General features: G+C 70.5%; 51 protein-coding genes and 3 pseudogenes (1 of these 54 only partly in view). 29 read left to right on the top strand and 25 right to left on the bottom strand.

Annotation, left to right across the window (positions count from 1 at the left end; all coding sequences use genetic code 11):
• Nucleotides 1-160: 160 nt before the first annotated feature.
• From ACFHVL_RS06185 to ACFHVL_RS06210, 6 genes are all read right to left on the bottom strand, one after another.
• Entirely contained in the window at nt 161-421 is a 261-nt protein-coding gene (locus ACFHVL_RS06185; RefSeq protein ID WP_416626109.1) for a EutN/CcmL family microcompartment protein, read from the bottom strand.
• Nucleotides 421-747, bottom strand: coding sequence for a BMC domain-containing protein (locus tag ACFHVL_RS06190; protein ID WP_416626110.1), 327 nt, complete (start codon nt 745-747; stop codon nt 421-423). Before ACFHVL_RS06190 ends, ACFHVL_RS06185 begins: the two co-directional genes overlap by 1 nt.
• Before the next feature lie 39 nt (nt 748-786).
• Nucleotides 787-1080, bottom strand: a complete 294-nt coding sequence (locus ACFHVL_RS06195) for a BMC domain-containing protein (protein WP_416626111.1) — start codon at nt 1078-1080, stop codon at nt 787-789.
• Nucleotides 1081-1145: 65 nt separating this feature from the next.
• Nucleotides 1146-1985: a 2-amino-5-chlorophenol 1,6-dioxygenase subunit alpha gene (locus ACFHVL_RS06200; protein ID WP_416626112.1), complete on the bottom strand. Its 840-nt coding sequence runs from the start codon at nt 1983-1985 to the stop codon at nt 1146-1148.
• On the bottom strand, nt 1978-2961 hold the full coding sequence (locus ACFHVL_RS06205; protein WP_416626113.1) for a tRNA U-34 5-methylaminomethyl-2-thiouridine biosynthesis protein: 984 nt from the start codon (nt 2959-2961) through the stop codon (nt 1978-1980). The genes ACFHVL_RS06200 and ACFHVL_RS06205 overlap by 8 nt, the downstream gene beginning before the upstream one ends.
• Entirely contained in the window at nt 2958-4985 is a 2028-nt protein-coding gene (locus tag ACFHVL_RS06210; RefSeq protein WP_416626114.1) for a hydantoinase B/oxoprolinase family protein, read from the bottom strand. Before ACFHVL_RS06210 ends, ACFHVL_RS06205 begins: the two co-directional genes overlap by 4 nt.
• Nucleotides 4986-5163: 178 nt before the next feature.
• Here ACFHVL_RS06210 and ACFHVL_RS06215 point away from each other — a divergent pair, with 178 nt between their 5' ends.
• Nucleotides 5164-5970: an IclR family transcriptional regulator gene (locus tag ACFHVL_RS06215; protein ID WP_416626115.1), complete on the top strand. Its 807-nt coding sequence runs from the start codon at nt 5164-5166 to the stop codon at nt 5968-5970.
• 15 nt (nt 5971-5985) lie between these two features.
• Here the strand turns inward: ACFHVL_RS06215 and ACFHVL_RS06220 are convergent, their stop codons facing one another.
• From ACFHVL_RS06220 to ACFHVL_RS06255, 8 genes are read right to left on the bottom strand one after another with little or no spacing between them, the layout of a single operon-like run.
• A complete protein-coding gene (locus ACFHVL_RS06220) occupies nt 5986-7653 on the bottom strand; it encodes a thiamine pyrophosphate-binding protein (protein ID WP_416626116.1) in 1668 nt (555 codons plus the stop codon).
• Nucleotides 7650-8387 carry an enoyl-CoA hydratase/isomerase family protein gene (locus tag ACFHVL_RS06225; RefSeq protein WP_416626117.1) on the bottom strand — a complete coding sequence of 246 codons (738 nt, stop codon included), beginning with the start codon at nt 8385-8387 and terminating at the stop codon, nt 7650-7652. The genes ACFHVL_RS06220 and ACFHVL_RS06225 overlap by 4 nt, the downstream gene beginning before the upstream one ends.
• Entirely contained in the window at nt 8384-9742 is a 1359-nt protein-coding gene (purB, locus tag ACFHVL_RS06230) for an adenylosuccinate lyase (RefSeq protein ID WP_416626118.1), read from the bottom strand. Before purB ends, ACFHVL_RS06225 begins: the two co-directional genes overlap by 4 nt.
• Complete coding sequence (locus ACFHVL_RS06235; RefSeq protein WP_416626119.1) at nt 9739-11325, bottom strand: class I adenylate-forming enzyme family protein; 1587 nt, start codon at nt 11323-11325, stop codon at nt 9739-9741. The genes purB and ACFHVL_RS06235 overlap by 4 nt, the downstream gene beginning before the upstream one ends.
• Nucleotides 11325-13343 carry a hydantoinase/oxoprolinase family protein gene (locus tag ACFHVL_RS06240; RefSeq protein WP_416626120.1) on the bottom strand — a complete coding sequence of 673 codons (2019 nt, stop codon included), beginning with the start codon at nt 13341-13343 and terminating at the stop codon, nt 11325-11327. The genes ACFHVL_RS06235 and ACFHVL_RS06240 overlap by 1 nt, the downstream gene beginning before the upstream one ends.
• Nucleotides 13344-13372: 29 nt before the next feature.
• Nucleotides 13373-14200, bottom strand: a complete 828-nt coding sequence (locus ACFHVL_RS06245) for an ABC transporter permease (RefSeq protein WP_416626121.1) — start codon at nt 14198-14200, stop codon at nt 13373-13375.
• Nucleotides 14200-15063 (bottom strand): ABC transporter ATP-binding protein, encoded by an 864-nt coding sequence (locus tag ACFHVL_RS06250; protein ID WP_416626122.1) that lies wholly within the window; start codon nt 15061-15063, stop codon nt 14200-14202. Before ACFHVL_RS06250 ends, ACFHVL_RS06245 begins: the two co-directional genes overlap by 1 nt.
• Nucleotides 15060-16046 carry an ABC transporter substrate-binding protein gene (locus ACFHVL_RS06255; RefSeq protein ID WP_416626123.1) on the bottom strand — a complete coding sequence of 329 codons (987 nt, stop codon included), beginning with the start codon at nt 16044-16046 and terminating at the stop codon, nt 15060-15062. Before ACFHVL_RS06255 ends, ACFHVL_RS06250 begins: the two co-directional genes overlap by 4 nt.
• Before the next feature lie 317 nt (nt 16047-16363).
• Between ACFHVL_RS06255 and ACFHVL_RS06260 the strand changes: the two genes are divergently transcribed.
• A complete protein-coding gene (locus ACFHVL_RS06260; protein ID WP_416626243.1) occupies nt 16364-17245 on the top strand; it encodes an ABC transporter ATP-binding protein in 882 nt (293 codons plus the stop codon).
• A gap of 61 nt (nt 17246-17306) precedes the next feature.
• Nucleotides 17307-17810: a roadblock/LC7 domain-containing protein gene (locus tag ACFHVL_RS06265; RefSeq protein WP_416626124.1), complete on the top strand. Its 504-nt coding sequence runs from the start codon at nt 17307-17309 to the stop codon at nt 17808-17810.
• Here ACFHVL_RS06265 and ACFHVL_RS06270 read toward each other — a convergent pair.
• The 3 genes from ACFHVL_RS06270 to ACFHVL_RS06280 all read right to left on the bottom strand — a co-directional run bounded on the left by ACFHVL_RS06270 (nt 17807) and on the right by ACFHVL_RS06280 (nt 22476).
• Complete coding sequence (locus ACFHVL_RS06270; protein WP_416626125.1) at nt 17807-18529, bottom strand: hypothetical protein; 723 nt, start codon at nt 18527-18529, stop codon at nt 17807-17809. The two genes, ACFHVL_RS06265 and ACFHVL_RS06270, sit on opposite strands and share 4 nt — an antisense overlap.
• A 204-nt stretch (nt 18530-18733) precedes the next feature.
• Nucleotides 18734-19942: a D-arabinono-1,4-lactone oxidase gene (locus ACFHVL_RS06275; protein WP_416626126.1), complete on the bottom strand. Its 1209-nt coding sequence runs from the start codon at nt 19940-19942 to the stop codon at nt 18734-18736.
• Nucleotides 19943-19995: 53 nt separating this feature from the next.
• Complete coding sequence (locus ACFHVL_RS06280) at nt 19996-22476, bottom strand: glycogen debranching N-terminal domain-containing protein (protein WP_416626127.1); 2481 nt, start codon at nt 22474-22476, stop codon at nt 19996-19998.
• Between the two features lie 258 nt (nt 22477-22734).
• Between ACFHVL_RS06280 and ACFHVL_RS06285 the strand changes: the two are divergent.
• Nucleotides 22735-23385: pseudogene (locus ACFHVL_RS06285) on the top strand (alpha/beta fold hydrolase); the annotation flags it as partial.
• Here the strand turns inward: ACFHVL_RS06285 and ACFHVL_RS06290 are convergent.
• The gene (locus ACFHVL_RS06290) at nt 23365-24201 is read right to left on the bottom strand and encodes a sugar transferase (protein ID WP_416626128.1); all 837 of its coding nucleotides are present in this window, start codon (nt 24199-24201) and stop codon (nt 23365-23367) included. The pseudogene ACFHVL_RS06285 and the gene ACFHVL_RS06290 sit on opposite strands and share 21 nt — an antisense overlap.
• Before the next feature lie 179 nt (nt 24202-24380).
• Between ACFHVL_RS06290 and ACFHVL_RS06295 the strand changes: the two genes are divergently transcribed.
• The 9 genes from ACFHVL_RS06295 (at nt 24381) to ptsP (ending at nt 32407) form a co-directional block, all read left to right on the top strand.
• Complete coding sequence (locus ACFHVL_RS06295; RefSeq protein ID WP_416626244.1) at nt 24381-25157, top strand: class I SAM-dependent methyltransferase; 777 nt, start codon at nt 24381-24383, stop codon at nt 25155-25157.
• Nucleotides 25158-25626: 469 nt separating this feature from the next.
• Nucleotides 25627-26388, top strand: coding sequence for a DeoR/GlpR family DNA-binding transcription regulator (locus ACFHVL_RS06300; RefSeq protein WP_416626129.1), 762 nt, complete (start codon nt 25627-25629; stop codon nt 26386-26388).
• Nucleotides 26385-27341, top strand: coding sequence for a 1-phosphofructokinase (gene pfkB / locus ACFHVL_RS06305; protein ID WP_416626130.1), 957 nt, complete (start codon nt 26385-26387; stop codon nt 27339-27341). The genes ACFHVL_RS06300 and pfkB overlap by 4 nt, the downstream gene beginning before the upstream one ends.
• Nucleotides 27342-27395: 54 nt before the next feature.
• Complete coding sequence (gene mtlA, locus ACFHVL_RS06310) at nt 27396-28559, top strand: mannitol-specific PTS transporter subunit IIC (RefSeq protein ID WP_416626131.1); 1164 nt, start codon at nt 27396-27398, stop codon at nt 28557-28559.
• A gap of 32 nt (nt 28560-28591) precedes the next feature.
• Nucleotides 28592-28900, top strand: coding sequence for a PTS lactose transporter subunit IIB (locus tag ACFHVL_RS06315; protein WP_416626132.1), 309 nt, complete (start codon nt 28592-28594; stop codon nt 28898-28900).
• On the top strand, nt 28893-29360 hold the full coding sequence (locus tag ACFHVL_RS06320) for a PTS sugar transporter subunit IIA (RefSeq protein WP_416626133.1): 468 nt from the start codon (nt 28893-28895) through the stop codon (nt 29358-29360). The genes ACFHVL_RS06315 and ACFHVL_RS06320 overlap by 8 nt, the downstream gene beginning before the upstream one ends.
• Nucleotides 29357-30397 (top strand): zinc-dependent dehydrogenase, encoded by a 1041-nt coding sequence (locus ACFHVL_RS06325; protein ID WP_416626134.1) that lies wholly within the window; start codon nt 29357-29359, stop codon nt 30395-30397. Before ACFHVL_RS06320 ends, ACFHVL_RS06325 begins: the two co-directional genes overlap by 4 nt.
• Before the next feature lie 53 nt (nt 30398-30450).
• Nucleotides 30451-30777 carry an HPr family phosphocarrier protein gene (locus ACFHVL_RS06330; protein WP_416626135.1) on the top strand — a complete coding sequence of 109 codons (327 nt, stop codon included), beginning with the start codon at nt 30451-30453 and terminating at the stop codon, nt 30775-30777.
• Nucleotides 30770-32407, top strand: a complete 1638-nt coding sequence (gene ptsP / locus ACFHVL_RS06335; protein WP_416626136.1) for a phosphoenolpyruvate--protein phosphotransferase — start codon at nt 30770-30772, stop codon at nt 32405-32407. Before ACFHVL_RS06330 ends, ptsP begins: the two co-directional genes overlap by 8 nt.
• On the opposite strand, the gene ACFHVL_RS06340 is transcribed toward ptsP, so the two are convergent.
• The gene (locus ACFHVL_RS06340; RefSeq protein WP_416626137.1) at nt 32404-33117 is read right to left on the bottom strand and encodes an HAD family hydrolase; all 714 of its coding nucleotides are present in this window, start codon (nt 33115-33117) and stop codon (nt 32404-32406) included. The genes ptsP and ACFHVL_RS06340 overlap by 4 nt on opposite strands.
• 213 nt (nt 33118-33330) lie before the next feature.
• Between ACFHVL_RS06340 and ACFHVL_RS06345 the strand changes: the two are divergent.
• From ACFHVL_RS06345 to ACFHVL_RS06360, 4 genes and pseudogenes are all read left to right on the top strand, one after another.
• Nucleotides 33331-33510, top strand: a pseudogene (locus tag ACFHVL_RS06345) (helix-turn-helix domain-containing protein); the annotation flags it as partial.
• 731 nt (nt 33511-34241) lie between these two features.
• Nucleotides 34242-34724 carry a hypothetical protein gene (locus ACFHVL_RS06350; protein ID WP_416626260.1) on the top strand — a complete coding sequence of 161 codons (483 nt, stop codon included), beginning with the start codon at nt 34242-34244 and terminating at the stop codon, nt 34722-34724.
• 145 nt (nt 34725-34869) lie between these two features.
• On the top strand, nt 34870-35631 hold the full coding sequence (locus tag ACFHVL_RS06355; protein ID WP_416626138.1) for an SDR family NAD(P)-dependent oxidoreductase: 762 nt from the start codon (nt 34870-34872) through the stop codon (nt 35629-35631).
• Nucleotides 35632-35736: 105 nt separating this feature from the next.
• Nucleotides 35737-37560 carry a metallophosphoesterase family protein gene (locus ACFHVL_RS06360; protein WP_416626139.1) on the top strand — a complete coding sequence of 608 codons (1824 nt, stop codon included), beginning with the start codon at nt 35737-35739 and terminating at the stop codon, nt 37558-37560.
• Between the two features lie 51 nt (nt 37561-37611).
• On the opposite strand, the gene ACFHVL_RS06365 is transcribed toward ACFHVL_RS06360, so the two are convergent.
• Nucleotides 37612-38172 carry a snapalysin family zinc-dependent metalloprotease gene (locus ACFHVL_RS06365; RefSeq protein ID WP_416626140.1) on the bottom strand — a complete coding sequence of 187 codons (561 nt, stop codon included), beginning with the start codon at nt 38170-38172 and terminating at the stop codon, nt 37612-37614.
• Between the two features lie 193 nt (nt 38173-38365).
• Between ACFHVL_RS06365 and ACFHVL_RS06370 the strand changes: the two genes are divergently transcribed.
• Together ACFHVL_RS06370 and ACFHVL_RS06375 are read left to right on the top strand one after the other, a co-directional pair.
• Entirely contained in the window at nt 38366-38719 is a 354-nt protein-coding gene (locus ACFHVL_RS06370; protein WP_416626141.1) for an ArsR/SmtB family transcription factor, read from the top strand.
• Nucleotides 38716-40398, top strand: coding sequence for a SulP family inorganic anion transporter (locus ACFHVL_RS06375; RefSeq protein ID WP_416626142.1), 1683 nt, complete (start codon nt 38716-38718; stop codon nt 40396-40398). The genes ACFHVL_RS06370 and ACFHVL_RS06375 overlap by 4 nt, the downstream gene beginning before the upstream one ends.
• Here ACFHVL_RS06375 and ACFHVL_RS06380 read toward each other — a convergent pair.
• Entirely contained in the window at nt 40361-40507 is a 147-nt protein-coding gene (locus ACFHVL_RS06380; protein WP_416626143.1) for a hypothetical protein, read from the bottom strand. The genes ACFHVL_RS06375 and ACFHVL_RS06380 overlap by 38 nt on opposite strands.
• Before the next feature lie 272 nt (nt 40508-40779).
• Between ACFHVL_RS06380 and ACFHVL_RS06385 the strand changes: the two genes are divergently transcribed.
• The 7 genes and pseudogenes from ACFHVL_RS06385 to meaB all read left to right on the top strand — a co-directional run bounded on the left by ACFHVL_RS06385 (nt 40780) and on the right by meaB (nt 48501).
• Complete coding sequence (locus ACFHVL_RS06385) at nt 40780-41244, top strand: XRE family transcriptional regulator (RefSeq protein ID WP_416626144.1); 465 nt, start codon at nt 40780-40782, stop codon at nt 41242-41244.
• 47 nt (nt 41245-41291) lie between these two features.
• A complete protein-coding gene (locus ACFHVL_RS06390) occupies nt 41292-41846 on the top strand; it encodes a hypothetical protein (RefSeq protein ID WP_416626145.1) in 555 nt (184 codons plus the stop codon).
• Between the two features lie 7 nt (nt 41847-41853).
• A complete protein-coding gene (locus ACFHVL_RS06395) occupies nt 41854-43065 on the top strand; it encodes an MAB_1171c family putative transporter (protein WP_416626146.1) in 1212 nt (403 codons plus the stop codon).
• 37 nt (nt 43066-43102) lie between these two features.
• Nucleotides 43103-43250 (top strand): annotated as a pseudogene (locus ACFHVL_RS06400) (DUF2236 domain-containing protein); the annotation flags it as partial.
• 69 nt (nt 43251-43319) lie between these two features.
• Nucleotides 43320-45212: a methylmalonyl-CoA mutase family protein gene (locus ACFHVL_RS06405; RefSeq protein ID WP_416626147.1), complete on the top strand. Its 1893-nt coding sequence runs from the start codon at nt 43320-43322 to the stop codon at nt 45210-45212.
• An 86-nt stretch (nt 45213-45298) separates the two neighbouring features.
• A complete protein-coding gene (gene scpA, locus ACFHVL_RS06410; protein WP_416626245.1) occupies nt 45299-47440 on the top strand; it encodes a methylmalonyl-CoA mutase in 2142 nt (713 codons plus the stop codon).
• A complete protein-coding gene (gene meaB, locus ACFHVL_RS06415; protein WP_416626148.1) occupies nt 47437-48501 on the top strand; it encodes a methylmalonyl Co-A mutase-associated GTPase MeaB in 1065 nt (354 codons plus the stop codon). The genes scpA and meaB overlap by 4 nt, the downstream gene beginning before the upstream one ends.
• On the opposite strand, the gene ACFHVL_RS06420 is transcribed toward meaB, so the two are convergent.
• The 4 genes from ACFHVL_RS06420 to ACFHVL_RS06435 all read right to left on the bottom strand — a co-directional run bounded on the left by ACFHVL_RS06420 (nt 48460) and on the right by ACFHVL_RS06435 (nt 54693).
• A complete protein-coding gene (locus tag ACFHVL_RS06420) occupies nt 48460-49341 on the bottom strand; it encodes a metallophosphoesterase family protein (protein ID WP_416626149.1) in 882 nt (293 codons plus the stop codon). The genes meaB and ACFHVL_RS06420 overlap by 42 nt on opposite strands.
• A gap of 334 nt (nt 49342-49675) precedes the next feature.
• Nucleotides 49676-51091, bottom strand: a complete 1416-nt coding sequence (locus ACFHVL_RS06425; protein WP_416626246.1) for a cellulase family glycosylhydrolase — start codon at nt 51089-51091, stop codon at nt 49676-49678.
• A gap of 66 nt (nt 51092-51157) precedes the next feature.
• Nucleotides 51158-52942, bottom strand: coding sequence for an ABC transporter ATP-binding protein (locus ACFHVL_RS06430; protein WP_416626248.1), 1785 nt, complete (start codon nt 52940-52942; stop codon nt 51158-51160).
• A gap of 5 nt (nt 52943-52947) precedes the next feature.
• Nucleotides 52948-54693 (bottom strand): ABC transporter ATP-binding protein, encoded by a 1746-nt coding sequence (locus ACFHVL_RS06435; RefSeq protein ID WP_416626150.1) that lies wholly within the window; start codon nt 54691-54693, stop codon nt 52948-52950.
• Between the two features lie 237 nt (nt 54694-54930).
• Here ACFHVL_RS06435 and ACFHVL_RS06440 point away from each other — a divergent pair, with 237 nt between their 5' ends.
• The 3 genes in view from ACFHVL_RS06440 to ACFHVL_RS06450 are tightly spaced (at most 27 nt apart) and all read left to right on the top strand, a layout consistent with a single transcriptional unit that may run on beyond the window.
• Nucleotides 54931-55737 carry an NUDIX hydrolase gene (locus ACFHVL_RS06440; protein WP_416626151.1) on the top strand — a complete coding sequence of 269 codons (807 nt, stop codon included), beginning with the start codon at nt 54931-54933 and terminating at the stop codon, nt 55735-55737.
• Nucleotides 55734-56765, top strand: a complete 1032-nt coding sequence (locus ACFHVL_RS06445; RefSeq protein WP_416626152.1) for a serine/threonine protein kinase — start codon at nt 55734-55736, stop codon at nt 56763-56765. The genes ACFHVL_RS06440 and ACFHVL_RS06445 overlap by 4 nt, the downstream gene beginning before the upstream one ends.
• Nucleotides 56766-56792: 27 nt before the next feature.
• Nucleotides 56793-57129 carry the 5' portion of a hypothetical protein gene (locus ACFHVL_RS06450; RefSeq protein ID WP_416626153.1) on the top strand. It continues 632 nt past the right edge of the window, so only the first 337 of its 969 coding nucleotides appear in the window; the start codon lies at nt 56793-56795; its stop codon lies beyond the right edge, outside the window.

Genomic DNA, 57129 nt, shown 5'->3' on the forward strand with positions numbered 1-57129 from the left:
CCCGCATCCACGAACCGACCGTCGACGAAACTGCGCAACAGACCGGGGCCGTCGGCGGCCGGCCGACCGGCAAGCAGCTCCGGATGCCAGAGTTCTGGGGACAACGAGCCGGTCAGGGCCATGGAGATACCTCTCTCGACGAATTTGGCGCGGCAGCAGGTCAGTCGCGGGTAACGAACGTTCCGGACTGGTCGGCCACCAATGCGACGACGGCCGCGTCGACTGAGGGAACGCCGGTGGCAGCGGCTGCGGCCTCATCTGTGGCCACTAGAACGGTGCTGCCGGTGCCGGCGTTCATCAGATCGACGGCGACTCGCTGCGGTCCATCCGGCTGTTCCCGGACCAGGACGAGTCGGTGGCCCCGCAACGCAGTAAGGATTCGGTCCGGCCAGACTTTGCCGAGAACCTCTGCGAGAATCATCAGCTGTTGCCTTGCAGCTCGGCAATGACCGTCCGAATACGGGTCGAGTCGCCCGATTCCAGAAGCGCAGCGGTAGCCGGATGCGGTTTGGGGTAGATCTGCGAGCTGCGCAGATCTCCATGTTGCTGGATGGCAGCTTCGCCAGCGGAAACTGCCTGTCGCACGGCGGCCAGGGTCCCTTGAACCGCCGCAGCGAGGTAGCCGCTTGTGACACGTTCGACGGCGATGCATCGCACGTCGGCTGTCTTGATCATCGCTTCGATCCCGGCGGAGAGGGCGACCACGCCCCGGGTTTCCACGATTCCGATCGCCTTGTCTGACGGCATTTCTGATCTCCTTCTCGTTCGGTCAGCGATCAGCTGGAATCAGTTTCCGACCAGGCTCGGATCAAAAGCCAACGCGCTGACCGCGTCGCATGGGCTGGCGAATACGATGGACCGGACCGAGCGCCCTGCCTTGGCTCGGGCGGTCTCCTCGCCGATGTCGACGGCTTCCTCGACGGTGGCGAGGTCACCACGGACGGCGACCGCGACGATCCCGCCGCCCAGCCGCACTACACCGGTCACTTCCACCTCGGTTGCTTTGACCATGGCATCTACCGCGTCGAAGATCGGGATGAATCCTTCTGCCTCGACGAATCCCGCAGCGGTGTTACGCATCGGGTCTCTCCTGTCGCTTCGTTGGGTTGGATGGCCGCCGGGTTCAGCAGCCCGGCGGTGCGCGGTCACTCGGAATCGCCGGGCAAATTCCAGGACAGGACGGCACCGCCGGTACCCCAGATCGGCCCGTACGTGTGCTGTTGTGCCGCACCGGTCGCGGCACCGGTTCCGGCGAGGAAAGCGAGTGCCCGGAACTGGCTGTCTGCCTGCGCCTGTCGGGCGAAGTCCTCGCGTACGGCGAGGGCTTCGTCGATCTGACCGTCGAGGAGTAGCTGAAGGATCCGCAGGTTCCAACGATCGTGGGCCGGCTCGGCGATGTGGTCCTGGTCTGGTTCGATCCACTGCTGGATCAGCCCGGACGACATCCCCGACACGACGACTACGGCCGCGCGCAGGCCGGCGTCATGAGCGGTTTGGGCTCCCGCCCGGCCCACCCTGGCGAGGGTGTCGGCGTCGGCATACAGGTTGCAGGAAACCTGGGCCCAGCGCAGGCTACGCCGGGGGTCGATCAGCGCCGACGCGACGATCGTTCCAGTGTCGATGGGGAATCCGTCGTAGCGGGTGCGCCGGGCCTGCATGCCACAGGAGTCGATCCGCGCCGCCCACCGTTCGGTGAAGTCGACGTCGAACCGCAGATCGTACTCGAGATGTCCGTAGTCGTAGGCGTACCAGTTCTCATCAGTGTGCCCGCCGCGTGGGTTCGGGTCGCACTGGAGTTGGTGTCCGAGCACAGTGAACCACTGGGTGGACAGCAGCAGCACGACGTCGGGTTCGAGTCGGCGCAGCCGCTCGCCGACGGTACGGGCCGAGTCGGCCAGTGCCGCCCAACTGGGTGCGGGTCTATCGGCCAGTAGATGCGGCATGCCGGGCATCAGCACACCGGCCTGAATGCCGGGTTCAGCCATGGGTCGCCTCCGGTGTCCACTCGACCACCGCGTTGCCGGTGCCGATGATCGTCCCGTAGCCCAGTACGTCGCCCGCTACCTCGGGCCAACCCATTGCCGCGAGCAGCCAGGTAAGGCTGCCCGCCTTGGTCTCCGAGGAGGTGGCTTCGATGTGTTCGGGGATGAGGTCCCGTAGCCGGCTGGTCGGTCCCTGCCGGATCGTCTCCAGCAGTTTCATGTCCCAGCGGTACTGATGGTTGTTGTACGGATGCTCCCGCTCCATGTCCTCGGGCAGTCCCGGTTCCTCGTGCCAGTGCAGATGGGACAACGAGTTCGAGCCGAGCAGGACGGCGCGCCGGCCGGTCCGCTCGATCGCCCGCCGGGTGGCTTCGCCGAGGACCTCCATCTCGCCGAGTGAGGCATCGGAGTAGAAGTACGGGTTGTTGTTGGCCGACAGGGACACCACCGGGATGTCCCAGGCGGGGTTGACCATGTGCAGTGCGCCGATCGTGGCGTAGTCGACCCGTACCCCTGGGTCGCGCATCTTGCTGGTGACCAGACCTAGGTCGGCGGCTTCGTCGGCGATCGCCTCAGCGAGCGGCACATCTGTCCGGAAGTCGTAGTGGTAACGGAACAGGTGCGGGAAGATCGGCTCGACGGAGACACCGCGCGGGTTCGGCACGCAGTTGACGTGGTGTCCGACCATGGTGATCCAGTGCGGGGCGTGCACGATCAGCACATCGGGTCGGTGGACGTCCCGGATTCGGCGCCGGAGCCGGTCGTACGCCCAGCGCAGCACTTCCCACCCGCCCTGCGATCGGGGCTCGTTCTGCGGCGGGTTCTCGCCGTAGATGAGGTGCGGCGGGTGAGGGCTGAGGAAGCCGGCGATGATGCCGGGACGTCGGACGGTGTCACCCGCGGCTGTCGGGCCGGCAGCCGGGACGGGTGTCTCACGTCGCTTGGGCGCAGTGGGGGGCAGCCGGAACACCCTGCTCATTGCGGTCCTCCCGTCATGGTGTGCGCGGCGCGCAGGACGCGGACCAGGCACCGGTCACCGTTGTCCGCGCCGAGGATGCGTAGGCCGTCGGCGTCGACCGCGAGTTGGTCGGGGGCCACCGCTGCGTCGTGCCGTACCCAGGCTCGCAGCGGGGCCGGGTGGGTGGCGTGCAGTTCGATCAGGGCGCCGGCGGGTAGCGCGTCAGGGTGGACGTAGACCAGTCGTTGCCGGCCTCGGCGGCCGGTGCTCACGGGTTGATCCGTGCCGGTCAACTGCAGCCAGCACCGGGCGGCGTGCGACTGGCGGCGGTGGGCATTCGTTGCCTCTGGGTCGTGCCGGCCTACATCGTCGCAAATCACGCCGTACCGCTCGCGCGCTTCGTCCACGGTCAGGTAGCCCTCGGCGACGTCCGTGGCGACCTGGTCCGGGTCACGACTGAGGGGGTCGCCCCAGCCGCCACCGCCGGCTGATTCCATGACCAGGACATCGCCGTCGCGCATCGGGTACCCGGCGACCTTGCCGGGGGTGTCGAAGTCGACCCGCTGACCGTCGCGCAACAGGTAGGTCGTGGTGGCGGCACCTGGCCCGCCGAGGGCGAGCCCGTACGGCGGAACCGTGGTGCGGTCGGTCTGCACCGAGTAGGCGCCGGTGCTGGCCAGCAGTCGCGTCGACCGCCGGGTACCGAGTCCGCCGCGGTGTCGGCCGTCGCCGCAGGACCCGGCACGAACTTCGCAGGCGTCGATACGGATCGGGATCTCCGTTTCCAGCCGCTCCACGGACTGGATGGTGGAGATGTCGCCGAGATCGACCGGATTCATCGCGCTGGGGCCGTCGGCCTCCAGGAAGCCGCCGTTGCCACCGGCCGGGTAGTCGTAGTAGAGGTACGGCCGACCGGTGTGTTCGTCGACGCCGCCGATCAGGTTCTGGAAGGTGGTGCCGAACTGGTCGGCGGCGATGAGATCCGGTGCGACCTGGCTGAGCGCCGCCATCACCGCGGAGATCACCCGCTTGCGGACCTCGCTGTGCGCGTTGGCCGGCGCCGGGTAGGTGACGTGAACGACGGTGCCGGGGTCGGTGCGTACGGTCAGCGGCCGGAATGCACCGTGGTTGACCAGCCCACCCGGGTCGAGCGCGGACTTGACGGCGATGAACACGCCGGCGGTGGTCATCGCCAGTGACGAGTTCACCACCGCGGCCACCTGGGGTGAGGAGCCGCGGAAGTCGGCGACGATCTGATCGGCGGCGACGGTGAGCGCACAGCGGACGAGTGCGGGATCGTAGCCGCCGTCGGTGTAGAGGTCGAGGTAGTCCTCGTAGTGGTAGGTGCCGTCGGGCAGGTCACGGATGCGCTGGCGTAGCCGCCGCTCGGTGCGGTCCATGTTCGCGGTGACGCAGTCGAGGATCAACTGCCGGCCGTACCGGGTGACCAGTTCGCGCAGTCGCCGTTCGGCGGTGTGACATGCGGCGATGCTGGATTCCAGGTCGCCTCGACGTTCGTCGGCCATCCGTACGTTGGCGAACAGGATGCTGTACGCAGCGGCGTTGGGCCGGCCTGCCTCGATCAGCCGGATGGGTGGTATACGCAGCCCTTCCTGGAGGATCTCGGTGGCCTGACCGGAGACGCTACCCGGAGTCATCCCGCCGATGTCCGCCCAGTGCATGCGTACGCAAGGAAAGAGGAACAGGTTTCCGTCGACGAAGACCGGGCTGATCAGCGTGACGTCGTTGAGGTGGCTGCCGCCCCGGTAGGGGTCGTTGACCAGGTAGAGGTCGCCGGGGCGGAACTCGCCCCGGAAGTCGTCGAAGATCTCCTTGACGGAGGCTGGCATGGCGATCACGTGGCCGGGCATGTCCCGCCCCTGGGCGACCATTTCACCGTTGGCGTTGAACAGAGCGCAGGAGAAGTCCTGGGCGTCGGCGATCACCGGCGAGTGCGCGGTGCGGAAGATCGTCTGGCGCATCTCCCGGACGATTGAGATCAATCCTTCGGTGACGATCTCTAGATCAATGGGGTTCAGGGGCATGCGTTCGGCCTCGCAATGGGGTTCTGTCGCCGCCGGATGATCAGGCAGTACGTCGGTGCGTCTGTCCGGTGGCACGGGCTGGCCCGCATTGGGTGTGATGGACCATCAGTCTCGTCGACTCAACATGTGGGTCTTGTGTTATATTGTGAGCCTAGCAATCTCCGAGATGGGAAACAAGATGTCTTCTGTCACCGCCCCCGACCGGGAATCCGGCACCCAGGCGCTCGACCGCGCCCTGAGCGTCCTGCTCGCGTTCCACCGCGACACCCCGGAGCGCAAGGTCAGCGACGTGAGCCGCGAGCTGGGGCTGCACAAATCAACCGCCAGCCGACTGTTCCGGGCACTTGCCGACGCGGGCTTCCTGCAGCGCAACGAGGAGACCGGGGCGTACCGTCTCGGGGTCACCGTTTTCGACCTGGGCGCCCGATTCCTCGCCGGGCTCGACATGCACGCCATTGCCCGACCGCTGCTGCGACAACTCGCCGAAGATCGGGGCGAATCAGTCAACCTCGCCATCCGCGACGGACTCGACGCCATCTCCATCGACCTGGTCACCGGATCCCACAGCCTGCAGCTGGTCTCCCGGCTCGGCCGACGGATCCCGGTGTGGTGCAGCGCCGCCGGCAAAGCCCTGCTGATCGATCTGGACGACACCCAGGTTCGCCAGCTGCTGGCCGCAGCGGTCTGGACCCCGCTGACCAGCCACACCATCACCGACATCGACACCTTCCTCGCCGATCTGGCCGGCGTACGCCAGCGCGGCTGGGCACTCAACGACGAGGAGAGCGAGGACGGCCTGCGGGTGGTCGGCGCGCCGGTGCGCGACCGGCTCGGCACGGTGACCGCCTCGATCAGCGTCTCCGGGCCGATCTTCCGACTCGCCGACGACGAGCAGGTCGCGGACCTGGCCGCCGCCGCCGTCCGCACCGCCGACGAACTGTCCCGCCAGCTCGGCCACGGCGTCGGGGAGATCTGGGGCAGCTGACCGGACCGGACCGGGTCAGAACTGCTGCTGCACGACATCCGGATCGATCCTCACCTGCAGCAACGCTGGCCCGGTCAACGGCAGCACCGCGTCGAAAGCGGCATCGAGGCTCGCCTCGTCGTGCGCTCGATGGGCGTGAACACCCAGTGCCGTCGCCACGGCCGCCAGGTCACGCTCGGGAAACCGGGCAAGCCCTGGATCAACGCCACGTGGGCGCAGCTTGCGTACCTCCGCGCCATACGCGGCGTCGTCGAGCACCAGCAGCAAGACCCGCGCTCCCGTCCGGGCAAGCGTGTCCAGCTCACCCAGGCAGGTCAACAGGCTGCCGTCGCCCTCGAACGCCACCACCGGTCGGTCCGGCCGCCCGAGAGCCGCACCGACCGCGTACGGCAGACCCACGCCGATGCTCCCGAACTCCCAGGGCGCGATCAGCGCCCGGTCCGCCGCCGGGGAGTCGAGGTACATGTTGGGCCAGCCGCCGAAGTGGCCCACGCCCACCACCGTGGTCCGTGGCATCGGCAGCCGACGTGCGCACACCGCCATCACCCGTCGTGGATCGATCCGGCCCGCACCGGGTCGCTCCGGCGGCAGCCCGGCGAACGGATCGGCGTCGCGAAGGGCAGCGGCCAGTGCCGGCGTACGCCAACCGCCCGCCGAATCGCCCGCTGCGACCCGGCCACCGGTGGCCGGGTCCGCCGGCCCCGGTAGCGCCTCGACCAACGCCCGAGCGACCGCTGCGGCGTCGCCGACCAGGCCACCGTCGACCGGCCAGTGGGCACCGATCGCGGCCGGATCGGTGTCGACGCTGAACACCTGCGCACCACCGAACAACTCGCCGTGATCGGCGGTCCACCGGTTCAGACCGGCGCCGAAGGCCACCACCAGATCCGAACGGCCGAGCAGCTGCCTGGTCAACGGCCGGGACAGTCCACCGGCCACCCCGAGGTGGTACGGGTGCCCGGCGAACAGGCCAGCGGCCATCAGGCTGGTGACGAGCAGTGCACCACACCGGTCCGCGAGCTCGACCAGCTCGGCACCGGCGTGCTCGGCGCCCAGACCGGCGAGGATCACCGGACGCTGGGCAACGGCGACGCGCGCCGCCAACGCCACGGCGGCCGCTGGATCCGGTCGTAAAGGTGCCGGTGCGGTAGGTACGTCCGCGGCCGTCAGCGGCGGGAGCATCTCCGAGGCCGCCGGTAGGTCCTGCAGGTCGATCGGGATATCGAGCACCACCGGGCCAGGGCGCTCCGCCGCATGGCGCAGCGCGACGGAGACGTCGCGGGCCACCGTCTCGGCCGCGGTGACCGGCACGAACGCACCTGCGGTGGCGAGGGCAAACGGTTGCTGCGCGAAGTTCTGCACGTGCAGTGGATCGCCGGCGGGGGTGTCGCCGGCCAGCAGTACCAGCGGGGTGCCTGCCTGCCGGGCGATGGTCAACGCCGGACCCGCCACCGCCAACCCGGGACCCTGGGTCACCGTGGCGATCGCGCACCGGCCCGTCACCCGGGCCCAGCCGTCGGCCATCATCACCGCGGTGTTCTCGTTGCGGGCCGCCACGAACCGGACGCCGTGGCGCTGAACCAGATCCGCTACCAGGAACATGTTGGCGTCGCCGAGCAGGCCGAAGACGGTGTCCACGCCGTGGCGGACCAGTTCGTCGGCGATTGCCTGGTAGACCTTCACCGGCGGTCCTTCCGGTAGGGGCCGGGTGGACGCAGCGCGACGCTCAGCGCGCCCAGGTAGGAATCGGCGGCTGCCGCCTCGAACCGGGGGCCGGCAAGCCTCGCGGTGCGTTTGGTCATCGATCGGCCGAGCGCCGGCACGGCCAGTAGCCGGTCCGTCAGTACACCAGCGGCGGCAGCCATCCGATCCGCGGGCACCACCTCGGCCACCAACTCCAGCTCGCGCAGCCGATCTGCCTCGATCCGCTCGCTGAGCAGCAGCCAACGCTTGGCCCGGTCGGCACCGACCAGGTCCGCGAGGATGGCCATCCCGCTCCAGGTCAGCGGAATCCCGAAGCCGACCTCAGGGAACGCGAAGAAGCAGGTGTCCGCGGCGATCCGCAGGTCACTGGCGAGGCCGAGAATCGCACCGGAGCCGATGGCGGGTCCGTTGAACGCGGTGACCGTCGTCTGGTCGAGGCGGTACCAGCGTTCCACCAGTTCGGCCGTACGTCGCTGCACACCCATCGTCGTCGACGGGTCCAACGACGCCAACTCGTCGAGGTCGGTGCCGGCGCAGAAGGCGCTGCCCGCACCGGTGAGCAGCACCACCTCGACGGTGTGGTCACGACCGAGGTCAGCCAGTACGTCCTCGAACCGGCTCAGCATGGCGAGGTCGAAACTGTTGCGCCGAGTGGTTCGGTCGAGGGTCACCGTGGCCAGCCGGCCACTTCGATCTAGACGCACCGATGTCATGTAGCCTCCGATTCCAGCAGTGCGCGGTCCACCAGGGCCGCAGCGTGTCCGATGTAGCCGAGCGGGTCGAGTAGCCGGCCCAGCTCGGCAGCTGGCACCGCGGCGGCGACCTGCGGGTCGGCGCGCAGCAGTTCGGCGAAGGGTCGGCCCTGGTCCAGGCTGTCGCGCACGATCCGCATCACCAGGTGATGGGCGGGCTCCCGGCCAAGGGGGCCGGCCAGGCGCAGCATCACCGCCTCGGACAGCAGCAGTCCACCCGTGGCGGACAGGTTGGCCCGCATCCGGGCCGGGTCGACGCGCAGCGCGGCGAAGATCTCGTTGAGACGCTGCAGAGCGCCGCCGATCAGGATGAAACACTCCGGCACCAGCTTCCACAACGCCATCCCGACGCCCATGTCCCGGTCGTCCTGGGACACCATGGTCTGCATCGCCAACGGCACCTGGGCGCGCAGCGTGCCGGCCGCGGCGATGACCGCCTCGCAGCGGATCGGGTTGCGCTTGTGCGGCATCGTGCTGCTGCCGACCTGGTTGTCCCGCTGCGGCTCGTGGACCTCACCGATCTCGGTACGGCCCAGGAAGTAGATCTCGCGGGCCAGCTTCTCGGCACTGGCCGCGACCAGCCCGAGCAGGGTCAGGCACTCCACCAGCCGATCCGGGGTGGCGTGCCACGGCGTCGACGCGACGCCCAGGCCGAGCCGGCTCGCGACGGCGCGTTCCAACTCGAAGGCACGCGGGCCGTAGCCGGCCATCGTCCCTGCTGCACCGCCCATGCTGACCACCAGCAACCGGGGGCGCAGTTGCGCGAGACGTTCCCGGTGCCGTTGCAGTTCGCTCTGCCAGACCGCGCACCGTAGTCCGAACGTGGTCGGCAGGGCCTGCTGACCGTGGGTCCGGGCGGCCATCGCGGTGTCGCGGTGTCGCAACGCGATCCGACGCAGGATCCGGATCAGCTCGTCGAGCTGACCGCTGACGATGTCCAGGCCCGCGCGGGCCCGCAGCACGAAACCCGTGTCCATCACGTCCTGGGTGGTTGCGCCGAGGTGGACGTACCGGCCGGCGTCGCCGGCCGCCCGGGTCAGTGCCCGGACCATCGGCACCAGCGGATGGACGGTGTCCGCCGCGTCCGAGGCGACCGTCGCCAGGTCCAGTGATTCCACCCGGGCGGAGGCCGCGATCGCCTGAGCCGCCGCGGTCGGGACGATGCCCAGGTCCGCCTGAGCCCCGGCCAGCGCGGCCTCCACATCGAGCCATGCCTGCATGAGCTGTCGGTCGTTGAAGACGGCCCGCATCTCGGCGTTGCCGAAGAAGCTGGTGACGGTCAACGAGTCCAGGAAGCAGGAACTGATCGGATTCACTGGGTTTCCCGGTGAACGGCGGCCGGTTCGGACGGCTCGACGAGGCCGGTCGCCGCCAGGCGGTCGACCTTGCCTGAGGGCAGCAGCGGCAGCCGGGGCACCACCCGCCAGCGAGTCGGCACCTTGTGCCGCGCCAGCCGCGCCATCACCGACTCGGCGACCAGGTCCACCCGCAACGCGACGCCGGGTGCCGCGACCAGCAGCGCCGCCACCTCCTCGCCCCATCGCGCGCAGGGAACCCCCACCACGCAGGCCTGGCCGACACCGTCCTGTTCCACCAGCGCCGTCTCGACCTCGGCGGGGCTGACGTTCTCACCGCCCCGGATGATCAGTTCCTTGACCCGACCGGTCAAGGTGAGGGTGCCGTCGTCGGCCAACCGGCCCAGATCGCCGGTCCGCAGCCAGCCGTCCGCAGTGAACGCCTCATGGTTGGCAGCCGGGTCGTCGAGATAGCCGGGGGTGATCGACTCGCCGCGTACCTGCAGTTCACCCTCGACGCTGGCGGGGTGCGCCGCCTCCTCGTCGGACCGTGCCACGGTGACGATCCGGGCGCGCAGCGGTGGAAGGACCCGGCCGACCGTCTCACCGGCCGGTCGGCAGCTGCCATCGTCCGGGTCGACACTGATCGTCGGCCCCGCCTCGGTCTGGCCGTAGACCACGGCCAACCGCGACAGTCCCAGCGCCTGTCGGATCCGCTGACGCAGTCCGGGCGGGCAGAACGCGCCACCGAGGAAACCCAGTCGCAACGACGAGATGTCCCAGAGGCCGGGACGCTCGTCGAGGCGGTCGGCCAGCATGGTCGCCATCGTCGGCACCATCTGCAGCACGGTGCACCGGTGCCGGGCCACACCGTCGAGCACGACGTCCGGGTGGAACCGAGGCGCCGACACCAGGTGGGCACCGGTGACCGCGGCCAGCACCGCGCCGCTGCTCAGCCCGGCCGCGTGGGCGAACGGCAGCGGACAGCTGATCCGGTCGTCGCCCCGGATGCCGGCGGCCTGCGCGGTCCAGGTCGCGTTGCGGACCAGATTGCGGCCAGTCAGCATCACCATCTTCGGTGCCCCGGTGGTTCCCGAGGTGAACTGCACGTTGAGCGGACGGTCAGGGTCGGCCACCGGCGCCGGTGGCCGGTCGGTCCAACCGGGCTGTCCGGCAAGAACGGAACCACCGAGTTCCGTCTCCATCATGGTGACCGGCAGGTCGGTGACGTGACTGGCTGTCTGGGACACGTCCCGGTCCCGGATCCGCCGTGCGGCGAACAACACTGCGGGGCGGCTGCGCTGCAGCGCAGACAACAGCTCCGGCGTGGTCAGGCCTGGGTGCAGGGTCACCAGTACCGCACCGCGCCAGGCCGCCGCGCCCAGCAGGATCAGCCAGGCGAGACTGTTCTCCGACCAGACCGCGACCCGGTCACCCCGGCCGACACCGGCGGCGGTGAGAACGGCGGCGGCCCGCCCGACGTGCTCGGCGTACTGCGCAGCGGTCACGGTGGGCTGCCCGGCGAAGGTGAACAGCGGTTGGTGCGGCGTCTCGTCGGCCCGGCTCAGCAGCACCGCGTCGAACGCCGGTGCGCTGGCGGGCATCAGCTCCGCTCCAGCAGCAGGTTGCCGTGCCGGTCCACCCGCCCACGCCAGCCGGCCCCGATCACCGTGGTGCTGCCGCTCTCGCGTACCACTGCCGGCCCGGTGATCTGGTGCTCGGCCGTGAGGGTCGGGCGATTCCACACCGTCGCGTCCGTCCAACCCTGTGGACCCCAGATCCGGGTGTTGGCGGGAGTGGGTGGTGGACCGACGGCCGGCGCGGCGAAGGTGACCGCCGGCTGCGGTCCGAACGCGGTGAGCCGGCAGTTGACGATCTCGGTCGGATGGTCCGAGCGCAGGTAGGCGTACCTTTCCCGGTAGGCGTCGTGAAACGCTGCCACCAGGTCGGTCGGCCGGTCGGGCAGTTCGTCGAACGGCACCGCGAGGTCGAAGCTCTGGCCGCGGAACCGCATGCCGAGGGAGAACCGGAAGCTGACCTGGTCGGCTTCCACTCCTTCCTCGGTCTTGAGCTGGCTGCGGGCGGTCTCCCGCAGATCGTCGACGATGACGCGGACGGCGCTCAGCCCGGCCGCGTCGGCGGCCACCAGCGCGGTACGGACGTGGTCGTGCCGGGCCCGGGCGGTGACAAAACCCAGGGCGGAGAAGTTGCCCGGTACCGGCGGTACCAGGACCCGCAGGATGCCAAGTTCGTCGGCCAGCGCGGTGGCGTGCATGGGGCCGGCGCCGCCGAAGGGCATCAGCACGAAGTCGCGCGGGTCGTGTCCGCGGGCGACCGATATCTCCTTGATCGCGCTGGTCATCTTGACCGTCGCCAGGCGCAGAACGCCGTCGGCGAGCTCGGTCTCGCTCAGCTCACCGTCGAACTGGGCGGCGAGGCGGCCGAGGGCGGCGCGGGCGGCGTCGACGTCGGGGGCGACCTCGCCGCCGAGTAGACCGTCCGGGTCGAGGTGGCCGACGAGGAGGTGCGCGTCGGTGGTGGTGGGCTCCTGACCGCCCCGGCCGTAGCAGGCAGGTCCAGGGTCGGAACCCGCGCTTTTGGGGCCGACCCGCAGTTCGCCACCGAGGTCGCGCCACGCGACCGAGCCACCGCCGGCGCCGATCGTGTTGATCTCGATCTGGAACGTCCGGTTCGGATGGCCTGCGATGGTGCCGTGGTTGGTCATCAACGGCGCGCCGTTCTTGATCAGGCAGACGTCGGTACTGGTGCCGCCGATGTCACAGGTGATGACATTGTCGAAGCCGGCGAGCCCGGCGACGTACGCACTGGCCGCCACGCCGCCGGCCGGTCCGGACAGCGCAAGGTTGATCGGCAGCCGTCCCGCCTGATCGGTGGAGACCACGCCGCCGCTGCTCGTCATGATGGCCAGTGGATGGTGGTAGCCGTTGGCGGACAGGGTGCTACCCAGACCGGACAGATAGTCGCTGACAGCTCCACGGACGCTGGCGTTGAGCACCGTCGTGGCGAACCGCTCGTACTCGCCGTGTTCCGGGACCACGTCGGCGGAGGCGCTGCAGGAGATGTCCGGGTGCCGCTGGCTGATGCGCTCGGCGGCAGCCAGTTCATGCTCCGGATTGCGGTACGAATGCAGAAAGCAGATCGCCACCGCACGGGCGGTTCCGGCGGCCACCCGGGCCGCCACCTCATCCAGTTGGTCCAGGTCGAGGGGCACCGCGACGGTCCCGTCGGCGGCGATCCGTTCCCGCACGGCGTGGCGCATCCGGCGGGGGGTGAGCGCGGGTCGGCCGGTCTCCTTGACGCTGTACAGCCGGGGGCGATGTCCCAGCCCCATCTCCAGCACGTCACGAAAGCCCTCGGTGGTGATGACCGCGACGGGTTCGCCGGCCCCTTCCAACAGGGCGTTGGTGACCCTGGTGGTGCCGTGCACGAACCGGCCGGCACGAGACAGGGACACGCCGAGCTTGGCGAGCCCGTCGAGGATTGCCGCGGCCGGGTCGGCCGGGGTGGACAGCGTCTTGGCCTCGGCGAGCCGGGCGGTGCCCGGCTCGTAGACGATGACGTCGGTAAAGGTGCCGCCGATGTCGACGCCGATGCAGAGCATGTGGAGCCCTTCCTGTGGGGTGTACGCCGTCAGAACGTGACGCCGTAGCGGCGCAGCGTGGTGCGGGCCACTGTTCGCAGCACCCAGTCGAAGAAGTATCCGAGCAGGCCCAGGGCGATGATGCCGACGAAGACCCACTCCGTCTTGGCATAGTTGCGGGCCGTCCAGATCAGCGAACCCAGGCCGCTCTGCGCCGCGACGATCTCGGCCGAGACGATGGTCAGGAACGAGTTACCCATGGCGAGCCGGGCTCCGGTGACCGCGTACGGCACCGTGGCGGGCAGGATCACCGAGGCGAGGGTTCGGGCGGGCCCGGCGCCCAACGCCCGCGCCGCCCGCAGTTTCAGCTCGTCGACCGCGAGTACGCCGGCCAGGGTGTTCAGCGCGACGATGAACACCGTCGTGTAGAAGATCAGCGCGATCTTGGATGCTTCGCCCGGGCCGAGCCAGATGATCGCCAGGGTGACGAACGCGATCGGCGGGATGAACCTGAAGAACTGGATGTACGGGTCGAGCATCAGCCGTAACCACCTGCTGCACCCCATCAGCAGGCCCACCGGGATCCCGACCAGTACCCCGAGTCCCCAGCCGCTGAGGATCCGCTGGCTCGACGCCCAGATCGAGTCCCACAGCGTCCCGTTTGCCGCCAACTCGACCGTGCCCTGCCAGGTCAGCCGGGGCGAGGGCAGGAAGAACGCGGTGTAGTTGCGGCTGACCAGATCCCAGATCAGCACACCGAGCAGTACGGACAGCACGGACAGCAGGATCCTGGTCTGCTGGCGTCGGCCAGGCGAGCGCCGGCGCCGGGGCCGGTCGGTCGCCCTGGTCGTGGATGGGTCTCGCACCTCGACGGCCATCAGCCGGCACCTCCGTTCAGGCCGTGCCCGTCGTCGAGCCCCTGGGCACGCAGGGTCTGGGCTACCTCGGCGCCGATGTCCGCCCGCAGGGCGCGAAACAGTCCGGCAGCGGCCGGGTCGGTCAACTCCCGTGGGCGCGGCAGATCGACGGGGTACACCTGCTTGATCCGGGCCGCCGGGCCAGCGGTCATCGTGACGATCCGGTCGGCGAGCAGAATCGCCTCGCCGATGTCGTGGGTGACGAACAGGATGGTGGGTTTCGACTGCCGCCAGATCCGGTCCAGTTCGACCTGCATCACCAGGCGGGTCTGCGCGTCCAGGGCACCGAACGGCTCGTCCATCAGCACCACGGACGGCTCGTTCGCCAGGACCCGGGCAAGTTGGGCACGCTGGCGCATGCCACCCGACAGTTGGCCGGGGAACCGGTCGGCGCTGAGGCTGAGCCCGACCATGGTCAGGTAGCGGTCAACGATCGCGGCTCGACGGCTACGGGCGACGCCACGCATTCGCGGCCCGAAGGCCACGTTCTGCCGTACGGTCAGCCAGGGGAACAGCGCCTCGGCGCTCTGGAACACCACGCCCCGGTCGACGTCGGGACCGGTGACAGGTTCGCCATCGCACAGGACCTGGCCGGCGGCGGGGCGAACGAACCCGGCGATGGCGTTGAGCAGGGTCGACTTCCCGCATCCGCTCGGTCCAAGCAGGCAGACGAACTCACCGGCGGCGACATCCAGCGCAGCCCCGGAGACGGCGACGAAGTCGTCGAACCGGATATCGACGTCCTGCACCCGCACCGGCGACCCGCCGGGTCGCGTACCGGAAACCGGTTCGCGGCCCGGCGGCGCCGTCGCCTCTTCCGTCACGCTACGCCCCGGATCATCACCGCAGCCGGGTCTGCCGGGTCGGTGACGATGCCGCTGTCCTGCTGGAACTGCGCGATCTCGGCGTACCGCTGCAGGTCCTCGTCGGTGAAGTCACGGACCTGACACTGGACTCCGGTGAGCAGGTCGACAGCTTCGGCGGCCGGGACCTGGATGGCGGTCTCGGTGGCGGTGCCGGCGGCCTGCGGGTCGGCGGTGATCTGGTCGCAGGCGTCGGCTACCGCACCCACGAGCGTGCGGACCGCTTCCTGGTTGGCTTCGTACCAGGCACCGTCGACCCCGATGATCAGGTTGTAGACGTATCCGACGTCGCCGCTGGTCAGCAGGATCTTGCCGCCGCCGGCGACACCACGTGCCGGCCACGGCTCCCACATGATGTACCCGTCGATGTCGCCGCGTTGCAGTAGCGCCGGCATCTCTGCAGGTGACGAGGTGACAAACTCCACCGCGTCGCGGCTGATCCCGTAGGTGTCGAGGATCTTGTTGGTGGCGTACTCGTTGACAGTCCCGGTCACCACGCCGTACCGGGCGATGTCCGCGACCTCCACGATCTCGTCACGGACCACGAGCTTGATGAAGTCGGGTGACTGGGAGAAGACCGCGACGCCCTTGACATCGCCCCGGGTGGCCCGGTTGAGCAGGCTCGACTCGGTGCTGGCGGTCACCTGGCCCTCACGGGCGAGGATCGCGTCGAGTCCGCCGGTGCCCTCCTGGTACTGCGTGACGGTGACGTCCAGGCCCGCCTCGCTGAACAGGCCCTGCTGGTCCGCCAGGTAGATGGGTGAGTAGGCGGGGTCGACGCCGACCCCGAAGTCGATCGACGTCGTCTCCTCCGGTGCGGCAGGTCCGGCACCCGGCTCCTGATTTTCCGAACAGGCCGTGACAGCCGCGCTGATCAGCAACGCGACGCCGGCCACCCGCAAGGTACGCAATCTCATGGTCAACCCCAGTTCATTGCGACTCATATTGTGGTTCTAGGTTCTAATGATGAGACGCTACTGGGCGCCACGGACGGGCGTCAAGGGTTCGCCAACGCGGACAAGCAAGCTTCGCCATCGGCGAAAGTCACCTTGCGCAACCAGAGCACCCCCGCAGACGGGCAGGCCAAGCGGTTTTCGCACGAAGAATCGGCCACCAACATCACCGAGAGTACATAGCTCATCGGCCACTGTGGTCGAGTGCACGGGCTGGAATCAAACCTTTGGTAAGGCTACCCTTCATGGCAGTGTCCGCCGTGAGCTGAGGAGCCCCGATGACCAACCTCACCGAGCTGCCGGTGGCCATGGCCACGACGGGCAGGCAATCCGGTCGGGCGGCTGGTGGACCACGCCTACAGACCCGTGCGTTGCGGCTGGGCTACGGCAACCAGGTCGTCGTCCCCCACCTGGACCTGGACATCGTCGACGGCTCGGTCACCGCGATCGTCGGGCCCAACGGCTGCGGCAAGTCGACCCTGCTGCGGGCGCTCGGCCGGCTCCTGCGGCCAGCCGCCGGCGAGGTGCTGCTCGACGGCGAACGGATCCAGCGGTTGCCCACCCGGGAGGTAGCCCGTCGACTCGGCATCCTGCCACAGACGCCGACCGCGCCGGACGGGCTGACCGTCGCCGACCTCGTCGTACGCGGCCGTCAGCCGCACCAGAGCTGGCTGCGACAGTGGTCACGCGCCGACGAGGAGATCGTCGCCCAGGCACTGGCCTGGACCGGCCTCAGCGAGCTGGCCGAACACCCGGTCGACACCCTCTCCGGCGGGCAGCGGCAGCGCGCCTGGATCTCGATGGCACTCGCGCAGGGCACCGACATACTGCTCCTCGACGAGCCGACGACGTACCTCGACCTGGCTCATCAGATCGACGTGCTCGAACTGGTCGACCGGCTGCACCGAGAGCGTGGCCGCACCGTCGTCATGGTGCTGCACGACCTCAACCTGGCCGCCCGGTACGCCCGCCACCTGGTCGCGATGAAGGACGGCCGGGTACTGGCCAGCGGTGTGCCGGCCCAGGTGCTGACTCCGGAGCTGGTCGAGGAGGTGTTCGGCCTGCGCGTCATGGTGATCGACGACCCGGCGAGCGGCACCCCGCTGGTCGTCCCGCTCGCCGGTGGCGCCGCCCGCAGGTCCACGGTGTATCAGAAATCTACTGCGGTGATTCGTGCCGCAACAGCCTGACGGGTCCGGTCGGGGGTACTGTTTGCCCGGGAACGCGCACCGACCGAAAGAGAGACCCTTCATGGCATACCCCGTGGTCACCACTGGTGATGTCTCCCGGCTACTGGACGATCTGGTGGAACGGGTGCCCCAGGCGCAGCAAGCGGTGGCACTCTCCCCCGACGGCATGCTCCTGGCCTGGTCCAGAGGGGTCGACCACGATCTGGGGGAACAACTGTCCGGCGTGGTGGCAGGGCTACGCGCCCTGGCCGTCGCGGTCGGTCAGCACGCCGATACCGGCCGGGTACGGCAGATCGTCGTCCAGATGGGAGCGGCGTTCCTGTTCATCGCCGCCACCCCGGGCGGCGCGATCATCGCCGCGCTGTTCGACGCCGAGTCCGACATAGACTCGGTCGCCTACGAGGTGGCGCTGTTCGCCGGGCGGGCCGACCGGCATCTGCCGGCGTTCCCGGCCCCGGAGAAGTCCCTCGAGTCCGCCGGGAGCAGCCAGCCCGCGGAAACACTCACCCACGCCAGTTACTCCCAGTTGCCGAGCCGTACCGGCACCGCGACCCTCGACCGCTAGCCGCTCCTGGTCACGGTCAGATCGGACACCCCGGCGACGGCGTCAATGTCGTAGCGGTCGGTAGCCTTGTCCCACCCGGGTGACGTCAACGTCTCGCCGGCACCGATGCCTTCGCTGCGCTGGCCGTCCAACGCGACGCTGCCGGCACCCGATCCCAGCCGCACCTGGACCGGGATCTGCGAGGGTACGCCGACCCGCCAGGTGCTGACGCCACCGGACATCCGGACCTCGACGGTACCGTTCGGCGGCGGCAACAACAAGTCCATTGTGCTTGTCCCGCCTGCTAGATCCAACTGAGATACTCGGGCAGCGGTCAGATCGATCCGCTGCCCGGTCGCCCCACCCAGGACGCGTACGGACCAGAGCACCTCGCGGTGCACCGTGATCTCCACCGGACCCGCCCCGCCGTAGCCGGTTTCCGCCAGCCCCACCCGTACCGTGCCGTCGGATTCGGTGACCTGCGGCCGCACCGCTCCGCCGTCCGGCGTCGCGACCCGCAGCAGTTGATCGCCGAGGTCACCGGCCACCACCTGGAGATCGGTGGCCCCGTCGAGCACCTCCAGCCGTGCCTCGGACCGCCCGTCACGCGGCACCTGCACCGTCCACGCGACGTCGGGGTCACCGCCGGAGCCGTGGCCCACCCGCAGGGAGTCCACCACGACCGCCACGACGGTCGCCGCCACCAGCACCACCGCGACCGCGGCGACGGCGATCAGCACCCGACGAGGAATTCCCGCGGGCGGGCTACCGTGCCCAGACGGATCGGCCGCTGGTGGACCACCGACGGTAGGAGACGACATCACGCACCTGGTTTCCGGTCCGAGGAACAAGTCGGGTGCCCGGATCGTGGCGTGCCTCGATGCCGGGACCGTCCCGCCACTACCCCGTGACAGAACCGGGCAATCATAGGCCGGTCTGCACCGTCAGAGATCGAGCAGGCGGCACAGATAGCCGTTGAGAAAACGACGGTCGGGGTCGAGTCGCTCGCGTACGGCCAGGAACCGCTGTGCCTGCGGGTAGCGCGACAGCAACGCCCGCCCCTCCAGTTGGTGGATCTTCGCCCAGTGCGGCCGGCCACCGTGGGCCAGGAAGATCGGCTCCAGATCCGCGAAGAACTCACGGTACGGCAGCGTCTCGTTCTGGTGAATCGAGATGGTGACGCTGTCCCGCTGGTACGCGGGGCTGAGGTACGCCCGGTCGGCGGCGACGTAGCGATACAGCACCCGCCAGGCGGCGTGGTGCCGGTGCCGGGTCCGGATCCGGTGCCTGACCTCCTGGAAACAGGCCGGACCGGCCGATGCCGGAACGAAGTACTCGGTCTCGTGGAACCGCAACGCCCGCCGCTTGATCAACGCCGCGTCGCTGGGTCCGACCCGGTCCTCGGTGCACCCGCTGGCCGGAACCCGTTCCGGCCCTGGATCGTCGTCAACCGGATTGACGGTGCGCAGGTGCGCGTCGTCGCGGCGCGGGTACCAGTAGAAGTCGACGTTGCGGTTGACCGTCAACAGGTCCTCGAAAGCGGCCAGGCACTCGTCGACCGGAAGCCCCCACTCACGCCGACGGGCCTGAAACGCGGGCACCACCCTGGTCCGTACCGCGGTGAAGACCCCGAGCATGCCGAGCGAGACCTGGGCGGCCCACAGCAGCTCGGGGTCGTGCCCCGCGTCGATCTGGCGCAGATCTCCGGCGGCGGTCACCAGCCGCACCCCGGTCACCTGTGCCGACAGGCTGGGCAGCCCTCGACCGCTGCCATGGGTGCCGGTACCGATGGCGCCCGCGATGGCCTGGGTGTCGACGTCACCGAGGTTCGGCATGGCCAGCTGGTAGCGGCGCAGATGCTCGCCCAGTTCGTGCAGCCGGGTACCGGCGCCGACCCATGCCTGGCCGTCGCGCGGCGGTTCGAGCACACCGACCGGCAGCCCTTCCAGGCAGAGCAGCACGTCGTCGGTCTGGACCAGCGGGGTGGAGGAATGCCCGGCGCCGACCGGACGGACGGTCGCGTCGCGGTCGGCGGCTCGGCGCAGCACCTCGCGCAGCTCCGCGACCGAATTGGGCCGTGCCACCACCGCCGGCTCGAAGGCCAGGCCACCGGACCAGTTGTGCCAGCGCGCCGTGGACGCGACGGTGTCCATCGCCGGCGCCTCATCCCGGACAATGGCGGCTCCTTCGCCGCTGTCGCCCGGTGTCACAACTCCGCCCGCAGCGGGTCACCGGGACGACGACTGCGGCGCCGGGGACGGGTCAGGTCGTGCCGGCCCCGGCCGAGGGCGTCCAGCAGACCCCACCGGCCAGGAATGTCGTGCACCTCGATGTGCCCCATCCCCTCGGGCACGGCCGGGTCGATGATCAGGTCATCGCCGTACGGGTCGAGACCGAGCAGTACCCGCAGGAACAGCAGCGTCGCGCCCGCCGAGGTGGCATGCGGGCTCCCGGCGGCCGAATAGGGGACGGGATACTTGGTCAGGGAACGGTCATAGCCGGCGAAGGTCTCCGGCAGCCGCGCGTCGAAGTACCGCGACGCTTCCAGCACCGCGCAGGTCACCCGGGCCGCCTCGGTCCGGTACCCGTAGCGCCACAGTCCCCAGGCGATCAACGAGTTGTCGAACGGCCACACGGTGCCGGTGTGGTAGCCGACCGGGTTGAACCGGCGCGCGTCGGTGGCCAGAGTTCGGATGCCCCAACCGGAGAACAGTTGCGGGCTCATCAGGTGATGAACCACCGAACGCGCCTTGGTCGGCTCGGCGATACCGCTCCAGAGCAGGTGTCCGATGTTGGAGGTGAGGGCGTCAACCTGTTCACCGTCGGCCTGTAGGGCATGTGCGAAGTAGCCGCGCTCCGCGATCCAGAAGTCGCGGTTGAACCGTTCACGCAGCTCTGCCGCCTGTTGTTCGAGCCGATCGGCGAACGCTGGATCGCCCCAACAGTGCCGGGCCAGCCGGGCGGCCCGAACTCGCGCGTCGTAGACGTAGCCCTGGATCTCGCAGGTGGCCTGCGGGAAGTCGGCCTCGCGCCCGTCCTGGAAGCTGATCGCACCCGGCGAGCATTTCCAGCTCTGGTTCAAGACCCCGGCGCGCGTACGGCGCGGTCCATACCAGACGTACCCGGTGCCGACCAGGTCCGCGTGCTGGTCGATCCAGTGCAGGGCCGCCCGTGCCTCGAACTCCATGCTACGTACCAGGTCGGTGTCGCCGGTCCACCGTTCGTACTCGTCGAGCAGCACCAGGAACAGCGGTGTCGTGTCGGCGGCGGAGAAGTCGGCGGCGTGCGAGACCTCGTTGAACAGTGCCGACTCGCCGTACCGACTCTCCTGGGGAATCTTGCCGGGCTGCTCGGCACGGAACGGGTCTTCCCGGGTGCCCTGGGCGAGCGCCATGATCCGCAACGCGGGGACCGCCGTGCTGGGCAGGAACGGCAGGGCCTGCAGACAGCTGAACAGGCTGTCGCGGCCGAAAAAGGTCATGAACCACGGCATGCCGGCGGCGGGCAGCAGCTCGCGGAAGTTCACCCCGGGGTACCGCAGGGCCGCCAGGTCGATCACGCTCCGCCGGTACGAGGCGCGCAGTGGCTCATAGTCGCAGGTCAGCCGGGGCGACCGGGCAACCCACTCGTCGAGTTCCCGGTTCACCTCGGGTTTCGGTCGCTCAGCGTAGCTGCGCAGACTCTCCCGCAGGTCCCGGTTGCCGGCACCACGGACGAAGGTCTTCACGGTGAGGTCGGTACACCAGGTGTCCTGAGCGTCCAGGTGCAGCTCGAAGGTCATCCCGTCCGGATCGAATCGCACCGGCTCACTGCTGGACAGGATCGTCTCGCGGAAGAAGGTGTCGCGTTCGTATCGGAACCGCAGCGCGTCGGGCTCGACCGTCACCACGATCTCCCGGTCGGTGTGGTAGCCGTCCTTGATCTCCAGGACCTCGGCGAAGTCGGCGGCAGCGTCGACACGCAGGCGCAGCCGTACCGGCTCCTCCCGGTGGTTGAAGACCGCGATCTGCTCGGTGAACGCGTCGCCCACCCAGCGGTGCCGGAACACCGAGACGTCGGCGTCGACGTAGTGCGTCGGCTCCCCCGGCACGTGAAAGAACCGGGACTCGAAGTACTGCAGGTCGTCGATGGACAGGGTGTGCATGCGCTGACCGTCGAGCGTCAGCCGCCAGTGGGACAGGAATCGGGTGTCGTAGAAGAAGAGCCCGAAAGGCGCGTACGGCACCGACTCGATATCGCCCCGCCGGTCGCTGATCATGAACAGGTTGCCGTAGAGGATGCTCACCGGCTTCGTCGCGGCCGTGCTCGGCTGCGGGGGCTCGATGATCCGGCTGGCGGCCGCCTGCCGCCCCGCGCTGTCCGCGTGCAGCGGCAGCAGCCGCCGGAAGATCAGGAACAGCGGCAGATGGCCGCTGACCGATACGCCGTTGCGCAACAGCAGCGAGACCGTGTTCTCCCGGCCGTCGACCAACGCCTGGAAGGTCCCCTGCGGTGCCTCGATGGTGCAGTCGGTCCGCTCGGGGCTCCGCCCGACCACCGCGTGACCGTCGCGGTACGTCACCCACCAGGTGCGGATGCCGGCGGGACCGACGATGTCGAACCGGATCGTGCCGGTCGCGGCCGGCGGGAGCCGCCCCCGACCGTCGTCGCCCAGCGAGTCGAAGAAGCTGCTGATGCCGTCGACCACCGCCCCTCCTTCCCACACAGCTCGTTCGGCCGCCGGCGTCCCGTCCGGACGCCGACGAGCCCGCCCGCGACATACGCCAGCGTGACCCGGCTGCCGGCGTATCGGATCACCCGTCACGGGTGAACCCGCTTCCCGGACAGCACCCACTCGCCGAACATGACTCGTTGCTGCATACTGATTACAGACCGTATCGGGGACGGGTCCAACGCCGAAGCGAGGGGAGCCAGCCGAATGAGTCACGAACGCACGGCCGCCGGGATGCGCTACTGGCAGACCGGTCGAGGTCGACAGGACGTCCTGCTGGTACACGGCTGGTGCTGCAACCACCGGTTCATGAAGCCGATCGCCGCCCACCTGGCCAACTGGCGACGCCGGATCATCTCGGTCGACATGCGGGGACACGGCGCCAGCCCTGCCGGGGAACGGGGGTTCACGGTGCCGGAACTCGGCACCGACCTGCGGGATCTGATGGTCGAGCTGGACATGAACGACGTCGTGCTGATCGGTCACAGCATGGGTGGGGTCTGGTCGCTGGCCGCCGCCACCGAGGTGCCGGACCGGGTCTCCTCGCTGCTGCTGCTCGACTCGTCGGTCGCGGTGCCGCCGGGCACGTCTGAGCAGGTCGCCGCCCTGGCGGAATCGATCCGTGGCGAGGATCCACGCCAGGCCAGGATCGACATCATCCGATCGTTCTTCGTCCCGGAGTCCGATCCACGCCTGGTCGACTGGGCGATCGAGCAGATGCTGCGGCCGGACGACGCGGTCGCCGCCGCCACCCTCGACGGGCTGGCCGAATTCGTCGAGGCGGGTGGCGACGCCGCGCTGACCGCGTGGGGGCGCCGCCTGCTCTACATCGGTGGTCCCGCTCCGTTCGCCGACTACGGTCGGCTACGGGAGCTGGTGGCGGACGCCGTCACCGGCCAGGTGGTCGGCTCGGGGCACTTTTTCCAGTTCGAGGTGCCCCGGCAGACCAATTCGATGGTCGGACGCTACCTGAAGCTCTGGGGACCCGGGTCGTGGTGATCCGCCCGGCGCGCCTACGCCGGACCGGTGAGCCGGATCCGGGCCGGCCGTGCCGGTGAACTCGTGCCAGGTCGCCGCGCCCGGGGCGGAGATCCCCTCGCGTCGTAGGACGACGCGTACGGTCTCGATCATGATTCGCAGGTCGAGCCGGAGACTGCGGTTGTCGACGTACTCGATGTCGTAGGCAAACTTGTCCTCCCAGGCCAGCTCGTTGCGGCCACGCACCTGCGCCAGGCCGGTGATGCCTGGGCGCACCTCGTGGCGGCGGGCCTGCCAGGGGGTGTAGATGTCGAGGTACTTGACCAGGTGCGGCCGTGGCCCCACCAGACTCATCTCGCCCCGCAGCACGTTCCACAGCTCCGGCAGTTCGTCCAGGCTGGCCGCGCGTAGCCAGCGACCGATCGGAGTCAACCGGTCGGCGTCCGTGACAAGGCCGCGTTGCGGATCGACCACCCGCATCGTCCGGAACTTCACCATCTCGAACAGTTCCCCGCGCCGGCCCGGCCGGACCTGCCGGAAGAACACCGGCCGACCGAGCGTGCAGACGATGACCAGGGCGACCATCGCCATCAACGGGGCCGCGACGATCAACGCGGCGGTCCCGACGACAAGATCGATCACCCGCTTGGCCGCGTCGTAACGGCGCGAACACCCCGGCGTCGGCTCCCGCTGTGCAGCGGGCTGCAGCGTGGGCGTGGTCATGGAAGCCTCCGGTGATCGCTACTGAACCGCCAAAAGGTTTTTAACAGGCAAAAGCCATCCAAGTATTGCTTTTGCAATAAATAGTCAGTTTTCTATTGGGTACGACGCGTCCAGGTAGCACCTGCGAAGATCGATCCGGCTGGTCCGAGACACCACAGGAGACGAGGGACGTGCAGCGGATGAAGACCGACGACAACCCATGGTGGGCCTGGCGGCAGCGCTGGGACCAACAGCAGGAGGTCTACCTGCCCTACCGGGAGCAGCGTTTCGACGTGATGCTCGATGTCGCCGCCCAGTCACTGCCTGCTGACGCCGTCGTGGTCGATCTGTGCTGCGGTCTGGGTTCGCTCACCGAACGGGCGCTGCCCCGGCTACCCACGGCACGGCTGATCGCCGTCGATCTCGACCCGGTACTGCTACGCCTCGGCCGGGAGACGATCGGTGACGCGGACGGACGGGTAGAATGGCTGCAGGCCGACCTGACCGCGGCGGACTGGACCAGCCGACTGCCGGTCGAGCACGTCGACGCCGTGCTGAGCACCACCGCGCTGCACTACCTGCCCGCCGAGGACCTGGTGCGGCTCTACCGCCAGCTTCACCAGCTGATCAACCCGGGTGGGATCGTCCTCAACGGCGACCACATGGCCTACCCGGCACGACTGCCGACGTTCCGCGCGCTGGCCGAGACGACCGGCAGCCGCTGGTACGACCAGGCCATGGCGGCACCCGGGGCGGAGAACTTCGGCGACTGGTGGCGCGCTGTCGCCGATCAACCCGGGATGGCCGAGCTGATGGCCGAACGCGAACAGCTGTTCGCCTGGCGTGCCCGGCGCGAAGCCAGTGCGGAATACCTGCTGCAACGCGCGGCCCTGGAAGAGGCCGGATTCCGCGAGGTCGACACGGTGTGGCAGCACCTGGACAACCGGGTGTTGCTGGCCCGCCGCGGTAACGACTGACGGCCTCAGCAGTCGGCGTTCAGCCGATAGCCGACGTACCCGTCGACCACGTTCGAGAGCCGGGATCGTGGGACAGTTCCCAGACCCGGTCGAGGATCTGCTCCCGGCTGAGAACTGGCGTGGATGACGCAACAGGTCCTCCGCCAACGGGAGCTCGCGCGCGGTCAGCTCGAATCCGCAGCCATCAACTGATGCCGTCCGGCGCAGCAGGTCCAGCTCCACCGGCCACGGCCACGGCCCGGCCGGTCAGCCCCACCCCGGTCGCGGCGGCTTCCACACTCCCATGGCATCAGTTTGAGCCGTCCGTCGCTGCCCGGCGGGCGGCACGGGCCGGACCGGCTTGCTTCTAGCGGCGAACCCGCAGGTCATCCAAGTGGTCAAGATCAGAGTTCTTCCGGCCGAGGTATTGACATCCAACAGACTCGGGCGTAAACAAACCTGAAGCAAAATGAAACGGCGGTGAAACCACATGTACGCCGAGGAGCGACAGCAGGAGATCACCCGGCTCGCTCGGGCCAACGGGCGGGTCGACGTGGCCGCGCTCGCCGAGTCACTGAACGTGACTGCGGAGACCATCCGGCGTGACCTCACCAGCCTGGAACGGGCCGGAGTGCTGCGCCGGGTGCACGGCGGGGCGATCCCGGTGGAACGGATCGGGTTCGAACCAGCGCTGGCCACCCGGGATACCGTCCTCACCTCCGAGAAGGAACGGATCGCCAAGGCCGCAGTGGCCGAGCTGCCCGAAGAAGGGGCGATCATCCTGGATGCCGGCACCACCACCGCCCGGTTGGCGCAGGTACTGCCGACCGACCGGGAGCTCACCGTGGTGGTCAACTCGCCAGCGCTGGCCACCACGCTCAGCGTCCGAAACAACTTGCACGTGCTGCTGCTCGGCGGGCGGGTGCGCGCCCGGACGATGGCGACCGTCGACGACTGGGCGCTGCGTCCACTCGCCGACATCTACGTCGACGTCGCCTTCCTCGGCACCAACGGCTGCTCCGTGGAGCGCGGTCTGACCACCCCGGACCCGGCAGAGGCCGCCGTCAAACGAGCGATGATCGGTGCCGCGCGCCGGTCGATCGTGCTCGCCGACCACACCAAGATCGGCAACGACTACCTGGCCCGGTTCGGCAGGCTGGCCGACATCGATCTGCTGATCACCGATGCCGGACTCAACGAGGACCTTGTCGCCGAGGTGGAGACCGCCGGCCCCCGGGTGGTGCGGGCATGATCCTCACCCTCACGCTCAACCCGAGCCTCGACCGGGCCGTCGAGATCGACGACCTGGTCCGCGGCGAGGTGATCCGGGCCACCGGTGCCCGACTCGACCCCGGCGGCAAAGGCGTCAACGTGTCCCGGGCGTTGCTGGCAAACGGCGTGCCGTCGGTGGCGGTACTGCCGTGCGGCGGCGACGAGGGCGGACAACTCGTCCGGCTGCTGGCGGCCGAGGGCGTCGAGGTGGTCACCGTGCCGATCATCGGACGGACCCGGTCCAACCTCACCCTGGCCGAGCCCGACGGAACCGTCACGAAGGTCAACGAACCCGGTCCGCACCTGAGCCCGGGCGAATTCGAGGCGATCACCACACGACTACTGGACACCGCCGGTCGCGCCGACTGGGTGGTGGTCTGCGGCAGCCTCCCGCCGGGACTGCCGGTCGACGCCTTCACGCAGCTGTGCCGGCGGCTGGTCGCCGCCGGACTACGGCTGACGGTCGACACCAGCGGGCCGCCGCTGCGGGCCGCCGCCGAGGCCGGTGCCGCCCTGGTCAAGCCCAACCGTGAGGAGTTGGCCGAGGCCGTCGGACGGCGACTGCCCACCCTCGACGACGTCGTCGGCGCCGCCGAAGAGGTTCGCGGCTGGGGTGCCGGCACCGTACTCGCCAGCCTCGGGGCCGACGGTGCCGTGCTGGTCGACGCCGATGGCGTCCGCACCGGGGACTCACCGGTCGACCGGCCGCGCAGCACCGTCGGCGCCGGCGACGCGCTGCTGGCGGGATTCCTCGCCGCTGGCGCCAGCGGGCCGGCCGCCCTGGCCGAAGGGCTGGCCTGGGGCGCGGCGGCGGTCAGCCTGCCGGGCAGTCGGATGCCCGGACCGGCTGATCTACGCCGGCACGCGGTACGTCTGCACCCGCGTCCGGACGACCTCCAACAGCCGCCACCCAGGGTGACCCTCCCTCGGTGACCCGACACCAATCACCTACCCCCAACCCCCCACATACGTAAGGAGCAGCTGACCATGGCCACCGAGTACACCCCCCAGGTGCAGGGCACCGGGGTCAAGGCCGTTGTCCAGAGATTCGGCGGCTACCTCGCCGGCATGGTGATGCCCAACATCGGGGCATTCATCGCCTGGGGTCTGATCACCGCGCTGTTCATCCCCACCGGCTGGTTCCCCAACGAGACCATGGGCGAGCTGGTCGGCCCGATGATCGCCAGCCTGCTGCCGATCCTGATCGGCTACACCGGCGGCCGGCTGGTGCACGGCCAGCGGGGTGCGGTCGTCGGCGCCGTCGCCACCGTCGGCATCATCGTCGGTTCCGACGTGCCGATGTTCCTCGGCGCGATGATCATCGGCCCGCTGGCGGCGTACCTGCTGAAGCTGTTCGACGGGCTGATCGAGGACCGGATTCCCTCCGGCTTCGAGATGCTGATCAACAACTTCTCGTCCGGCATCATCGGCGGTGTCATGGCCATCGTCGGTATCCTGGCGATCGGCCCGGTGGTCCGCGCCACCACCGATGCCGCCGGTTCCGCAGTCGACTGGATGGTCACCCACAGCCTGCTGCCGTTCGTGTCGATCCTGGTCGAACCGGCCAAGGTGCTGTTTCTCAACAATGCGATCAACCACGGGGTGTTCGGTCCGCTGGGTGTCGCCGAGGCAGCTGAAGACGGCAAGTCGATCCTGTTCATGATCGAGTCGAACCCTGGCCCGGGCCTCGGCCTACTGGTCGCCTTCCTGCTCTTCGGCCCCCGGCTGCTGCGGGCCAGCACCCCGGCCGCGATCATCATCCACTTCCTCGGCGGCATCCACGAGATCTACTTCCCGTACGTGCTGATGAAGCCGCGGCTGATCCTCGCCATGATCGCCGGCGGCGCGGCTGGAGTCTGGACCTTCATGATCACCGGCGCCGGGCTGGTCGCCACACCGTCACCGGGCAGCATCTTCGCGTACCTGGCGGTCACCCCCCGGGGCGGCTGGTTCCCGGTCCTGCTTGGCGTGATCATCTCCGCTGCGGTGACCTTCGCCGTCGCCTCGGTGCTGCTCGGCTTCGGCCGTGGTGAGGGAAAGGAGCCGATCGAGGAGAGCACCGGTCCACAGGCAGCGACCTCGGACTACCCGGCCGGTGCCGAGGTCGGTACCGAGGCGCACACCTCCCGTTCCGCTCCGACCACCTACTGAATCCCACCCGCGACCACGGAGGCATGTGACCCATGGCCACCATCAACGCCCAGGACATCCGCAAGGTCGTCGTCGCCTGCGACGCCGGCATGGGCAGCAGCGTGATGCTCGCCAGTCAGCTGCGTAAGCAGTTGAAGAAGCACCAGGTCACGGTCGAGCACACCCCGGTGAACTCGATCCCCGACGACGCCGACGTCATCGTCTGCCATCAGGGCCTGGCCCAGCGGGCCCGGGGCAGCGCCCCCGGCAAGGTGATCGTCCCGGTGCAGATCTTCATCGGCGACCCGGCGATCGCCCGACTGGTCGCGGCCGTGCAACAGGGCAGCCAGCTCGATGGCTGACCCGCAACTGGACCCCGGCGCTCTGCTCGAGCGCCGGGCCGTCCGGCTCAACGAGCAGGCCGGCGACCGGATCGCGGCGATCCGCCGCTGCGGCGAGGTCCTGGTCGAGACCGGGGCGGTGACGCAGGAGTACGTCGCCGCGATGCTGGAACGCGAGCGCTCCGTCTCCACCTACGTCGGCGAGGGTGTCGCGATCCCGCACGGCACCCTGGCCAGTAAGGAAGCGGTACGCCGCGACGCGCTCGCCGTCCTACGGTTCCCCGACGGGGTCGACTGGGACGGCGCACCGGTCACCGTCTGCGTGGCAATCGCCGCCCGTGGTGACGGCCACATCGAGCTGCTCGCCGCGCTCGCCGAGATCCTGCTCGACCCCGACAAGGCCCGCGAGCTTCGCGAGGCCACCGAGACCGACGACGTACTCCGGCTGCTGGCGCCGGTGCGAGAGGAGAGCTCCCCATGAGGGTCGTCCGGTTCCACTCCCCCGGCGACGTACGGATCGAGGAGGCACCGGAGCCGCAGCCGGGCCCCACGGACGTCAAGATCCGCGTCCGGGCCTGTTCGACCTGCGGCACCGACGTCAAGATCCGCAACTTCGGCCACCACCACATCTCACCGCCCCGGGTGATGGGGCACGAGATCGCCGGTGAGGTCGTCGAGGTCGGTGCCGACGTCGCCGGCTGGCAGGCCGGTGACCGCGTCCAGGTCATCGCCGCGATTCCCTGCGGCACCTGCGCCGAGTGCCGGCGCGGCCGGATGACGGTCTGCCCGAACCAGGAGTCGATGGGCTACCACTACGACGGTGGCTTCGCCGAGCACATGGTGGTGCCCGCCAAGGTGCTCGCGGTCGACGGCCTCAACCGCATCCCGGACGGGGTCAGCTACGCGGAGGCGTCCGTCGCCGAACCGCTGGCCTGCGTACTCAATGGCCAGAACCTGGCCGGTGTCGGCGACGGCGACGACGTCGTGATCATGGGCTCCGGCCCGATCGGCTGCCTGCACGTACGGCTGGCCCGCTCGCGCGGCGCCGCCCGGGTCTTCCTGGTCGACGTCAACCGGGACCGTCTCGATCTCGCCGCCGGGCTGGTCTACCCCGAGGCCACCGTCTGCGGTGGCGAGACCGACGTCGTCGACGAGGTCCGCAAACTCACCGACGGGCGCGGCGCGGACGTGGTCATCACCGCCACCGCCGCCGGCGTCGCTCAGGAACAGGCCCTGCAGATGGCCGCCCGGCAAGGTCGGATCAGCTTCTTCGGCGGACTACCGAAGGACAAGCCGATCATCGCCTGCGACTCCAACCTGGTGCACTACCGGGAGTTGACGATCGTCGGCGCCAACGGCTCCAGCCCGGCGCACAACGCCGAGGCCCTCGCGCTGATCGCCAGCGGTGCCGTGCCGGTCGCCGACCTGATCACCCACCGGCTTCCGCTCGACCAGGCCGTGGACGCATTCGACGTGGTAGCCCGCGGCGAAGCCATCAAAGTCACCATCGAGCCCTGACCCCAGGGACCCAGCCAGCCCTGACCCCACCAGGGACAAGAAGGAGGCGAGCCATGCCTACCCGTACCGTCACCGTCGGATCCGCCAGCGGTCTGCACGCCCGGCCGGCCGCACTGTTCGTCGCGGCCGCCGCCACCGCACCCGTGCCGGTGACCATCCGTACCGCCGGCCGGCCGGCCGTACCGGCCCGCAGCATGCTCTCGGTGCTGTCGCTCGGCGCGAAGAAGGGCACCGAGGTCACCCTGGAAGCCGAGGGTGATGGTGCCGAGGCGGCCCTGGACGAACTCGCCGCGCTGCTGGCTCGCGACCTCGACGCGGCCGACGACACCGCCGGTGCCGAGGCCACAGGTGCCGGCGCCCCGGCAGCCGGCCATGCCTGAACCGCTGACCGGGCTGGGGGTCAGCCCCGGGCGGGCCGCCGGCCCGGTGTACCGGGTCGCCGCCGCGCCCCGGCTACCCGATCCGGTCGCGGTCGACGACCCGGCGACCGAAGCGCAGCGGGCGGTGGCGGCGCTGACGTCGGTCGCCACCGAGCTCGGTCGCCGGGCCGACACCGCCACCGATCCGACGGCCGCCGAGATCCTGCGCGCCCAGGTGATGATGGCTGACGATCCGGTGCTGCGGGAGGCGGTGACCGCCCGGGTCGACGCCGGAGCGGACGCCCCGCACGCCATCGACGCCGCGCTCGCCGAACACCGGGCCGCCTTCGCCGCCGCCGGTGGCTACCTGGCCGAACGGGTCGCCGACCTGGACGACCTGCGCGACCGGGCGGTGGCCGTCTGCCTGGGCCAGCCGATGCCGGGCGTACCGGATCCGGGGGTGCCGTTCATCCTGAGCGCGCCCGATCTGGCACCGGCGGACACCGCCGGGCTCGACCCGACCCGGGTGCTCGCGTTGGTCACCGGTGCCGGCGGGCCGACCAGCCACACCACCATCGTGGCCCGCGCGCTCGGGCTGCCGGCCGTGGTCCGCTGCCCCGCCATCCTGGACGTGCCGGACGGCACCCTGATCACCGTCGACGGTGCCACCGGGGCGGTCACGGCCGGGGTGGACGCCGACACGGTCGCCGAGACACTGCGACTCGAACGACAACGGCAGGCGGACCTGGCCTCGACCAGCGGACCGGGCCGCACCGCCGACGGACATCCGGTGGCGTTGCTGGCCAACATCGGCTCCGCCGCCGATCTCGTCGACGACGTCGAAGGGGTCGGGCTGTTCCGCACCGAGCTGCTCTACCTCGACCGGACCGAGCCACCCGGGCATGACGAACAGGTCTCCGCGTACGCGGAGGTGTTTGCCGCCGCCGGGGCACGCAAGGTGGTGGTCCGCACCCTGGACGCCGGGGCCGACAAACCGCTGCCGTTCCTGCACGCTGGCGAGGAGCCGAATCCGGCACTCGGCGTACGCGGCCTGCGCACCGCGCGCCGCCGGCCGGAGGTGCTAGGCACCCAACTCGCCGCGATCGCCCAGGCCGCCGGGGCCACCGGTACCGAGGTGTGGGTGATGGCGCCGATGGTGACCACCCCGGCGGAGGCGGCCGAGTTCGCCGAGGCTGCCCGGGCGGTCGGACTGCCGATGGTCGGCGCGATGGTCGAGGTGCCGGCCGCCGCGCTGCGCGCCGGGGCGCTGCTGCGCCACGTCGACTTCCTCAGCATCGGCACCAACGACCTGAGCCAGTACACGTTCGCCGCCGACCGGATGTGTGGCGACCTGGCCGACCTGCTGGACCCCTGGCAGCCGGCGCTGCTGGAGCTGATCGCCACCTGCGCGAAGACGGGTGCGGACCTCGGCAAGCCGGTCGGTGTCTGCGGCGAGGCAGCGGCCGACCCGGCCCTGGCGGTGGTCCTGGCCGGTCTTGGCGTATCCAGCCTGTCGATGTCGGCCCGTTCGGTGCCGGCGGTGCGGGCCGCGCTCGCCGCCCACACCCTGGCGCAGTGCCAGCAGTTGGCGCAGGCCGCGCTGGCCGCCCCGGACGCCGCAGCGGCCCGCGCCGCGGCTACGTCCAGCTAGGCGACGGTAGGTACCGACGGGCCGGTCCGAGGGCGGGGCGTCGTCGGACCAGCAAGCCTGTTCAACACGTCGGTCAGCGACGACTCGGCTGCGCTGCGGAGTACCAGATCCGCCGCGGCGACCCGGGCGGGATCGACGAAGACGTTCGGGATCGCGACGGTCGCCATGCCTGCGGTGGCGGCCGCGCCGATCCCGTGTGGGGTGTCCTCGACCGCCACCGCCCGGCGACCGGGGACACCGAGGCGGGCGAGCGCCAACAGGTAGACACCTGGATCGGGTTTTGGTGCCGGCACCTCGTCGCCGGTCGCGACGACGTCGAACCAATCGAAGGCACCAACCCGGTTCAGGTGCTCACCCACCCAACTCAGCGGCGAACTGCTGGCCACGGCGCATCGCAGGCCGAGGATCCGGGCATCGGCCAACCACTGCCAGATCCCGGGACAGAAGTCCATCGAGGCATGCATCTGCCGGCGGTACGCGTCGTATCTGTTCCGGCAGGCGAGCCGATCGAAGGACGGGCCCACCATGCTGGCGAGCCGGTCGAGCCGGTGCTCGGTGCAGTCGCCGCCGTCGCCCGGCCAGAAGCCCTGATCCAACTCCAGCTCGAGCCCGTAGAACTCCCAGGCCGCCCGCCATCCTTCGACCAGCGTCGACTCGGTGTCCATGAGAAGTCCGTCGAAATCGAAGACGACCGCCGAAAGATCATCCACACCCGACCTCCGTTGTTGGCCACGGCCCCGCCACATCGTATTGATGCGGGGCAAGCGCACCGCAGTCCCCCGGACCGCAGCGGCAACGCATCCGGCTCTATCGGCGGTTCTGGGTGGCGGCAGGGTGGACGGAGTAGTGTCTGGTGTGGTGGTGTGCCGGGTTCGTGGGCTGGTGTGCCGCTGTCCAGACCGTTGACGGGGAAGGGCTACCCGATGGCCACCATCGGCGACAACATCGAGCAGGTCAGGCGCCGGCAGTCGATCACTCAGGAGCAACTTGCGGCGGCGGCCGGGGTGAGCACGGAGGCGATCCGGAAGCTGGAGACGAATCAGCGTACGACGCCTCGGATCGCTACGTTGCATGCGATCGCGCGGGCGTTGGGCGTACCGACGACGACTCTGCTCGGGGATGCGAGCACGGGTGCGGCGCGCCGGGAGCCCGGTCATCGTCCGTTGGCGTTGCTCGATCTGCGTCGGGTGTTGATCCCTGCGCGTGGACCGGCCGGGTACATCGCCGACGAGGTGCCGGCGTTGCCGGCGGCGGGTGTGCCGGGTCGGCTGGCCGAGGCGGACCGCGCCTACCACCGGGGCGACTACGCCGCCGCTTTGGCCGTGCTGCCACCACTGATCGCCGGAGCCCGGCACGCCGTCGAGAACGCCGACGACGCCAACAGGCCTGCCGCGCACCGGACCCTGGCCCGCACCTATGACCTGACCAGCAGCCTGTTGATCCAGGTACGGGCGGTCGACCTCGCCTACCAGGCTGTGAGCGCCGCCCAGGACGCTGCCGCATCCGCGGGCGACGAGCTGCTCAGCGCGACGACGGTCAAGCGCATGTCATGGCTGTTGCTGCGCCAGGGCCGGCTGACCGACGCGGAACGGCTGGCGATCGCCACCGCTGACAGCGTCGAGCCCCGAATCTCCCGAGCCACTCCGGACGAGCTAGCGGTGTGGGGCTGGCTGATGATGGCGGCAGCCGCCGCTTCCTCCCGGGACAACCGGCCGGACGACGCGGCCACCCAGCTCGACGCGGCAGCGGCAGCGGCAGCCCGACTGGGCACCCGGCCGGTCAGCCCCGGTCAACTCACCATCGTCGGTGGAATGCGGTCAACCTGTGCCGGTCGGTGTACGGGACGTTGCTGCTGCAGGCCGGGCTCGCCGCTGCAGGCTGCGGCGACCACGCCAGCGCCAGTGAACTACTCAAGCAGACGGCCGAGGTCGCAGGGCAGGTCGGTGACGGGCAGGACTACCGGCAGGCGAGCTTCGGACCGGCCGCCGTCGAATGCGCCCAGGTCACGGCCGCCGTGGCCCTCGACGACCCCGCCGACGCCGTCGACCGGCACACGGCGATCGTCCGGCGCGACGGCTGGCTACGGCTACCCGCCGAACATCGGGCCGCGTACCTGGTCGACGCCGCACGAGCCCACCTCGACACCGGCGACCTGGCAACGGCGGGCCGGTGGCTCGTCGAAGCCGACCGCGTCGCACCGGCCGAGATCCACTGCCGGCCCTCCGCCCGTACCGTCGTGGCTGACATCGCCCGCAGCGGACCGCAAGCGGCCGGCGTCGCCCGACTCGCGACGGCCCTCGGCCTGACAACCCGCTGAAACCCCACCCACCGGTACCCCGATTTGGTCTGATCCCCTTACGGGATTTTGATCCCCCAGCGGGATCAGAGTGAAACAGACACCGGGGCGCTGGCGGCGGCGCGGTGCCATTGACTCGGCCGGATCGTCCCCGCACGATCAACTCATGCGGGCGACGCAGATGAGCAGGACGATCCTGGTGACTGGGGCCCGGCGCGGCATCGGCGCGGCGATCGCGGTCGGTCTGGCCGCACCCGACCTCACCCTGGTGCTGCACCACCTGGCAGCGCCGGACGAGGCGCAGTCCGTCGCCGACCGGTGCCAGGCAGCCGGCGCCCGGACCCGGATCGTCGAGGCGGACCTGTCGGTCGCCACCGAGGTGCTGGCCCTCGCCGAGGCCGCCGGCCCGGTCGACGTACTGGTCAACAACGCCGCACGGGCGTCCAACGTGTTGATCGGCGAGCTGCCACTGACCGAGTGGGAGGCCACCTTCGCGGTGAACGTCACCGCCCCGATGCTGCTCTCGCAGGCTCTCGCCCCAGGGATGCGGGCGCGCGGCGACGGCCGGATCATCAACATCACCTCGGCGACGGTCAGGATGGGCGGCCCGTCCGGACCGTCGTACGTGTCCAGCAAGGCGGCCCTGGTCGGTCTCACCCGCTCGCTGGCCCGCGCGTTCGGACCCGACGGCACCACGGTGAACGCCGTTTCCCCGGGCGCCATCCGCACTGAGGGCGAGCGTGAACTCGCTGCCGGCCAGCCGGTCGACGAGGCGGCGGTCGACGCCGTGATCCTGCAGCGGCAGGCCGTCCAGCGCCGGTTGGACCCCGACGACCTGGTCTCCACGGTCCGTTTCCTGGCCGGCTCTGACTCCGCCGCAGTCACCGGTCAGGTGATCGAGGTCGGCGGCGGGCTGGTCCACCGCTGACAGGGCTGGTGTGTCGTTCACCCGCCGGTCAGAATCCCCCGACGGTGCTGTTCACCTGCGGCGGCGATGCTCCGGCTCGTCTGATCCCCGCAGCCTGGAGGCACCGTGCCCAGATCGATCTGGCAGTTCACCGTGATTGTCGCGATCCTGACCATACTGTTCGGTGCGGTGGCACCGACCGGGGCGACCGCCCGCGTCGGCACCGGGCCGGTCCTGCTCACCGAGCCGTACCTGCAACTGCCGACGAAGAACTCCGTACGGGTCGTCTGGCTGACCGAGTTCGCCGGACGGCACCACGTCGTGGTGGTCGGCGAACGCGCCGACGAGCTGAACCGGGCCGAGCTGCGGGCCGCCGCCACCGGCGGCAAGATCCGCGGCGTACGGGTGTTCACCGCGCGTACCGGGGAGTTGTCCCGCACCGCCGAGGACGCGGCGTCGCAGATCCCGAACCCGCCGACGCAGATCACCCGCCGGCGCATCTGGCGACACGAGGCGACCGTACGCGGGCTCGGTGTCGGCAGCCGCACACCGTATCGAGTGGTGTCGATCGAGACGGGTGCCCTGGTCGCTTCCGGCACCTACACGCTGGCACCGGCGGCTGCCAAGGGCCAGGCGCAGCAGATTCTGCTGACCAGCGACCACCAGTCGATGCCGAACACCCCGGCCAACCTGCAGCAGGCGGTAGCCACGGTCGGCCGCATCGATGCGGTCTTCCTCGCCGGTGACCTGGTCAACGTACCGGACCGGGCCTCGGAGTGGTTCGACGACCAGCGCGGTGGCGCGTTCTTCCCGGCCCTGCAGGGCCGGGCATCGCGTGCCGTCAACGGGGTCACCTACTCCGGCGGTGAGATCCTGCAGCACGCGCCGATCTTTCCGGCGATCGGCAACCACGAGGTCCAGGGCCGCAGTGGGCTGCCGACGCTGAACGAGTCGTTCAACGCGCCGGTGCCGCGCGCGGTGGCCCAGGCGGCGTACCGCAAGGTCGCCAAGCAGGTCAACCCGCGCAACGATCCGAAGATCAGGGAACGCTGGATCCTGGAGAACTCGTTCAACACCGAGACGTACGAGGAGATCTTCACCCTGCCGACCAGCGGTGGCGGCGACGAACGCTACTACGCGACGACCGTCGGGGATGTCCGGCTGATCTCGCTGTACGCCACCCGGATCTGGCGGAGCACCGGCATCGCGGCCGACCCGACGAACTGGCAGCGGACCCGCTACACCGAGGCGCCGGCGACCGTCGGTGACCCGCTCGCCCAGGGCTGGGGTTCGCACATCTTCGAGGAGATCGGCGTCGGCAGCAGGCAGTACAAGTGGTTGCAGCGCGAGGTGGCCAGCAAGCAGTTCCGGGATGCGAGGTACACGGTGGTGATGCTGCACGAGGGCCCACATGGGCTGGGCGACAACGTCAGCCCGCCGTTCACCGATCCGGTACGCACCGAGGAGACCGACGCCGCCGGCAACACCCGAATCCGGTACGACTACCCGCGTACGGAGAACGTGCTGACCCGCGACGTCGCCCCGCTGCTGGAGTCCGCCGGGGTGAACCTGGTCCTCAACGGCCACTCACATCTGTGGAACCGGTTCACCGCCGACTCCGGCACCCATTACCTGGAGACGTCGAACGTGGGCAACTCGTATGGCGCTTTCCACCCGCTGTCCGGCCGGTTCCGGCCCGTTCCGCCGGCACCGTGGAACCCCGACAACTACCTCGCTCAGGGCAACCCGGGCGGGTTGGAGCCGCAGCTGCCGACGGTCGCGCCACTGACCGACCCGGCCGGTACGCCGTTGCCGTTCGTGCAGAGCAACGACTACTCGGTCTTCTCCGTCCTGGACACCGGCGCCGGTGAGGTGACCAGCTACGTCTACGACTTGCGTACCCCGGAAGTCGCCCCGACGGTGCTGGACCGTTTCGCGCTCGGCGCCTGAACAACTGTGGTCCCGCCATCGGCGGTCCCGATGGCGGGACCACGCGTCAGTTCAGTTGCCGGCCCATACGTAGGAACGGCCGTCGACGGAAGCATCCGCGACCGTCGCGGCGACGGCGACGCTGGCGAAGAGTTGGTCGACCCGGGCGGCCTCGGCTGCACTCGGGTAGGAGTTGCGGCAGGAAACCGGTGCGCTGCTCCCGGACATCAGGTCGGAGCAGAGCCCGGTGCGCCGGTCCGGTAGTCCGAGAATGTGTCCCCACTCGTGGGTGGCGATCCGGGTCCGGTCGTAGCCCTGGTCCACTGCCTGGGTACCCATGTAGATGCGGCCCGCGCCCAGCCGGGTGACGTAGGCGCGGGGCCAGCCGCTGTCGACGTAGATGACGACCGACGCGGGGCTTCCCGACTGCAGCCGAACGTTGCTCACGCTGCTGTTCCAGATCTGCGCGGCCTGCGCGAAGTTTGTCGCGAACTGGCCGGCCCGGCTGGCGTCGTAGTAGATGGTGGTCACCGCGGCCGAGGCCGGCGCGGTAGCCACGACCTGAGCACCGATCAGCGAGAGGATGACGGTGACCGCCGCGAGGATCGCCCGGGCGGTGCGTTGTGTCGACATGGCATGGCTCCCTGAAGAAGGCCGCGGCACCGGGTTGGTGTCGACCGGCGTCGCTCACCGTAGGCCAGATCGATCGACCGACACCTATCCCATTTCGCTCATAGCGCATGGCGCGACCAGACCGAAGTGACCTGCTGCACTGCACCGACCCCCACCCACCTGTCTCAGCTTGAAGAAGTTTTCAATTGGTCATATGTCCGTGCCGTTGTATCAGAAGAAGGCCGAGTTCTTCCGGATGCTGGGCCACCCGGTCCGCATCCGGGTGCTCGAACTGCTCGGTGAGCGCCCTCGTCAGGTCCGCGAACTGCTCGCCGAAATCGACGTCGAGGCGTCGAACCTGTCCCAGCAGTTGGCGGTGCTGCGCCGGGCCGGCATCGTGGTCTCCAGCCGGGACGGCTCTGCGGTCACCTACGCGCTGGCCGGGCCGGACGTCGCCGACCTGATGCGGGCGGCCCGGCGGATCCTCACCGAGATGCTGGTCGACCAGACCGAGTTGCTGGTCGAGCTGCGGAAGGCGTCGACCGACGGCGCGGCGGGCCGTCGGTGAACACCGCACGCCGGCTGCTGCCGCAGACAGCCGACTGGCAGGCCCTGCGCCGCCAGCCGGGCCGGGACCTGCTCGCCGGGCTGACCGTGGCGATCGTGGCGCTGCCCCTCGCCCTGGGCTTCGGCGTCGCCTCCGGGCTTGGCGCCGCCGCCGGACTGACCACCGCCGTGGTGGCCGGTGCGATCGCGGCGGTCTTCGGCGGATCGAACCTGCAGGTCTCCGGACCCACCGGGGCGATGACGGTCGTGCTGGTGCCGATCGTGGCGCAGTTCGGGCCGGGCGGGGTGCTCACCGTCGGGCTGCTGGCCGGGCTGATCCTGATCCTGCTGGCGCTGGCCAGGGCCGGACAGGCTGTCCGCTACCTGCCGGCCCCAGTGATCGAGGGCTTCACGGCCGGCATCGCCGGGGTGATCCTGCTGCAGCAGATCCCGGCCGCGCTCGGCGTGGACGTCCACGGCGAGCGGGTGCTGGCGCTGGCCGGGCGGGCGGTGACGGCGTTCGCCGGTCAGCCGCAATGGCCGTCCCTGCTGATCGCCCTCACCGTGGCCGCCGCGATGCTGGGCGGCGCACGGTGGCGACCCACCATGCCGTTCTCCCTGCTCGCGGTCGTCGTGGTGACCGCCGTAACGGTCCTGTCCGGGCTACCGGTGGCGACCATCGGCGTGCTGCCGGCCACCCTGCCCGCACCGTCGCTGGGGTTCCTGGACCTGGCGGCGGTGCCCGCGCTGGTGACCGCCGCGATCGCGGTCGCCGCCCTGGCCGCGTTGGAGAGTCTACTGTCGGCCACCGTCGCGGACGGCATGTCGGTCGGGCAACGACACGATCCGGACCGGGAACTGTTCGGCCAGGGCGTCGCCAATCTGGTCACGCCGCTGTTCGGCGGCGTGCCGGCCACTGCGGCGATCGCCCGGACGGCGGTCAACGTCCGGGCCGGTGCCGGCTCCCGGTTGGCCGCGCTGTCACACGCGCTCATCCTCTCGCTGATCCTGCTCGTGGCGGCCCCGCTGGTCAGCCAGATACCGCTGGCCGCGCTGGCCGGGGTGCTGATCGCCACCGCCATCCGGATGGTCGAAGTGAGCGCGCTGGCGGCGCTGGCCCGCGCGTCACGCTCCGACGGGCTGGTGATGGCGCTCACCGCGGCGACCACCGTGCTGTTGGACCTGGTCACCGCGGTGCTGGTCGGACTGGTCGTGGCCGGCGGACTGGCCCTTCGCAAGATCGCCCAGGCGGTACGGCTGGACCGGGTGCCGCTGGACACCGCTGACCACCGCACCGAGGAGCGGACGCTGCTCGCCGAGCACATCGTGGCGTACCGGCTGGAAGGGCCCTTGTTCTTTGTCGCCGCGCACCGGTTCCTGCTGGAACTCGCCGATGTCGCCGACGTGCGGGTGGTGATCCTACGGATGTCGCGAGTGTCCACCATTGACGCCTCCGGCGCACTGGTGCTGCGCGACGTGGTGGAGCGGCTGGAGCAGCGCGGCACCGCCGTCTATCTGTCCGGCGTCCGGCCCGAACATCGCAAGGCGCTCGCCGCGTTCGGCATGCTGTCGCGACCCGACGGTCCCGGCCGGGTCTTTCCCGACACGCCGGAGGCAATCGCCGCCGCCCGGACGCACCTCGGCCTCCCGGACCCAGGCGGAGTCATCGGAAGCGACCGGTGTGCGCCAAACCCTCGATGAACTGCCGCTGGGCGATCACGAAGACGATCGGCACCGGGATCGCGGTCAGCGATGCCGCCGACAGCTGCACGTTCCACAATGGGCCGCCGTAGGCGTCGAACTGGGTCATCGCCTGCGGCGGGGCGAACTTTTCCGGAGTGGACAGCCAATCGAGGTGAGCAGGATGGTCGGGCTGACCAGTGGCACGGTGACCAGTTGGTGCGGTGAGGGGCGCCCCCGTTCCGCGCCCCTCACCGCACCAGCGGCATCGAGGTTGCCGCCGAACGGGCTTGGTCAACCTCAGGTCGTGATCGTATACTGACTCTGCGTTCGGCCGCCAACTGATGTTAGCTGGCTGCCGAGCAGCGACCAATCTTAGCTGTATCTCCGACGGAGGTAGCCGTGACGGGCGGCGGCACCACTCCCCCGGCCGGATCCACCCTGGCCGACCGGCTCAACCTGCTGTTCGAGACGGTCCGGCCGGCTGGCCGCGATCCCTACACCTCGCGGGAGGCCGCCGATGCCATCCGCGACCGCGGCGGATCCATCTCCGATGTGTACATCTGGCAGCTGCGCACCGGTCGGCGGACGAATCCCACGAAGGAACACCTGGAAGCCTTGGCGGACTTCTTCGACGTCGACCCCGCCTACTTCTTCGACCGCCGCAGGTCCGGCGAGATCGAGCGGGACCTGCACGCGCTGCAGGCGATGCGCAATCTCAAGGTCCGCGCGGTGGCGACCCGGTTGAGTACGCTGCCCGAGGAGCACCTCGACGCGGTCGGAGACATCCTCGACCGGGTGGTGCAGGCCCTGGAGCTGCGGCACGGCAACAGCGGCGACGCCGCCGACCGACACCACAACCCGTGATCGTCATGCGGTGGCGACGGACGGACCGAGGCGAGGAAGGCACGGACATGAGGTCATCGCCGCTGCGCCAGACCTGCCTGAGCCGGCTACGCCACTTTCAGGGCCGAGGCCTCGAGATCCCCCGGCCCTTCGACGCCGCGCAGCTGTGCCAGCGGGTCGGTGAGGTACTGGGCAAGCACATCACCCTCGTGGGCATGCCGATGCCGGCCGGTGCCCCGTTCGGCCTGACCCTGTACACCGACATCGGGCACGTCATCGCCTACGAGGAACACACCAGCCGGGTGCACCGCGACCACATCATCGCCCACGAGCTCGGTCACATCCTGTTGGACCATCGTGCCCTCGCCCTCGACGACCCACAGGCGAGCAGGCTCCTACTACCAGCGCTGCGCCCGAGGATGGTCGACCGGGTACTCAACCGGACCGGGGTGTACAGCCGCCGCGAGGAACAGGAGGCCGAGATGATGGCGACGATCCTGCTCGAGCTGGCGGTGCGGGAGTCGGGTGCCAGCGACCAGGCCACCGGGACACCGCCCGCGACGGGCACCGACGCCGCGTTGGAGGCACGGCTGCGGCACGGACTCGAACCCCCGCCCCGGTAACCCTCGGATGGACACCATCCTGTACGTCATCTGCTCGGTGGCAGGTTGGCTCGCCTTCGGGTACAAACTGGGTGACCTGCGCCGCGATCCGGACAACCGGGTGTTGCGCGCCATGGTGTCCGCGTTCTTCGCGTTCGCCGCCGGCGTCACCTTCGCCATCCAGCCGGTAGCGCAGATCCTGGAAGACACGACCGGGCTGGCGAACCTGGCGAAGCTGCTCGCCCATGCCGGCGTCATGGCGGTCGCCGCCAACTCGGAGATCCTCCTGCTGTTCCTGGCACTGCCACCGGCGGTCGCCGGCCGCCGGGCCCGGATCCGGATCATCGCCTCGACGGTCGTGTTCGGACTGCTCACCGCCCTGTGGGCGACGACATTGGCAGCCGACCGGCCGGTCCGCCTGGTCGTCGAGCACGCCGCCGAACCGGCGGTCGCCGCCTACCTGGTCGTCTACCTGTGCGTGTTCGTCTTCTACGCCGCCGACCTGGCCCGGCTCTGCTGGCGGTTCTCGCAGGTCACCCCACGTCGCTGGCTACGACGCGGACTGCGGATCACCGCGTTCGGCGCCGCCGCCGCGCTGCTCTACTGCGCGACGAAGACCGGATACCTGATCGCCTACCGGCTCGGCCAGCAGCCGGCCGGCGAACCGCAGATCGCCGCGGTCCTGGTCACCATCGGCGCCCTCGCCATGCTGACCGGGCTGACCCTGCCCACCTGGGGTCCGGCGGTGGACCGGGCGATGTCCTGGCGGCGACGGCACCGGTCCTGGCGGCGGCTGGCTCCGCTGTGGCTGGCGGTCACCGCCGCGCAACCGCAACTCGTCCTCGACGGCCGCGCGCACCGCGCCTGGGTGGCGCTGCGCGACATCGACTACGCCCTGCACCGCCGGGTCACCGAGATCCGCGACGGGAGACTGGCGCTGCGCCCGTACATCGACGTCCGGGTGGTGCCAGCCGCCGGGCGGGTGGCGGAAGCCACCGACCTCGACGAGGTCGACCGGGCGGCGCTGGTGGAGGCGGCGATGATCGTCGCCGGTACCCGCCGGGCCCGCCTGGGTACGCCGGTGCAGCGGCCGGACTTCTCCGAGCCGCATGATCCGCCGGACGGCTACCCCGGCGAGGTGGCGTGGTTGAGTCGGGTGTCAGCGTGGTACACCGAATCCACAGTGATCGACCAGGTGCTGTGCGAAGCCGCACTCTCACCCGTCGCGTGGCACCCCTGACGGAGGACCACGGCAAAGGCCCGACCGGTACGCGAACCTGCGGCGGATCCGTACGCTCGATCCGCGACGCGACCACCTCGACATCCACCAGACCATGGTGCGCGTACGGGTTTCCCTGGGGAAGGAACCTGGCGTTCAACCGGTCCTTTTCCCTGCCCGGTATCGCCGTCGTACACGTGGGTACGCGTCGTGGATGTGGTCACAGTACGGGTGCGGCTCCTACCGAATACGCAACGTACCCTTAACATCCGTTCATGACGGTGCCACCCGAGAGCCTGGATCTGACTGCCGGCTTCCCGCCGGCGACGCCGGACGACTGGCGGCGACTCGCGCTCGGCGTCCTGCGCAGATCGGGCGCTGCCCGCGCGGACACCCCCGCCGAGTCGGTCGACGACCTGCTGGCCACCACCACGTACGACGGAATCCGGATCGCACCGGTGCACCATCGACCAGCGGTGCCACCGGCGATCGGGGTGCCGGGTCAGCCGCCGTTCGTCCGGGGCACGCGGGCCCGGCGCGACGGCGGCGGCGCCGGCGGGACCGACCCGGGCGAGACCGTCGCCGGGTGGGACGTACGGCAGCGGTACGCCGACCCGGACCCGAAGTCGGTGCGCGAAGCAGCACTGGCCGATCTCGCCAACGGCGCCACCTCGCTCTGGATCGATCTGGTCGCGGCCGGTTCACCGTCGGCGGTGCTGGCCGAAGCCCTCGACGGGGTGCACCTGGACCTCGCCCCGGTGGTGCTCGACGCCGGCAACGCCTCGGCGGCGGCCGCCGAGGCGTTGCTCGCGGTCGCCGCGAGCAACGGCGTCGAACCGGACACGCTGGCCGGCAACCTCGGTGCCGACCCGCTGGGCTGGCAGGCACGCACCGGGCAACCCGCCGACCTGACGCAGCTGGCTGAGCTGGTGGCGTACACCGCCAGGTCTCCCCGGTTGCGCGCGGTCACCGTGGACGCCACCGTCTACCACGACGCGGGCGGCAGCGACGCCCAGGAGCTCGGCTGCGCCCTGGCCACCGGACTGGCGTACCTGCGGGCCCTGACCGCCGCCGGGCTCGACCTGCCGGCCGCCTTCGCGCAGCTGGAGTTCCGATACGCGGCCACCGTCGACCAGTTCGCCACCATCGCCAAGCTGCGCGCGGCTCGCCAGGCATGGTCGCGCATCGCCGAGGTGTGCGGGGTGCCCGACGCCGGACGGCAACAGCAGCACGCGGTGACCTCCGCGGCGATGATGACCGCCCGCGACCCATGGGTGAACATGCTGCGCACCACGGTGGCCTGCTTCGCCGCCGGAATCGGTGGAGCCGATTCGGTCACCGTCGCGCCGTTCGACGCCCGGCTTGGACTTCCCGATGGTTTCGCCCGCCGAATCGCCCGCAACACCCAGTCGGTGCTGCTGGCCGAGTCGCACCTCGGCCGAGTCCTCGACCCCGCCGGCGGGTCCTGGTACGTCGAGCGGCTCACCACCGACCTGGCCACGGCCGCCTGGGAGTGGTTCACCGAGCTCGAACGGGCCGGCGGGGTCCAGGCCGCGCTCAGCGACGGACTGATCGCCGACCGCATCGACGCGGTCTGGGCACGACGAACCGACGAGCTGGCCCACCGGTGCGCTCCGATCACCGGGGTCAGCGAGTTCCCGGACCTGGCCGAGCGGCCGCTCGCCCGTACCCCGGCCGCGCCGGCACCCGGCGGCGGCCTGCCCCGCCGGCACTACGCCGACGGGTTCGAGGCCCGCCGCGACCGCGCCGACGCACATCTGGGCACCACCGGCACCCGGCCGACGGTCCTGCTGGCCACCCTGGGCCCGCTCGCGACGCACAGCGCCCGCGCCGGCTTCGCCGCGAACCTGTTCGCCGCCGGCGGCGTCGACACCACCCGGGTCGGCGACCCCGTCGACGACCCGGCGGCGATCGCCGCCGCCTTCGCCGCCGACCCGTCCACGGTGGTCTGTGTCTGCGGTTCCGACGCCAGCTACGCCACCACCGCGACACCGCTGGCCGCCGCGCTGACCAAGGCCGGTGCCCGCCGGGTCTGGCTAGCCGGCCGGCCGGCCGGCTACGACCACGTCGACGACTATCTGTACGCCGGATGCGACGCCCTGGCCGTGCTCGACGCCACGCTCGACGATCTGGGGGTGCCCCGATGATCCCGGACTTCTCGCACGCCAGGTTGCACCCGGCCGACGGGCCACGGCCGGACCCGCAACCGCGGTCCCACCGCTCCGGTCCGGCGCTGCCCGAGCCGACCTGGGACACCCCGGAAGGCATCGCGGTGGCGCCGCTGTACACCGCGGCCGACACCGCCGGGCTGGACTTCCTCGACACCGTGCCGGGTGTGCCGCCGTACCTGCGCGGGCCGTATCCGACGATGTACACCACTCAGCCGTGGACGATCCGCCAGTACGCCGGCTTCTCGACCGCCGAGGAGTCCAACGCCTTCTACCGGCGCAACCTGGCCGCCGGGCAGAAGGGCCTGTCGATCGCCTTCGACCTGGCCACCCATCGGGGGTACGACTCCGACCACCCCCGGGTCGCCGGCGACGTGGGCATGGCCGGGGTGGCGGTCGACTCCATCTACGACATGCGGCAACTCTTCGCCGGCATCCCGCTGGACGAGATGAGCGTGTCGATGACGATGAACGGCGCGGTGCTGCCGGTGCTGGCGCTGTACATCGTCGCCGCGCAGGAGCAGGGTGTCGCCCCGGAGAAACTGACCGGAACCATCCAGAACGACATCCTCAAGGAGTTCATGGTCCGCAACACCTACATCTACCCGCCCGGTCCATCGATGCGGATCATCTCCGACATCTTCGCCTACACCTCGGCGCGGATGCCGAAGTTCAATTCGATCTCCATCTCGGGCTACCACATCCAGGAGGCCGGCGCGACCGCCGACCTGGAGCTGGCCTACACCCTCGCCGACGGGGTGGAGTACCTGCGGGCCGGGCAGGCCGCCGGGCTGGACGTGGACACGTTCGCACCCCGGTTGTCGTTCTTCTGGGCGATCGGCATGAACTTCTTCATGGAGGTCGCGAAGCTGCGGGCGGCCCGGCTGCTGTGGGCCCGACTGGTCCGCGACGCCGGTGCCAGCAACCCGAAGTCGCTGAGCCTGCGCGCCCACTGCCAGACGTCCGGCTGGTCGCTGACCGCCCAGGACGTGTTCACCAACGTGGTGCGTACCTGCGTGGAGGCGATGGCCGCCACCCAGGGGCACACCCAGTCGCTGCACACCAACGCCCTCGACGAGGCCCTCGCGCTGCCGACCGACTTCTCGGCCCGGATCGCCCGCAACACCCAGCTGCTGTTGGCGCAGGAGTCCGGCACCAACCGGGTGATCGATCCGTGGGGTGGCAGCTTCTACCTGGAGCGACTCACCCACGACCTGGCCCGACGCGCCTGGTCGCACATCCAGGAGGTGCAGGCAACCGGCGGGATGGCCCAGGCGATCGACGAGGGCCTGCCGAAGCTGCGGATCGAGGAGGCGGCGGCGCGTACCCAGGCGCGGATCGACTCCGGGCGGCAACCGGTGATCGGGATGAACCGGTTCCGGCCCGACGCCGACGAACCGATCGACGTGCTCAAGGTCGACAACACGGCGGTACGTGCCGCGCAGCTGGCGAAGCTGGCGAAGCTGCGGGCCGAACGCGACGAGCGGACCTGCACCGCCGCCCTGGCCGCGCTGACCGAGGCGGCCGGCGCCGGTTTGGGCCGCGCCGGAGCAGGCACGCCGTCGGCCAGTGGTGGTGACCTGGCCGGCAACCTGCTCGCGTTGGCGGTCGAGGCGGCCCGGGCCCAGGCCACCGTCGGGGAGATCTCCGCCGCGCTGGAACGGGTGTACGGCCGGCACTCGGCGCAGATCCGTACGATCAGTGGGGTGTACCGACAGGAGGCGGGCGAGCTGGCGGCCATCGACCGGGCACGGTCGGCGACCGACGCGTTCGCCGCCGCCGAGGGGCGCCGGCCACGGATCCTGGTCGCCAAGATGGGCCAGGACGGCCACGACCGGGGGCAGAAGGTGGTCGCGACCGCCTTCGCCGACCTCGGCTTCGACGTCGACGTGGGACCGCTGTTCCAGACCCCGGCGGAGGTCGCCCGCCAGGCCGTCGAAGCGGACGTACACCTGGTCGGGGTCAACTCGCTCGCCGCCGGCCATCTCACCCTGGTGCCGGCGCTGCGCGACGAGTTGGCCGCGCTCGGCCGGGACGACATCATGATCATCGTGGGTGGGGTGATCCCACCACAGGACTTCGACCGGCTGCGGGCGGCGGGCGCGGCGGCGATCTTCCCGCCCGGTACGGTGCTTGCCGAGGCCGCCGTCGACCTGCTCACCGAGCTGTCCCACCAGCTGGGGCACGGCGACGCCGAGGGCGGATGACCAGCGGGGTCCGACGCCGCCAGCCCTCGGTCGACGACTACGTCGCCGGGGTACGGGCGGGCGACCCGGCCTGGCTGGCCCGGGCGATCACCCTGGTCGAGTCGACCCGCACCGATCACCGGACACACGCCCAACAGATGCTTGTGGCGCTGACTCCGCACGCCGGGCAGGCCCGGCGGGTCGGAGTGACCGGCGTCCCCGGCGTCGGCAAGTCCACGTTCATCGACGCCCTCGGGACGCAGCTGACCACCGGCGGGCATCGGGTGGCGGTACTCGCGGTCGACCCGTCGTCGGCCCGCAGCGGTGGCAGCATCCTCGGCGACAAGACCAGAATGTCCCGGCTGGCCACTGATCCGGCGGCGTTCGTCCGGCCGTCACCGACCGCCGGCACCCTCGGTGGGGTGGCCCGGGCCACCCGGGAGGCGATGGTGGTGGTGGAGGCGGCCGGCTACGACGTGGTGCTGGTGGAAACAGTCGGGGTCGGCCAGTCCGAGACCACCGTGGCGGAGATGGTCGACACCTTCCTGCTGCTGACCCTGGCCCGCACCGGCGACCAACTGCAGGGCATCAAGAAGGGCGTCGTGGAACTCGCCGACGTCGTCGTGGTCAACAAGGCCGACGGTACGCACGCCGCCGAGGCTCGGGCGGCCGCCCGGGAGCTGGCCGGGGCACTGCGCATGCTGCGCGGGGCGGACGACGACTGGTCCGTCCCGGTGCTGACCGCCAGCGGCCGCGACGGGGTCGGGCTGGCCGAGGTGTGGCAGCAGGTGCTCACCCACCAGGACCGACGGCGGTCCAGCGGCGAGCTCGACCGGCGCCGCCGTCAGCAGCAGTTGCGCTGGGTCTGGGCGATGGTCCGCGACGGACTGTTCGATCGACTGCGCGGCAATCCGGCGGTCACGGCGCTGACGCCGCAGATCGAGGCCCGGGTGCTCGCCGGTGCGACGACCCCCGCCGAGGCCGCGGCCGAGTTGCTGGCGGCGTTCGACGCGCCGCCAGCCGACGGAGCCGACGACGGGCTACCTCAGCAGGCCGGCCGCGACGGGCAGGATCCGGCGTAGCCGGCCCGGCGGGGTGGACCGCGTCCGCCACTCCCGGGGGTAGCCGACCGACACCTCTTCGAAACGCACGCCGTCGTAGTAGGTGGTACGCGGGATGTGCAGGTGGCCGTAGACCATCGCCGCCGCCCGGAACCGCACATGCCAGTCGGCGGTGCGGTCGGTGCCGCACCACATCGCGAACTCCGGGTAGCGCAGCACGTTCATCGGATCCCGGACCAGCGGGTAGTGGTTGGCCAGGATGGTCGGCCACCGTGGATCCACCTCGGCGAGCCGCTGTTCGGTGTAGGCCAGCCGTTGCCAGCACCACTGCTCCCGGCTCGGGTACGGGTCGGGATGCAGCATCGTCTCGTCGGTGCAGACGATCCCGGTACGGTACGCGTACGCGAGCCCGTCGGTCTTGTTGCCGGTGCCCGGCGGCAGGAAGCTGTAGTCGTAGAGGGTGAACAGCGGCGCGATCGTGGCGGGTCCGCCGGCACCCGGCCAGACCAGAAAGGGGTCCTCCGGGGTGTGCACCCCGAGTGACCGGCACATCTCGACCAGGTGGGTGTACCGCGCCTCGCCGCGTAGCCGCACCGGATCGTGCGGGGTCGTCCACAGTTCGTGGTTGCCGGGCGACCAGATGACCTGCGCGAACCGCTGCCGCAGCGTGCCCAGTGCCCATTCGACGCTCGCGACCGTCTCGGCGACGTCGCCGGCCACGATCAGCCAGTCCTCCGGGGAGGGCGCCGCCAGGTCCGCCACGATCTCACGGTTCTCCGGGTAGGAGATGTGCAGGTCGCTGATGGCCCACAACGACGGTCCTGCCGCCGTCGGATCAGTTGTCCCCGGCTGTGCCGTCACCGCTGCACGCTCCCCGTTCCTGTCTCGTCCCCGATCCCGTTCTACCCGATCATGCGCCACCGCGGGCTGGTGCGGTAGTCCGGCGGGCGGATCGTCGCGTCGATGCGCGCGGTCTCCGGGACGGCATGGGCGCTGGCTGATCGAGCCGCCACCGCCACGCCCTGTCGATCCGACTGCGGATGGCGGACCGCCGGTCATCGCGCTCGGCCGGCAGTGACCGTCGCAGGCCGGCTGCGGGTTCCGCCGCCTGTCCGCTGTACGCGTTGGCAGATGACGCGAACGGCGCGGCGGACGGTGTGCTCAGTCCGCCGCGCCGTTCGGGCGACCGTCCCGGTCAGTGGGTCGGAAAGTCGTCCGCGCTGCGGATGCGGTCCCGGGCCCACACCCCGGCTTCCTTGAGCGGCGCGGTGCCGGCGTAGGGGCCGCTGCCGCATACGCCGGTCCGAAAGACCGCTCCGGAGCGGAAGTCATCGGAAAAGTTCCAGTTGACCCAGCTGATCTTCCGCGCAGCCAGCAGGTCGAGCCACTGATCGGCGCTGGCCAGGTCGTTCGCGCCGTCCCCGGTGTACGTCTGGGTGCCGAACTCGGTGACGAACATCGGCAGCCGGTTGGCCGCCCGCGACAACGCCGACCGGTACGACTCGTGGTGCGACCCGGCGTAGAAGTGGAAGGTGTACATGACGTTGGCCGCGTTCACCGGGTTGTTGATCACTTCGGCCTCGTTACCGCCCTCCGACACGCCCAGCGACGACCAGGCACGGGTTCCGACCAGCACGATGCCGTCCGAGTCGGCGGACCGGATCACCGGGATCACCTGCTCGGCGTAGCTCTTGATGGTCTGCCAGCTGACACCGTTGGGCTCGTTGGCGATCTCGTAGAGCACGTTCGGCTTGGCCGCGTGCCGCTGGGCGATCTCCCTGAAGAAGGTACGGGCCCGGTCCAGGTTGTAGTTGGGGTCACCCGGGGTGAGCATGTGCCAGTCGACGATCGCGTACATGCCCCGGGCGGACGCCTTCTCGATCAGGTCGTGCACCCGGTCGGTGAATCCGCGCGGGTCGGTCTCGTAGCCGCCCTCCTGGATGTACATCGAGATGCGCAGCACGTCCGCGCGCCAGTCGGTGGCCAGGGCGTCCAGCGAGGCATCGTTGACGCACCGGGCGTACCACTGCAGGCCGTGCGTGCTCATGCCGCGCAACTGGATCGGATGGCCGTACTGGTTGCACAGGTTGACGCCGCAGACCCGCAACTGGCCGTTGATCGCCACCGGGGTGGTCCCCGTCGGGGGTGCGGTGGTGGGCGGCGCGGTCGTCGGGGGCGCGGTGGTGGGCGGCGCGGTCGTCGGGGGCGCGGTGGTGGGCGGCGCGGTCGTCGGGTTCGGCCCGCCGGCACAGCCGGATCCGTTGACCGTGCAGTTCGTCGGCGTGCCACCGCCGTTGACGATGAACCCGAACGTGGTGCTCGCGCCAGCGCCAAGGGTGCCGTTCCAGCTCGCGTTGTCGAAGGTGTACCGGTTACCGGTCGAGGTCGACCGGGCATTCCACGAGGAGCTGATCCGGCTGCCGGTCGGCAGGTCGAAACCGACCTGCCAGGAGGTGATCGTCGCGGACGTGTCGTTGGTGACGGTGAACCGGCCCTCGTAGCCGCTACCCCAGTCGTTGACCTTCACGAAGGCGGCGGTCGCCGCGGCGGCCGACGGAGCCAGCAGCGCCACGCCACCGACGAGCGTGGCGGCGACTCCTCCCGTGACCAGGGCGATTCTCCAACGACGCACGACGTTCTCCCTCAACAGACGGGCACAACATATCGACGTGTGACATTAAACAGAATGTCCAGTCAGGTCAACCGACCCGGTGGTGGCGCCGGTCCAGCTGTCCCAGAGTCGCCGGTACGTCCCGTCGGCGACCACCAGCTCGTCGTGGGTGCCGACCGCCTCGATCCGGCCGGCGTCGAGCACCACGATCCGGTCCGCCTGCCGGGCCTGGGTCAGCCGATGGGCGACGATCAGGCTGGTACGGCCGACGGTGGCGGCGAGCGCGGCCCGTTCCAGCTCCCGGGCACCCGCGCTGCCCGCTTCGGCGGTCGCCTCGTCGAGGATCGCCACGTCGGGGTCGGCGAGCACGAGCCGGGCGAGGGCGAGTTGCTGGGCCTGGGCGGCGGTCGGCTGATGGCCGCCTTCCCCGACCATGCTGTCGATGCCCTCAGGCAGGGCCCGCACCCACCCCGACGCGCCGACCGTGTCGAGCGCGGCGGTGAGCTCCTCGTCCGAGGCACCGGCGCGGGCCATTCGCAGGTCCTCGGTCAGCGGTCCGGCGAACACGTGCACGTCCTGGCTGATCAGCACGATCCGGCCGGCGAGACCGGCGGCACCGGCCGTGTCCGGCCCGGCCAGCGCCACCCCGCCGAACCGGACGGTGCCGACCGTCGACTGGAGTTGGCCGGCGACCACCGCGGCCAGGGTGCTCTTGCCGGCGCCGCTGGCCCCGACCAACGCCACCCGCTCCCCCGGCTCGATCCGCACCGTCACGTCCTGCAGGATCAGCGGTCCGCCGTCGTAGCGGTGCCCGACGCCGTCGATCTCGATCGACGTGTCGGCCGGGACGGTGTGCCCCGTCACGGCGGGTGCAGCCGGCAGGTCGGCCACGCCGACCAGCCGGGCCAGGCTGGCCCCGGCCTGCTGCACCTGGTCGAACTCGGCCACCAGCGCGCCGAGCGGATTGAACAACCGGTGGAAGTACAGGGCCGCCGCGGTCGTCGCGCCCACCGTCACCAGATCGGCCCGGACCAGCAGAAACCCGACGACAAGCACGGCGGTCAGTCCTACGCATTCGGCCCGGTTGAGTCTCGACCCGAACCGGGTGAACATCCGCAGCACGCCGATCGACAGGTCGCGGGCCGCCGCCGAACGGTGCTCGATCGCCGCGGTGTGCACGGCCTCCAGCCGGTACGCGCGGACGGTGGCCGCCCCCCGCAGCGCTCCGATCATCGCCTGCGACCGTTCGCCGGTGACCACCCGTTCCCGGGCGTAGTAGGGACCCGACCGGGGCAGGTACCAGCGCAGGGCGAGCAGGTACATCGGCAGGGCGGTCAGGCCGGCCAGGCCGAGGCGCCAGTCGAGGGCGAACAGACCGGCGACGGTCAGGACCACGGTGAGCAGCGCGGAGACCAGCACCGGCGCGGTGTCGGTGATCACCCGGGTCACCACGGACACGTCGTCGCCGACCCGGGCGAGCAGGTCCCCGGTGCCGACCCGGTCCAGGGTTCCACCGGGCAGGTGCAGCGCGCGGTCGAGCACCCGCTCCCGCAGCCGGGCCAGGACGGTCTCGCCGGTGCGGGCGACGAACGCGGCACCGAATCCGGTCAGCACCGCACCGACTGTGGCGGCCAGCACCATCACGACCACTGCCCGGACCAGCCGGTCGGTGTCGGTCCCGGCGCGGATGTCGTCGACCATGATGCCGAGCATCCACGGGGCGACCAGTCCACTGGCGCTGGCCGCGAGCACCGTCAGCAGGGCCGTGCCGCTGAGCAGCGGCACCTGGCGCAGTTCAGCGCCGAGGGCTGCCCACGTCCGCCGCCCGGTGGCGGTCGGCAGCCGATCCATCGCGCTCACCGCAGCACCGCCGTACGGTAGGTCGGGTCGTTCTGGGCCAGGTCGTGGTGCCGGCCGGTGACGGTGACCCGGCCGCCGTCGAGGACGACCACCCGGTCGGCCTGGGTGAGCAACGTTGGGCTGCTGGTGACGACGACCGTCGCTGGCGCGTCGACCCGGTCGACCCCCGCGCCGCGCGATGGGCCATGCCGGGCGGCCCGCAGCCCGACCGCCAGCCGCTGCTCGGTGGCCGGGTCGACCGCGGTGCTCGGATCGTGCAGGACCAGGATCGGCGGGTCGGTCACCAGGGCCCGGGCGAGCCCGATGCGCTGCCGTTGGCCGCCGGAGAGACTGGCGCCGCGCTCGGTCACCGGGTGGTCGAGGCCGGCGGGGTGCAGGGCGACGATGTCGTCGACGCAGGCGGCGGAGATCGCAGCCGGCAACTGGTCGGCGTCACCGCCCGCGTGCACCAGCAGGTTGCTGCGCAACGTCCCTTCGAACAGCGCGGTGTCGTGCGGTTCGACCAGGACCCGTTCGCGCAGGGCGTCGATGGTCAGCTCCGACACCGCGACCGCGTCGACGGACACCGTTCCCCGGTAGTCGTCGGCGGGCACGCCGCCGCGCAGCAGGTCGAGCAGCGCCTGCGCGTCGCGCGGGTCGTGCGCCACGACCCCGATCAGCTCGCCGGCGCGTACCTGCAGGTCGACGTCGGACAGTGAGCGGTAGCTGACCCCGGTCAGCGCCAGGCGTACCGGGGTGGGGCGAGGGGCGGGGCGCTGTCCGGGCAGTACGGCCGGCGCGGCAGCCAGCACCCGGGCGACCCGGCCGGCGGAGGCCCAGACCGCGGCGGCGAGCTGGCCGCAGAAGCCGAGGGCACGCACCGGCTCGGCGACGAACTGGGCGAGTCCGACCACCGTGATGAACTCACCGATGCTGATCCGGCCACCGACGGCCATCCAGCCGGCGGCCCCCGCGACGGCGGCCAGGAACAGACCGCTCGCGCCGGCGGTGATGCCCTGGTAGACGCCGCCCATGGTGGTGGCCCGCAGGGTCACCGCGAGGGTGTGCTGGCTGGACTCACGGTAGCGGCGGGCCGCGTTGTGCTGGGCGCCGAGTCCGCGTAGCGCCCGCAGTCCGTTGACCAGGTCGGTGGCGAGTGCGGTGGTGGTGCCGGCTGCGGCCTGCTGGTCGGCGGTGCGCCTGGTGACCACCGGCGCGAGGGCCTGCAGGGCCAGCACCAGTGCCGGTACGCCGAGCAGCACGCCGAGGCCGAGCGGCACGTCGATGGTGAGCAGGACGACGGAGCTGACCGTGAGGGCGGCGACCGCCGCGACCGCGACCGCGGTGGCCCGGATGATCAGTGCGGTTCGTTCGGCGTCGGCGGCGGCGATGGCGAGCATCTCGCCGGAGCGCAGCCCGGTGCGGTGTCCGCGTGGGTCGAGCGCCCGGTCGGCGACTTCGACGCGCAGCCGGTGGGTCTCCCGGTGGATCGCGGTCTCGGTCAGCCGGGCGCCGAACCGCCAGGCGAAGGTCAGCACGGTGAACAGGCCGATCAGCCCGGCGACCGAGGCGGCGAGCGCGGTCAGGTCGCCAGTGGCCACCGCCTGCTCGACGATGAGTCCGATCGCGAGTGGGACGGCGGCCTCGGCCGCCTGGTGCAGGCTGAGCAGTGCGATGCCCCCGCCGAGCCGGCCAAGGTGCCGGCGCAGGGTCCGCCGGAGCAGCCGGGCCGCGCTCAGGCGGGCTGGTTCGCGTACGGGCACAGGTTCTCCCCTGGGCGGGACGGTGATGGCACGGACGCACCAAACGGCAGCGCCGGTGAGCAGAGGCTAACCTAAGTAGGCGGTCGACTTCATCCACGCGACTGGCGGCGCGAACATGACAGTCGACACGTTGGACGTGACAACCCGACACCGATCAGCTAAGTTATTCTCAGATCGAGTTGTTCTCAGATTGAGTTCTTCTGAGTTAGAGATTCTCTTGGTTCGAGAGGGATAGCGATGTCGGAGTCCGAGTTCCTCGCCGCGTACGACCCCCGGGCGTTCCCGGCGATCGCGGTCACCGTCGACGTGGTCGCGCTGACCATCCGGGATGCCCAGCTGCACGTACTGCTCGTCCGACGGGGCGCACCTCCGTACGAGGGCGCCTGGGCCCTGCCCGGCGGATTCGTGCAGCCGGACGAGGACCTGCCCACCGCCGCCGCCCGCGAGCTCGCCGAGGAGACCGGCCTCGAGACCGGCGGCCCCCTCGACCGAGTGCACCTGGAGCAACTCGCCAGCTACGGCGACCCCGATCGGGATCCCCGGATGCGGATCGTCTCGGTGGCGTACCTCGCCTTCGCCCCCGAGCTGCCCGACCCCGCCGCCGGCAGCGACGCCGCGGCCGCCGCCTGGGTGCCGGCCGCCGCCCTCGGCCTGCCCGAGCACGCCGACCCGGTCCGGCCGGTCCGCCAACGGCCGGGCACCAGCCGGCGGCTCGCCTTCGACCACGCCCGGGTCCTGTTCGACGGCCTCGACCGGGCCCGCGCCAAGCTCGAATACACCCCGTTGGCCACCCGCTTCGTCGGCGACGAATTCACCATCAGTGAGCTGCGCGCCGTCTACGAGACGGTGTGGGGTGTCGAACTGCACGCCGGCAACTTCCACCGCAAGGTGCTGTCGGTGCCGGGTTTCCTGGACAGCGTCGGTGCCACCACCCAACGCGGCGGCCCACGTGGCGGCCCACGCGCCCGCATCTACCGGGCCGGCGACGCCCGGCTGCTACACCCGGCGCTGCTGCGACCCGCCCGTGAGGAGACGATCCGGTGACCACGGCCGAGGCGATCCGCACCGTCATGACCACCGACGACCCCGTCGACCTGTTCGGCACCGACGCACCCACCCGGCGCTACCACCAACTGGCCCGGCTGCTGCACCCGGACACCGCCGGCACGACAGCGCCCGACCGCCGCACGGTGACCGCCGCGTTCGTCCGGCTGGCCGACCTGTGGCGCCGGCACCAGGGCGCCGGCCGCGACAGCGCCATCGCCGACGACACCGTCACCATCGACACCGGACGCCGCCGGTACGTCGTGCACCGCACCCCGCACTACGTCGGCGACCTCGCCGACCTGTACCGCCACGGCGGCGACCAACTGGTAAAGGTGCCCCGCAACCCGGCCAACAACGACCTGATCGTGCGCGAGGCCGCGGCCCTGACCCGGCTCGCCCACCACGGCGACGCCCGCTACCTGCCGTACGTGCCCCGGCTGGTGGACGACTTCCGACACACCGACCCCGGCACCGGTGCCCTACGTCAGATCACCGTGCTGGGCACCGCGCCGGGCCTGCACAGCCTGACCGAGGTCCACCACGCCTACCCCGACGGCGTCGACGCCCGCGACGCGGCCTGGATGTTCCGCCGGTTGCTGGTCGCGCTCGGCTTCGCCCACCGCGCCGGGCTGACACACGGCGCGGTGCTGCCCGCGCACGTGCTCATCGAGCCCGAGCAGCACGGTGTCGTGCTCGTCGACTGGTGCTACGCCAGTGCCGGCGGCGAGCCGGTGCCGGCGATCGTGCCGGCGTACACCGACTGGTATCCCGACGAGGTCCGCCAGCGCCGCTGCCCCGGCCCCGGCACCGACGTCGCAATGGCGGCCCGGTGCCTCACCTGGCTCACCGGCGACCGTACGCCGGCCGCGATCCGCCGCTTCGCCGACGGCTGCCGACTCGCGGCGTTGCGGCAACGGCCCGACGACGCCTGGCGGCTGCTCGTCGAGTTCGACGACCTGATCGAACGGCTCTGGGGACCACGCCGGTTCCGGCCGTTCACCATGCCCGACCCGAACCCCCGCTAGAACCCACCACCGAGAAGGAGGCCCGTCATGGGCAGTGGAGCCTGGTCGACCGACGTCTACCGCGCCGCCAGCGCCTACCGCAAGGCCAGCGGCAAGAGTGCCTTCGCCTACAGCGACAGTGGCGCCCGCAAGGTCCACCCGACCCTCGACCCGCACGGGGTCACCGCCCGGGAGAGCCGGGACTCGGCCGAACACCCACAGTCGCTGGCCATCACCGTCCTGTTCGACGTCACCGGATCGATGGGCACGGTGCCCCGAATCCTGCAGGAGAAGCTGCCGCAGCTGCTCGGCATGCTGCTGCGCAAGGGCTACGCCACCGATCCGCAGATCCTGTTCGGCGCGATCGGCGACGCCACCTGTGACC

This window comes from Micromonospora sp. LOL_023 (assembly GCF_048060115.1).
GTDB lineage: Bacteria > Actinomycetota > Actinomycetes > Mycobacteriales > Micromonosporaceae > Micromonospora_E.

Coding starts and splice junctions, on each gene's coding strand:
- ACFHVL_RS06255 (WP_416626123.1), bottom strand. CDS start 16,046: ATGAGTCGCAATGAACTGGGGTTGACCATGAGATTGCGTACCTTGCGG.
- ACFHVL_RS06365 (WP_416626140.1), bottom strand. CDS start 38,172: ATGTCGACACAACGCACCGCCCGGGCGATCCTCGCGGCGGTCACCGTC.
- ptsP (WP_416626136.1), top strand. CDS start 30,770: ATGCCTGAACCGCTGACCGGGCTGGGGGTCAGCCCCGGGCGGGCCGCC.
- ACFHVL_RS06200 (WP_416626112.1), bottom strand. CDS start 1,985: ATGGCTGAACCCGGCATTCAGGCCGGTGTGCTGATGCCCGGCATGCCG.
- ACFHVL_RS06315 (WP_416626132.1), top strand. CDS start 28,592: ATGGCCACCATCAACGCCCAGGACATCCGCAAGGTCGTCGTCGCCTGC.
- ACFHVL_RS06355 (WP_416626138.1), top strand. CDS start 34,870: ATGCGGGCGACGCAGATGAGCAGGACGATCCTGGTGACTGGGGCCCGG.
- ACFHVL_RS06380 (WP_416626143.1), bottom strand. CDS start 40,507: ATGACCCAGTTCGACGCCTACGGCGGCCCATTGTGGAACGTGCAGCTG.
- ACFHVL_RS06195 (WP_416626111.1), bottom strand. CDS start 1,080: ATGCGTAACACCGCTGCGGGATTCGTCGAGGCAGAAGGATTCATCCCG.
- ACFHVL_RS06275 (WP_416626126.1), bottom strand. CDS start 19,942: ATGGACACCGTCGCGTCCACGGCGCGCTGGCACAACTGGTCCGGTGGC.
- ACFHVL_RS06185 (WP_416626109.1), bottom strand. CDS start 421: ATGATTCTCGCAGAGGTTCTCGGCAAAGTCTGGCCGGACCGAATCCTT.
- ACFHVL_RS06225 (WP_416626117.1), bottom strand. CDS start 8,387: ATGACATCGGTGCGTCTAGATCGAAGTGGCCGGCTGGCCACGGTGACC.
- ACFHVL_RS06440 (WP_416626151.1), top strand. CDS start 54,931: ATGTCGGAGTCCGAGTTCCTCGCCGCGTACGACCCCCGGGCGTTCCCG.
- ACFHVL_RS06265 (WP_416626124.1), top strand. CDS start 17,307: ATGGCATACCCCGTGGTCACCACTGGTGATGTCTCCCGGCTACTGGAC.
- ACFHVL_RS06260 (WP_416626243.1), top strand. CDS start 16,364: ATGGCCACGACGGGCAGGCAATCCGGTCGGGCGGCTGGTGGACCACGC.
- meaB (WP_416626148.1), top strand. CDS start 47,437: ATGACCAGCGGGGTCCGACGCCGCCAGCCCTCGGTCGACGACTACGTC.
- ACFHVL_RS06205 (WP_416626113.1), bottom strand. CDS start 2,961: ATGAGCAGGGTGTTCCGGCTGCCCCCCACTGCGCCCAAGCGACGTGAG.
- mtlA (WP_416626131.1), top strand. CDS start 27,396: ATGGCCACCGAGTACACCCCCCAGGTGCAGGGCACCGGGGTCAAGGCC.
- ACFHVL_RS06370 (WP_416626141.1), top strand. CDS start 38,366: ATGTCCGTGCCGTTGTATCAGAAGAAGGCCGAGTTCTTCCGGATGCTG.
- ACFHVL_RS06235 (WP_416626119.1), bottom strand. CDS start 11,325: ATGCCCGCCAGCGCACCGGCGTTCGACGCGGTGCTGCTGAGCCGGGCC.
- ACFHVL_RS06325 (WP_416626134.1), top strand. CDS start 29,357: ATGAGGGTCGTCCGGTTCCACTCCCCCGGCGACGTACGGATCGAGGAG.
- ACFHVL_RS06430 (WP_416626248.1), bottom strand. CDS start 52,942: ATGGATCGGCTGCCGACCGCCACCGGGCGGCGGACGTGGGCAGCCCTC.
- ACFHVL_RS06390 (WP_416626145.1), top strand. CDS start 41,292: ATGAGGTCATCGCCGCTGCGCCAGACCTGCCTGAGCCGGCTACGCCAC.
- ACFHVL_RS06190 (WP_416626110.1), bottom strand. CDS start 747: ATGCCGTCAGACAAGGCGATCGGAATCGTGGAAACCCGGGGCGTGGTC.
- ACFHVL_RS06300 (WP_416626129.1), top strand. CDS start 25,627: ATGTACGCCGAGGAGCGACAGCAGGAGATCACCCGGCTCGCTCGGGCC.
- ACFHVL_RS06290 (WP_416626128.1), bottom strand. CDS start 24,201: ATGACCACGCCCACGCTGCAGCCCGCTGCACAGCGGGAGCCGACGCCG.
- ACFHVL_RS06330 (WP_416626135.1), top strand. CDS start 30,451: ATGCCTACCCGTACCGTCACCGTCGGATCCGCCAGCGGTCTGCACGCC.
- ACFHVL_RS06210 (WP_416626114.1), bottom strand. CDS start 4,985: ATGCCCCTGAACCCCATTGATCTAGAGATCGTCACCGAAGGATTGATC.
- ACFHVL_RS06405 (WP_416626147.1), top strand. CDS start 43,320: ATGACGGTGCCACCCGAGAGCCTGGATCTGACTGCCGGCTTCCCGCCG.
- pfkB (WP_416626130.1), top strand. CDS start 26,385: ATGATCCTCACCCTCACGCTCAACCCGAGCCTCGACCGGGCCGTCGAG.
- ACFHVL_RS06295 (WP_416626244.1), top strand. CDS start 24,381: ATGAAGACCGACGACAACCCATGGTGGGCCTGGCGGCAGCGCTGGGAC.
- ACFHVL_RS06395 (WP_416626146.1), top strand. CDS start 41,854: ATGGACACCATCCTGTACGTCATCTGCTCGGTGGCAGGTTGGCTCGCC.
- ACFHVL_RS06215 (WP_416626115.1), top strand. CDS start 5,164: ATGTCTTCTGTCACCGCCCCCGACCGGGAATCCGGCACCCAGGCGCTC.
- ACFHVL_RS06320 (WP_416626133.1), top strand. CDS start 28,893: ATGGCTGACCCGCAACTGGACCCCGGCGCTCTGCTCGAGCGCCGGGCC.
- ACFHVL_RS06240 (WP_416626120.1), bottom strand. CDS start 13,343: ATGCTCTGCATCGGCGTCGACATCGGCGGCACCTTTACCGACGTCATC.
- ACFHVL_RS06245 (WP_416626121.1), bottom strand. CDS start 14,200: ATGGCCGTCGAGGTGCGAGACCCATCCACGACCAGGGCGACCGACCGG.